The 57,671-nt window shown below is 34.9% G+C and carries 55 protein-coding genes (2 of these 55 running past the window's edge); 43 read left to right on the forward strand and 12 right to left on the reverse strand.

Annotation, left to right across the window (positions count from 1 at the left end):
• The 3 genes from CDIMF43_RS06650 to CDIMF43_RS06660 all read left to right on the forward strand — a co-directional run.
• Positions 1 to 1,500: the 3' portion of a peptide ABC transporter substrate-binding protein gene (locus CDIMF43_RS06650; RefSeq protein WP_109841545.1), read on the forward strand. The gene continues 180 nt to the left of window position 1, outside the view; 1,500 of the gene's 1,680 nt are visible here — the last part of the coding sequence; its start codon lies off the left edge, out of view; it ends in the stop codon at positions 1,498 to 1,500.
• A 142-nt stretch (positions 1,501 to 1,642) separates the two neighbouring features.
• Positions 1,643 to 2,728, forward strand: a complete 1,086-nt coding sequence (locus tag CDIMF43_RS06655) for a M42 family metallopeptidase (RefSeq protein WP_109841546.1) — start codon at positions 1,643 to 1,645, stop codon at positions 2,726 to 2,728.
• Positions 2,729 to 2,746: 18 nt separating this feature from the next.
• Complete coding sequence (locus CDIMF43_RS06660; RefSeq protein WP_074402999.1) at positions 2,747 to 3,505, forward strand: DUF975 family protein; 759 nt, start codon at positions 2,747 to 2,749, stop codon at positions 3,503 to 3,505.
• A gap of 74 nt (positions 3,506 to 3,579) precedes the next feature.
• Here the strand turns inward: CDIMF43_RS06660 and CDIMF43_RS06665 are convergent, their stop codons facing one another.
• Positions 3,580 to 4,077 carry an antibiotic biosynthesis monooxygenase gene (locus CDIMF43_RS06665; protein ID WP_074402998.1) on the reverse strand — a complete coding sequence of 166 codons (498 nt, stop codon included), beginning with the start codon at positions 4,075 to 4,077 and terminating at the stop codon, positions 3,580 to 3,582.
• Between the two features lie 226 nt (positions 4,078 to 4,303).
• Between CDIMF43_RS06665 and hemG the strand changes: the two genes are divergently transcribed.
• From hemG to CDIMF43_RS06680, 3 genes are all read left to right on the forward strand, one after another.
• On the forward strand, positions 4,304 to 5,707 hold the full coding sequence (hemG, locus tag CDIMF43_RS06670; protein WP_109841547.1) for a protoporphyrinogen oxidase: 1,404 nt from the start codon (positions 4,304 to 4,306) through the stop codon (positions 5,705 to 5,707).
• Positions 5,708 to 5,832: 125 nt separating this feature from the next.
• On the forward strand, positions 5,833 to 6,579 hold the full coding sequence (locus CDIMF43_RS06675) for an MBL fold metallo-hydrolase (protein WP_074402996.1): 747 nt from the start codon (positions 5,833 to 5,835) through the stop codon (positions 6,577 to 6,579).
• 21 nt (positions 6,580 to 6,600) lie between these two features.
• Complete coding sequence (locus tag CDIMF43_RS06680) at positions 6,601 to 7,608, forward strand: lipoate--protein ligase (protein WP_074402995.1); 1,008 nt, start codon at positions 6,601 to 6,603, stop codon at positions 7,606 to 7,608.
• Between the two features lie 29 nt (positions 7,609 to 7,637).
• Here the strand turns inward: CDIMF43_RS06680 and trpS are convergent, their stop codons facing one another.
• On the reverse strand, positions 7,638 to 8,642 hold the full coding sequence (trpS, locus tag CDIMF43_RS06685) for a tryptophan--tRNA ligase (protein ID WP_109841548.1): 1,005 nt from the start codon (positions 8,640 to 8,642) through the stop codon (positions 7,638 to 7,640).
• A 96-nt stretch (positions 8,643 to 8,738) separates the two neighbouring features.
• Positions 8,739 to 9,092, reverse strand: coding sequence for a DUF3899 domain-containing protein (locus CDIMF43_RS06690; RefSeq protein ID WP_227001156.1), 354 nt, complete (start codon positions 9,090 to 9,092; stop codon positions 8,739 to 8,741).
• Between the two features lie 268 nt (positions 9,093 to 9,360).
• Between CDIMF43_RS06690 and opp3b the strand changes: the two genes are divergently transcribed.
• The 8 genes from opp3b to pepF all read left to right on the forward strand — a co-directional run bounded on the left by opp3b (position 9,361) and on the right by pepF (position 18,154).
• On the forward strand, positions 9,361 to 10,305 hold the full coding sequence (gene opp3b, locus CDIMF43_RS06695; RefSeq protein WP_034570404.1) for an oligopeptide ABC transporter permease: 945 nt from the start codon (positions 9,361 to 9,363) through the stop codon (positions 10,303 to 10,305).
• Positions 10,305 to 11,351, forward strand: coding sequence for an oligopeptide ABC transporter permease (opp3C, locus tag CDIMF43_RS06700; protein WP_074402993.1), 1,047 nt, complete (start codon positions 10,305 to 10,307; stop codon positions 11,349 to 11,351). Before opp3b ends, opp3C begins: the two co-directional genes overlap by 1 nt.
• Before the next feature lie 14 nt (positions 11,352 to 11,365).
• Entirely contained in the window at positions 11,366 to 12,493 is a 1,128-nt protein-coding gene (locus CDIMF43_RS06705) for an ABC transporter ATP-binding protein (protein ID WP_074402992.1), read from the forward strand.
• Complete coding sequence (locus CDIMF43_RS06710; RefSeq protein WP_109841549.1) at positions 12,486 to 13,427, forward strand: ABC transporter ATP-binding protein; 942 nt, start codon at positions 12,486 to 12,488, stop codon at positions 13,425 to 13,427. The genes CDIMF43_RS06705 and CDIMF43_RS06710 overlap by 8 nt, the downstream gene beginning before the upstream one ends.
• A gap of 325 nt (positions 13,428 to 13,752) precedes the next feature.
• Complete coding sequence (gene spxA, locus CDIMF43_RS06715) at positions 13,753 to 14,151, forward strand: transcriptional regulator SpxA (RefSeq protein WP_074402990.1); 399 nt, start codon at positions 13,753 to 13,755, stop codon at positions 14,149 to 14,151.
• A 188-nt stretch (positions 14,152 to 14,339) separates the two neighbouring features.
• A complete protein-coding gene (locus tag CDIMF43_RS06720; RefSeq protein WP_034570390.1) occupies positions 14,340 to 15,008 on the forward strand; it encodes an adaptor protein MecA in 669 nt (222 codons plus the stop codon).
• Between the two features lie 97 nt (positions 15,009 to 15,105).
• Positions 15,106 to 16,260 (forward strand): competence protein CoiA, encoded by a 1,155-nt coding sequence (locus CDIMF43_RS06725; protein ID WP_109841550.1) that lies wholly within the window; start codon positions 15,106 to 15,108, stop codon positions 16,258 to 16,260.
• An 85-nt stretch (positions 16,261 to 16,345) separates the two neighbouring features.
• Entirely contained in the window at positions 16,346 to 18,154 is a 1,809-nt protein-coding gene (pepF, locus tag CDIMF43_RS06730) for an oligoendopeptidase F (protein ID WP_109841551.1), read from the forward strand.
• A gap of 48 nt (positions 18,155 to 18,202) precedes the next feature.
• On the opposite strand, the gene CDIMF43_RS06735 is transcribed toward pepF, so the two are convergent.
• Positions 18,203 to 18,910 carry a DsbA family protein gene (locus CDIMF43_RS06735; protein ID WP_109841552.1) on the reverse strand — a complete coding sequence of 236 codons (708 nt, stop codon included), beginning with the start codon at positions 18,908 to 18,910 and terminating at the stop codon, positions 18,203 to 18,205.
• Positions 18,911 to 19,094: 184 nt separating this feature from the next.
• Positions 19,095 to 19,676, reverse strand: a complete 582-nt coding sequence (locus CDIMF43_RS06740) for a CYTH domain-containing protein (protein WP_109841553.1) — start codon at positions 19,674 to 19,676, stop codon at positions 19,095 to 19,097.
• A gap of 167 nt (positions 19,677 to 19,843) precedes the next feature.
• Here CDIMF43_RS06740 and yjbM point away from each other — a divergent pair, with 167 nt between their 5' ends.
• The 6 genes from yjbM to CDIMF43_RS06770 all read left to right on the forward strand — a co-directional run bounded on the left by yjbM (position 19,844) and on the right by CDIMF43_RS06770 (position 24,971).
• Positions 19,844 to 20,488 (forward strand): GTP diphosphokinase, encoded by a 645-nt coding sequence (gene yjbM, locus CDIMF43_RS06745; RefSeq protein WP_074402985.1) that lies wholly within the window; start codon positions 19,844 to 19,846, stop codon positions 20,486 to 20,488.
• Positions 20,489 to 20,506: 18 nt separating this feature from the next.
• Positions 20,507 to 21,319 carry an NAD kinase gene (locus CDIMF43_RS06750; RefSeq protein WP_074402984.1) on the forward strand — a complete coding sequence of 271 codons (813 nt, stop codon included), beginning with the start codon at positions 20,507 to 20,509 and terminating at the stop codon, positions 21,317 to 21,319.
• Positions 21,309 to 22,217 carry an RluA family pseudouridine synthase gene (locus CDIMF43_RS06755; protein ID WP_074402983.1) on the forward strand — a complete coding sequence of 303 codons (909 nt, stop codon included), beginning with the start codon at positions 21,309 to 21,311 and terminating at the stop codon, positions 22,215 to 22,217. The genes CDIMF43_RS06750 and CDIMF43_RS06755 overlap by 11 nt, the downstream gene beginning before the upstream one ends.
• A gap of 17 nt (positions 22,218 to 22,234) precedes the next feature.
• Positions 22,235 to 23,605 carry a magnesium transporter gene (gene mgtE / locus CDIMF43_RS06760; RefSeq protein WP_074402982.1) on the forward strand — a complete coding sequence of 457 codons (1,371 nt, stop codon included), beginning with the start codon at positions 22,235 to 22,237 and terminating at the stop codon, positions 23,603 to 23,605.
• Between the two features lie 73 nt (positions 23,606 to 23,678).
• Positions 23,679 to 24,695 carry a ComEC/Rec2 family competence protein gene (locus CDIMF43_RS06765; RefSeq protein WP_074402981.1) on the forward strand — a complete coding sequence of 339 codons (1,017 nt, stop codon included), beginning with the start codon at positions 23,679 to 23,681 and terminating at the stop codon, positions 24,693 to 24,695.
• 24 nt (positions 24,696 to 24,719) lie between these two features.
• Complete coding sequence (locus tag CDIMF43_RS06770; RefSeq protein WP_074402980.1) at positions 24,720 to 24,971, forward strand: DUF3006 family protein; 252 nt, start codon at positions 24,720 to 24,722, stop codon at positions 24,969 to 24,971.
• Between the two features lie 34 nt (positions 24,972 to 25,005).
• Here the strand turns inward: CDIMF43_RS06770 and CDIMF43_RS06775 are convergent, their stop codons facing one another.
• Entirely contained in the window at positions 25,006 to 25,440 is a 435-nt protein-coding gene (locus CDIMF43_RS06775; protein ID WP_176713130.1) for a GNAT family N-acetyltransferase, read from the reverse strand.
• A gap of 199 nt (positions 25,441 to 25,639) precedes the next feature.
• On the opposite strand from CDIMF43_RS06775, the gene CDIMF43_RS06780 reads away from it, so the two are divergent.
• The 5 genes from CDIMF43_RS06780 (at position 25,640) to CDIMF43_RS06800 (ending at position 31,526) form a co-directional block, all read left to right on the forward strand.
• Entirely contained in the window at positions 25,640 to 26,674 is a 1,035-nt protein-coding gene (locus CDIMF43_RS06780) for a M42 family metallopeptidase (RefSeq protein WP_074402979.1), read from the forward strand.
• Positions 26,675 to 26,693: 19 nt separating this feature from the next.
• Positions 26,694 to 27,806 (forward strand): AI-2E family transporter, encoded by a 1,113-nt coding sequence (locus tag CDIMF43_RS06785; RefSeq protein ID WP_074402978.1) that lies wholly within the window; start codon positions 26,694 to 26,696, stop codon positions 27,804 to 27,806.
• Between the two features lie 253 nt (positions 27,807 to 28,059).
• Entirely contained in the window at positions 28,060 to 29,415 is a 1,356-nt protein-coding gene (locus CDIMF43_RS06790; protein ID WP_109841554.1) for an FAD-dependent oxidoreductase, read from the forward strand.
• A gap of 131 nt (positions 29,416 to 29,546) precedes the next feature.
• A complete protein-coding gene (locus CDIMF43_RS06795) occupies positions 29,547 to 30,125 on the forward strand; it encodes a thermonuclease family protein (protein ID WP_109841555.1) in 579 nt (192 codons plus the stop codon).
• Between the two features lie 90 nt (positions 30,126 to 30,215).
• Positions 30,216 to 31,526 carry a hemolysin family protein gene (locus tag CDIMF43_RS06800; RefSeq protein ID WP_074402975.1) on the forward strand — a complete coding sequence of 437 codons (1,311 nt, stop codon included), beginning with the start codon at positions 30,216 to 30,218 and terminating at the stop codon, positions 31,524 to 31,526.
• 52 nt (positions 31,527 to 31,578) lie between these two features.
• On the opposite strand, the gene CDIMF43_RS06805 is transcribed toward CDIMF43_RS06800, so the two are convergent.
• The gene (locus CDIMF43_RS06805; protein ID WP_109841556.1) at positions 31,579 to 31,902 is read right to left on the reverse strand and encodes a hypothetical protein; all 324 of its coding nucleotides are present in this window, start codon (positions 31,900 to 31,902) and stop codon (positions 31,579 to 31,581) included.
• A gap of 344 nt (positions 31,903 to 32,246) precedes the next feature.
• Here CDIMF43_RS06805 and CDIMF43_RS06810 point away from each other — a divergent pair, with 344 nt between their 5' ends.
• On the forward strand, positions 32,247 to 33,824 hold the full coding sequence (locus CDIMF43_RS06810) for a peptide chain release factor 3 (protein ID WP_074402973.1): 1,578 nt from the start codon (positions 32,247 to 32,249) through the stop codon (positions 33,822 to 33,824).
• A gap of 163 nt (positions 33,825 to 33,987) precedes the next feature.
• Here the strand turns inward: CDIMF43_RS06810 and CDIMF43_RS06815 are convergent, their stop codons facing one another.
• On the reverse strand, positions 33,988 to 34,263 hold the full coding sequence (locus tag CDIMF43_RS06815) for a hypothetical protein (RefSeq protein ID WP_074402972.1): 276 nt from the start codon (positions 34,261 to 34,263) through the stop codon (positions 33,988 to 33,990).
• Between the two features lie 238 nt (positions 34,264 to 34,501).
• The gene (locus CDIMF43_RS06820) at positions 34,502 to 34,780 is read right to left on the reverse strand and encodes a DUF1827 family protein (protein ID WP_034570346.1); all 279 of its coding nucleotides are present in this window, start codon (positions 34,778 to 34,780) and stop codon (positions 34,502 to 34,504) included.
• Positions 34,781 to 34,985: 205 nt separating this feature from the next.
• On the opposite strand from CDIMF43_RS06820, the gene CDIMF43_RS06825 reads away from it, so the two are divergent.
• The gene (locus CDIMF43_RS06825) at positions 34,986 to 36,356 is read left to right on the forward strand and encodes a TrkH family potassium uptake protein (RefSeq protein WP_109841557.1); all 1,371 of its coding nucleotides are present in this window, start codon (positions 34,986 to 34,988) and stop codon (positions 36,354 to 36,356) included.
• Between the two features lie 42 nt (positions 36,357 to 36,398).
• Here the strand turns inward: CDIMF43_RS06825 and CDIMF43_RS06830 are convergent, their stop codons facing one another.
• Complete coding sequence (locus tag CDIMF43_RS06830; protein ID WP_109841558.1) at positions 36,399 to 38,630, reverse strand: ATP-dependent Clp protease ATP-binding subunit; 2,232 nt, start codon at positions 38,628 to 38,630, stop codon at positions 36,399 to 36,401.
• Positions 38,631 to 38,818: 188 nt separating this feature from the next.
• Between CDIMF43_RS06830 and CDIMF43_RS06835 the strand changes: the two genes are divergently transcribed.
• The 8 genes from CDIMF43_RS06835 to CDIMF43_RS06870 all read left to right on the forward strand — a co-directional run bounded on the left by CDIMF43_RS06835 (position 38,819) and on the right by CDIMF43_RS06870 (position 46,394).
• On the forward strand, positions 38,819 to 39,637 hold the full coding sequence (locus CDIMF43_RS06835) for a hypothetical protein (protein WP_109841559.1): 819 nt from the start codon (positions 38,819 to 38,821) through the stop codon (positions 39,635 to 39,637).
• A gap of 8 nt (positions 39,638 to 39,645) precedes the next feature.
• Positions 39,646 to 39,828 (forward strand): hypothetical protein, encoded by a 183-nt coding sequence (locus tag CDIMF43_RS06840; protein ID WP_074403114.1) that lies wholly within the window; start codon positions 39,646 to 39,648, stop codon positions 39,826 to 39,828.
• A gap of 155 nt (positions 39,829 to 39,983) precedes the next feature.
• Complete coding sequence (locus CDIMF43_RS06845; RefSeq protein ID WP_034570333.1) at positions 39,984 to 40,250, forward strand: phosphocarrier protein HPr; 267 nt, start codon at positions 39,984 to 39,986, stop codon at positions 40,248 to 40,250.
• Complete coding sequence (ptsP, locus tag CDIMF43_RS06850; protein ID WP_109841560.1) at positions 40,250 to 41,971, forward strand: phosphoenolpyruvate--protein phosphotransferase; 1,722 nt, start codon at positions 40,250 to 40,252, stop codon at positions 41,969 to 41,971. The genes CDIMF43_RS06845 and ptsP overlap by 1 nt, the downstream gene beginning before the upstream one ends.
• Before the next feature lie 270 nt (positions 41,972 to 42,241).
• Positions 42,242 to 43,411 carry a glycosyltransferase family 4 protein gene (locus CDIMF43_RS06855; RefSeq protein WP_074402967.1) on the forward strand — a complete coding sequence of 390 codons (1,170 nt, stop codon included), beginning with the start codon at positions 42,242 to 42,244 and terminating at the stop codon, positions 43,409 to 43,411.
• Positions 43,412 to 43,436: 25 nt separating this feature from the next.
• Positions 43,437 to 44,489 carry a glycosyltransferase family 4 protein gene (locus CDIMF43_RS06860; protein WP_109841561.1) on the forward strand — a complete coding sequence of 351 codons (1,053 nt, stop codon included), beginning with the start codon at positions 43,437 to 43,439 and terminating at the stop codon, positions 44,487 to 44,489.
• On the forward strand, positions 44,462 to 45,481 hold the full coding sequence (locus CDIMF43_RS06865) for a lysylphosphatidylglycerol synthase transmembrane domain-containing protein (RefSeq protein WP_109841562.1): 1,020 nt from the start codon (positions 44,462 to 44,464) through the stop codon (positions 45,479 to 45,481). The genes CDIMF43_RS06860 and CDIMF43_RS06865 overlap by 28 nt, the downstream gene beginning before the upstream one ends.
• 25 nt (positions 45,482 to 45,506) lie before the next feature.
• The gene (locus CDIMF43_RS06870; protein ID WP_109841563.1) at positions 45,507 to 46,394 is read left to right on the forward strand and encodes an NAD(P)-dependent oxidoreductase; all 888 of its coding nucleotides are present in this window, start codon (positions 45,507 to 45,509) and stop codon (positions 46,392 to 46,394) included.
• Between the two features lie 36 nt (positions 46,395 to 46,430).
• On the opposite strand, the gene CDIMF43_RS06875 is transcribed toward CDIMF43_RS06870, so the two are convergent.
• Complete coding sequence (locus CDIMF43_RS06875; RefSeq protein WP_109841564.1) at positions 46,431 to 47,603, reverse strand: pyridoxal phosphate-dependent aminotransferase; 1,173 nt, start codon at positions 47,601 to 47,603, stop codon at positions 46,431 to 46,433.
• A 335-nt stretch (positions 47,604 to 47,938) separates the two neighbouring features.
• Here CDIMF43_RS06875 and CDIMF43_RS06880 point away from each other — a divergent pair, with 335 nt between their 5' ends.
• The 5 genes from CDIMF43_RS06880 (at position 47,939) to CDIMF43_RS06900 (ending at position 53,826) form a co-directional block, all read left to right on the forward strand.
• The gene (locus tag CDIMF43_RS06880; protein ID WP_034570313.1) at positions 47,939 to 48,172 is read left to right on the forward strand and encodes a YkuJ family protein; all 234 of its coding nucleotides are present in this window, start codon (positions 47,939 to 47,941) and stop codon (positions 48,170 to 48,172) included.
• A 193-nt stretch (positions 48,173 to 48,365) separates the two neighbouring features.
• On the forward strand, positions 48,366 to 49,652 hold the full coding sequence (locus CDIMF43_RS06885) for a homoserine dehydrogenase (protein WP_109841565.1): 1,287 nt from the start codon (positions 48,366 to 48,368) through the stop codon (positions 49,650 to 49,652).
• A gap of 4 nt (positions 49,653 to 49,656) precedes the next feature.
• Positions 49,657 to 50,715, forward strand: a complete 1,059-nt coding sequence (gene thrC / locus CDIMF43_RS06890; RefSeq protein ID WP_109841566.1) for a threonine synthase — start codon at positions 49,657 to 49,659, stop codon at positions 50,713 to 50,715.
• A complete protein-coding gene (gene thrB, locus CDIMF43_RS06895; RefSeq protein WP_109842350.1) occupies positions 50,715 to 51,581 on the forward strand; it encodes a homoserine kinase in 867 nt (288 codons plus the stop codon). The genes thrC and thrB overlap by 1 nt, the downstream gene beginning before the upstream one ends.
• 178 nt (positions 51,582 to 51,759) lie before the next feature.
• A complete protein-coding gene (locus CDIMF43_RS06900) occupies positions 51,760 to 53,826 on the forward strand; it encodes an LTA synthase family protein (protein ID WP_109841567.1) in 2,067 nt (688 codons plus the stop codon).
• A gap of 54 nt (positions 53,827 to 53,880) precedes the next feature.
• Here the strand turns inward: CDIMF43_RS06900 and CDIMF43_RS06905 are convergent, their stop codons facing one another.
• Positions 53,881 to 54,522 (reverse strand): copper homeostasis protein CutC, encoded by a 642-nt coding sequence (locus tag CDIMF43_RS06905; RefSeq protein WP_109841568.1) that lies wholly within the window; start codon positions 54,520 to 54,522, stop codon positions 53,881 to 53,883.
• 138 nt (positions 54,523 to 54,660) lie between these two features.
• Between CDIMF43_RS06905 and CDIMF43_RS06910 the strand changes: the two genes are divergently transcribed.
• The 3 genes from CDIMF43_RS06910 to dapG form a co-directional block, all read left to right on the forward strand.
• Positions 54,661 to 55,236 carry a DUF3267 domain-containing protein gene (locus CDIMF43_RS06910; RefSeq protein ID WP_109841569.1) on the forward strand — a complete coding sequence of 192 codons (576 nt, stop codon included), beginning with the start codon at positions 54,661 to 54,663 and terminating at the stop codon, positions 55,234 to 55,236.
• Between the two features lie 143 nt (positions 55,237 to 55,379).
• On the forward strand, positions 55,380 to 57,257 hold the full coding sequence (gene asnB / locus CDIMF43_RS06915; protein WP_109841570.1) for an asparagine synthase (glutamine-hydrolyzing): 1,878 nt from the start codon (positions 55,380 to 55,382) through the stop codon (positions 57,255 to 57,257).
• Positions 57,258 to 57,363: 106 nt separating this feature from the next.
• Positions 57,364 to 57,671, forward strand: the 5' end (the start) of a protein-coding gene (gene dapG, locus CDIMF43_RS06920) for an aspartate kinase (RefSeq protein WP_109841571.1). Its footprint extends 883 nt past the window's final position; 308 of the gene's 1,191 nt are visible here — the first part of the coding sequence; it begins with the start codon at positions 57,364 to 57,366; its stop codon lies beyond the right edge, outside the window.

The following is a 57,671-nucleotide window of genomic DNA, read 5'->3' on the forward strand; positions in this document are numbered from 1 at the left end:
GTAATGAATACCGATTCGGTAGGTTCAACCGTTATGAACAATGTATTTGAAGGTCTTTATCGTAAAGATTTGAAAAACAACATCGTGTTAGGGATGGCAAAAGAAGAACCACAAATTAGTGAAGATGGTTTAACCTATACCTTCAAAATTAGAGACGATGCTAATTGGTCAAATGGCGACCCTGTAACAGCAAATGATTTTGTGTTTGCATGGAGACGCGTCGTAGATCCTAACACAGCAGCACAATTTTCATACATGATGTCAGGAATTGTTGAAAATGCTACTGAAATTACAAAGGGTGAAAAACCAGCAACAGATTTAGGTGTCAAAGCCCTTGATGATAAAACCTTTGAAGTAAAATTAGCAGCAGAAGTTCCTTACTTTAAAGATTTATTATGTTTAACCATGTTTATGCCACAAAATGAAAAATATGTGACTGAACAAGGCGATTCATTTGCTAAAAACAGTGAAAAATTAGTTTATAACGGACCTTTCCAATTAACCGAATGGGACGGAACTGGTTTAAGCTGGGTTTACAAAAAGAACGACACTTATTGGGATAAAAAAGAAGTGAAACTAGATACAATCAAAGTAGACGTCGTAAAAGAAATGTCAACTGCGTTGAATTTATATGATTCAGATGATATCGATATGATGAAATTAACAGGGGAGTATGTTCAAACTAAAGAAGGCGATCCTGATTTGAAAAACATTCCAACTTCATCTGTGTTCTACTTTAAATACAATCAAAAACGTAATGGTAGTGACACTCCATTAGCCAATGAAAATATCCGTAAAGCTATTTCAATGGCATTTGATAAACAATCTTATTCAGATACTATCTTAAAAAATGGTTCAATTCCAGCGGATGGTTTTGTTCCAGAAGGTTTAGCAAAAGATCCTAAAAACGGTAAAGACTTCCGTAAAGAAAATGGCAACATATTGAAATACAATAAAAAAGAAGCAACTACTGCATGGAAAAAAGGCTTGAAAGAACTTGGTGTTGATAAAGTTGAGTTAGAATTACTTTCTGACGATACTGAAAATGCAAAACGTTCATTAGAGTTTATGCAAGGTCAATTAGAAGAAAACTTACCAGGCTTAACAGTGAAATTGAAAAATGTTCCATTTAAAGTTCGTATCGATTTAAATAATAAAATGGACTATGACATTCAAGTAGCTGGTTGGAGTGCTGATTTCTCTGATCCAGTTAGCTTCTTAGATTTATTTACAACAGATAACAGCAACAACCGTTCAAACTTCTCAAATGCGAAGTACGACGAATTGTTGGAAAACGTTAAAACAACGAGCCTTTCTGACCCAGAAAAACGTTGGGATGAAATGCGCGAAGCTGAAAAAGAACTGTTGAAAACAGCCGGAATTGGTCCGATTTATCAACGTTACAATGCAGTTTTAGAAAAACCATTTGTTAAAGATGTGGGAATGCAATTAGTAGGTCCTGAATATTCATACAAATGGGCTTATGTAACAAGTCATTAATCCATAGAAAAAGCTTGTACTCGTTAACGGGTACAAGCTTTTTTGTTTTAATATTCGTCTTGTTATAAAAAAGGAATGGTTTTAGTTTTTTCATAAAAAGTGATATAATAAAGCTTAGAATTGAAAAGGAGGCCTTTTTAAAATGGAAGAAAAGGAATTGCAATTATTAAAAGATTTAACAGATGCAAAAGGGGTTCCAGGAAATGAAGGAGCCGTTCGAACTGTTTTCGTTAACTATGCAGAAAAATATGCGGATAACATTAGCTTTGACGGTTTAGGAAGTGTGATTGCAAAACAAGTCGGAGACGCATCTGGACCGAAAGTATTATTTGCAGGTCACCTAGATGAAGTCGGTTTTATGGTTACAGGAATCACTGAAGAAGGCTTTCTTAAGTTTCAAACCTTAGGTGGTTGGTGGTCACAAGTAATGTTAGCGCAACAAGTTGAAATTACAACTGGCAAAAATAAAACAATTCATGGCGTAATTGGCTGTAAACCACCCCATGTGTTAACTGCTGAAGTACGCAACAAAGCCTATGAGATTGCCGATATGTTTATCGATATTGGCGCAACGAATAAAGAAGAAGCTCTTAGCTGGGGAGTTAAACCAGGAGATATGGTGACGCCTTATATCGAATTTAAGCGTTTGAATGATTCTAAGTTTTTATTAGCAAAAGCGTGGGATAATCGAATTGGTTTAGCAGTGACACTAAGAATTTTAGAAAACTTAAAAGCATCATCACATCCAAATATTGCTTTTGGAGCAGGAAATGTTCAAGAAGAAGTTGGTTTGCGTGGTGCAAAAACGGCTACTCATATGGTTGATCCAGATATTGCTTTTGCATTAGATACTGGAACAGCCGGAGACACTCCTGGGATGACACCTAAAGAAGCCGATTCTAAATTAGGTGAAGGGCCACAAATTATTATTTACGATGCGTCAATGGTCGCTCATAAAGGGTTACGTGATTTTGTCGTAGGTGTAGCTGAAGAATTAGAAATTCCTTTCCAATATACAGTGATTGCTGGTGGGGGAACTGATGCAGGAAGTCAACATGTGAGTAAAAATGGAATTCCAGCCTTAGCGATTACAGTGGCAACACGTTATTTACATTCTCATACTTCAGTTATTCATGAAGACGATTATTTAAATACAGTGAAACTCATGACAGAAGTCATTAAACGCTTGGACAGTGAAACCGTTAAGAAAATTAAATTTGGTTCATAAAAAGAAAGGATGATGAAAATGACAAGTGCTGATTTTCGTAAAGCAGCAAGAACAACACTTAAAGGTCAATGGGGAACGTTTGCGCTCTTAACCTTGTTATCAGGTTTGATCAATTATTTTATTACAGCCATTTTAGGAGCTCTTTTTCATGACAATTCAACCATTATTTGGTTGTCTGGAATATTCCTAACTTTTGCATTTTCCTATGGGTTATATATTGCGGCCTTAAGAACAGTTCGAGGAGAAAAAGCAGAAGTATCTATGTTATTTAATGTTTTTAGCGAAGGGCGTTATGTACCGATGCTATTGATTAATATTGTTTCTAAACTAGTTAGCTTTATTATTAGTTTTATTATTTTTATTCCTGCCATCGGTGTAGTAGGACTGGGTGCAGTGATTGCCTTGGTGTTTACTAGTGGAACAGGAGCGTCGATGCCACAAGGCGCTGTGGCGACTAGCGGGGTTGGAGCTTTACTTGGCTTAACAACGATTTTAACACTTGTTGCAGTTGGATTTTCGCTTATAATTGGAGCCTACTTCCAAATCGTAGTCCAAGCACGTTATGATTTCCCTCAATTAGGATTTGGCGATTTATTCAAATATGTAAACCAATTGCTAAAAGGAAAAATTTGGGCATTGTTTGTTTTACAATTGTCATTTATTGGCTGGTATTTACTTAGTGTAGTTGGATTCTTCATTCCATTACTTTGGGTATTTCCTTATAATCAAGTAGCTATTACAGAATTTTATGTTGTAGCGAAAAGTGAATTAAATTAAAGAATCAAAAAGCCTTAAGCAATATTTTTGCTTAAGGCTTTTTATCAATAATGGCGTGTCGATTTTAAACTAAATTATCTAATATAAAATACATCTGCATAAGTGATTTCAGAAGATTGACTTTGATGATCCGCAACATAAGGAAGTAGCGGTTGAAAATCAATTGATTTTTCAAACTTATGAAAATCATCTGTTGATTGCCAAAAAGTCATAATTAGATAGGCCATTTTGCGTTCCGATTTTAAGAGATACAAACAATTTAATTCAGGATGATTAACTAAAGTTGCTTTTAATTTATCAAATTGCAATAAAAAACTTTTTTCATTTTCTGGTAATAAACCGATATGTTGCAATACTGCCATGCCGATGGGCGGCTTTTCTTGATATTGATAACGATTCACGTACCCAAAAGGGGCGTTAAAAATTGAATTGCCATTACTTTCATCCATTAACAAATAAGTACCTGATGAATCTGCTCGTTGCATTAAGGTCATCGTACGTTCAGGATAATCGTGTAAATACGTTCTTAGATAGGGATGTGTACCGGTTGTGGTATAAACATACATACTCATAATTTACCTCCATAATAGTCAGTTGTGATTACACTTCATAGTATACACTGCTTGATGCAAGAAGTGTATTGAAATCTGTTAGAAAATTAAGAGAAATAATATTAATAAAAATTATAAAAATAAGCACTTTAATTATATGTGAAAAAGAGCTTAAAGATGGTTTCCTTTTTCAACAAAAACAAGTAAAATAAAGGTACTTTGGAAGCATACTGGAGGTTGGATAAAAATGGAGCGAGCTAAAAAAAGAATTGCAATCATTGGTGGAGGGATTACAGGTTTAACAGCAGCTTACCGAATTGAACAAGAAATTCAAAGAGAAAATTTACCATTCGAACTGATTTTATTGGAAGGATCAACAAGAATCGGTGGCAAAATACATACCATTAAAGTAGAAGACCGCTATATTGATACAGGAGCAGAATCCATTGATGTACGTTACTCGGATGCGCTGAATTTAATTAAAGAATTGGGAATAGAAGACCGGTTGATTTTTAGTCAAGGAAACAAGCCGGATGTTTACTTTTATAATCAACTGCATAGCTTAGATTATCCAACTTATAAAGGTATTCCTATTAGGCGAAAAGACATTTGGAAAAATCAAATTTTAACCTTTCATGGAAAAGTTGCTAGTTACAAAGATTTTATTCAACCTAAAATAACATTAGAACAAGATATTTCAGTCAGTAAATTTTTAAGAAAACGTTTAGGAGAAGAGCAGGTCGAACATGTTGTTGAACCCTTCTTTTCTAAAATTTATGCAGGTGATTTAGATGAAATGGGCATTATCAGCTCAAATGAATCCATCTATAAAATCCATCAAAAATATCGGAGTTTATCGAAAGGGCTCGCAAAATATCCTGAACTTTTAGATGGGGACGGTAATTACGCAACCTTTGATAAAGGGTTGTCGGTGCTAACTGGAAAACTTGAAGAGTTATTAAAATGTCATATCCAATTTAGCAAAAAAGTGTTTGAAATTAAAAAAAGTGTGGAAGAAACGTATATTTTAGACATTAACCGCAAAGAACAGATGCGCGTGGGAGCTGTTATTATAGCAACACCAGCAACCGAATACCGTAATCTTTTTAAAAATACCGAGTTGACGGAATTCTTCAATCAAATTGTGACAGCATCAATTGGGTTTATTCTATTGAGTTTCCCAAAAGGAGCAATCAAAAATCAACCAACCGGGTTTGGTTTTGTTACACCGCGAAGAGATGCCTCTCACGTGACGTCAGCGGTCTTGTTGGATAAAAAATGGCCCGTACTCAACACGACAGATGAAACGCTTGTTGGCGTTAATTTTGGCCGACGAGGAGAAGATTCACTCGTCTCATTAAGCAATCAAGAAGTTGAAAAATATATTTTGGAAGACTTACAGAAAATACTTGGAATTGATACACCTCCTAACTATCATATTATTTCGAGATGGCCAAACGCGATTCCTCAATACACGACGCAACATGACGAAAGAAAAGCAAAAGTCAGTCAATTATTAGAAAAAAATTTCCCTGGCATTTATATTGGTGGAAATGGCTTTGGTGGGTTTGGTATTAACCAATGTGTGGAACAAGCGAACGGGATAAGTGAAAGCATTATTGCATTTATGAAAAAACAAAATTGTATTTAAATTAGAATGTTTTATATAAATATCCAACTAAACCCTCTCTTTGAAAGAAAAAAAGTCTTTTTTATTTATCTTTTAACGGGTGTGGTGTATGGTAATTATGAAGTGTTTGAAAGGAGAGAATAGAGATGAACGTAACCGTTTTAGGATATTGGGGCGGCTATCCCTTTAAAAACGAAGGAACAAGTGCTTATTTAGTTGAATCTGAAGGGTATCATTTATTAGTAGATGCTGGAAGTGCTTCTCTGATTGCTTTAGAGCAACATCTAGATCCGTTAGAATTAGATGCTGTTATCTTGTCTCACTATCATCACGATCATATCGCTGATGTAGGAGTGCTCCAATTTTTAAGACAATTGAAGCGGAAAAAACAGGGCGAAGATCGGGCGCCTATTTTGCCGATTTATGCCCATACAGAAAATGAGCAAGGATTTAAAGGCTTAACCTTAGAACGCGTTTCAGAGGGGATTGCTTACGAAGAACACCATAAAACTTATATTGGACCGTTTGAGATAACCTTTATGAAAACGTTGCATCCAGTTCCTTGTTTTGCAATGCGAATAGAGGAAGTCAAGACAGGTAAAGTGTTAGTGTATACAGCAGATTCTGGTTATTTAGCTGATTTTATTCCATTTTCAAAGGGAGCAGATGTATTATTAGCAGATACAAACTTCTTTGAGGGAATGGAAAACCACCGTGTGCATATGACTTCAGTAGAAGTGGCTCGGATTGCCAAAGAAGCAAAAGTATCTAAGTTAGTGTTAACGCATTTGCCACAAACTGGCGACTTAGAATTGTTAAAAGCAGAGGCCATTAATCACGCGGGGAATACAGAAGTTTTATTAGCGAAAAAAGATTTAGTAATAGAATTATAAGAAAAAAAGGAGCAACTAGTTATGTATTTTGTAGACAACAATGAGATTACAGATCCACGAATTAACTTGGCAATTGAAACATTTTTGTTGAAAGAAATGAATTTAGACGAACCGATTTTACTTTTTTACATTAATGAACCTTCAATTATTATTGGGCGTAATCAAAATACGATTGAAGAAATTAACACACAATATGTTGAAGAAAATAAGATTCATGTGGTGCGTCGTCTATCAGGCGGAGGCGCTGTGTATCATGATTTTGGCAACCTATCCTTTAGTTTTATCATGCCTGATGATGGCAACTCATTCCGTGATTTCGGGAAATTTACAAAACCTGTGATTGCTTCATTGCATCAAATGGGTGTTGAGGGTGCAGAATTAAAAGGACGAAATGATTTAGTGATTGACGATAAAAAGTTTTCAGGCAATGCGATGTATGCAACAAGTGGCAGAATGTTTGCTCATGGTACGATTATGTTTGATAGTGATATTGAAGCAGTTGTAGGAGCTTTAAAAGTCCGCAAAGATAAAATTGAATCAAAGGGAATCAAGTCAATCAGAAGTCGTGTTACGAATATCAAACCGTTTTTAAGTGATGAGTATCAATACATTTCAACAAAAGAATTTAGAAATCAGCTGTTGTTGAGTATTTTTGATGTAACCGACCGTAGCCAAGTAAAAGAATATCATTTGACAGAAGCGGATTGGAATCGAATCCATGAAATTTCAAATGACTATTATGGGAATTGGGATTGGAATTATGGGAAATCACCTAAGTTTGAGTTAAATCGTCGTCAACGCTTTCCGATTGGATCCGTTGAATTTAAGATGAATGTGGAAAACGGGCTTTTAAAAGAAGTAAGAATTTTTGGAGATTTCTTTGGTTTGGGTGAAATTTCAGACGTGGAGAAACTGTTAGAAAATGTAAAATATGAACGTAACGCAATCAACGACGTATTAGAAAAAGTAGACATTAAGCGTTACTTTGGAAATATCGAAAAAGAGGATTTATTAAATTTAATCTATTAAAAAAAGAGAAGCCGTAGCTTCTCTTTTTTTTAACGTCTTTTTCTTCCTAATCCAACAGCATTTGTCATTTTAGTAAGAGTTTTAGTTGCAATGTTATTCGCTTCTATAGCGCCAGCATCTAAAATTTTGTCCAGTTCATCTGAGTGAAGTAGTTCGCGGTAACGAATTTGGATAGGTTCCAAGATGTTGATGACAGCATCTGCTAATTCATCTTTGAAAGTACCGTAACCTACACCTTGATAACGTGCAACAAGTTCTTCAATCGATTCACCAGAAAAAGAAGCATAGATAGTTAGTAGATTTGAAACTCCAGGTTTATTTTCAACATCATACTCAATCACGCCACTTGAATCTGTCACCGCACTCTTTAATTTTTTACGGATAGCTGCAGGGTCATCTAACATTGAAATAAATCCTTTTTGATTTTCATCTGATTTACTCATTTTGTTAGTAGGCTCTTGCAAACTCATGATTCGCCCACCAGCCTTTGGAATCAAAGCATCTGGTAAAGTTAAAATGGGCGTACCGTTACTGTAACGATTATTAAATCGTTCTACAAAATCACGGGTTAATTCTAAATGTTGCTTTTGATCTGCTCCAACAGGAACCAAATTTGATTGATATAAAACAATATCAGCCACCATTAGTGGTGGGTAAGTAAGCAGACCAGCACTAACTCCTACACGATTGTTTTTTGCTGACTTATCTTTAAATTGAGTCATTCTTTCTAATTCACCAACAGTTGTATTACACTGAACGATCCATGCTGCCTGTGTATGAGCTGGGACCTCAGATTGAATAAAGATTGTTGATTTCGTTGGATCAAGCCCAATAGCTAAATACAAAGCTGCAAGGCCTTTCGTTTGTTCCCTTAATTTTAAACGATCCTGAGGGACGGTAATTGCGTGTTCATCAACGATACAGTAGTAACAGTTGTACTCATCTTGCAACTGAATAAATTGTTTCATCGCTCCAATGTAGTTTCCGATAGTAGGAACCCCACTTGGTTGAATGCCTGAAAAAATTGTTTCCATCAATAAAAACTCCTTTAAATAAAAATATGCTTGTAGTAAGGATACAACGAATTGTTTGATTCTCATATAAGCGTTCCATTAATTATACGCTAAATTTCACAAATAGTAACCTAAAAGTGCGAATAAACTGATGATTAATAATAAGGCACCTGAGATTAAAAAGGTTCTAAAGCCAGTTCCTACTGATTTAGAAAGTGGTTTTACTTCTAATTTTTCCTCGCTTCTTTTAACAAGGTGAAGACTTTTTCTCATACTATAATTAAAGAAATCGAAAACACCAGAAGAAAGAGTCAACCAAAGCAGAGCAAAAATCAGTAAAATACCAGCAATAAAAAAGAGGCTATTTGATGTTTCTAAGAGGCTGATTGATTGCAGCGTGATAAGTTGCCAAACAAAGCTTGCAATCAATGACAAAATGATTAAAATTAAGGGTTTATTTTTCATATTCATGTTTTTTATTTCCTCCTAATAGGAAAATCTACTTAATTTAATTTACCCTAAAATTTGTTTTAAAACAATATAATGACTTCAAAAAAAATATATATTAGGGAAAACACATGAAAACAAAGCTTTTTGTCACTGTTTTTTAATAAAGTGAAAAAAAAAAAGGAAAAATAGCAAAAAACTTTTGCATTATTCCCTTTGACAAGCTATTCTATATAGTATATTCTTTTTTTAAGAATACGATTAAAATTATGAGTTGGAGGTGCTTGAATCGATGAAAAACTACGCAAAATTTTTAGGAACGAGAATATTCTACATGTTTTTGACATTATTCCTAATCGCATCGATTACATTCTTTTTGATGAAGCTTTTACCAGGTACACCATACAGTAACCAGGAAAAACTGTCGGAAGAACAAATTTATATTATGAATGAAAAGTATGGCTTGAATAAACCAATGGCAGAACAATATTGGATTTATATTACCGGATTATTAAGAGGAAATTTGGGCGTATCATTCCAATTTAATAATACACCAGTAACAACGTTACTATCTTCTCGTGTTGGACCTTCCTTACAGCTAGGATTCCAAGCGATTATCCTCGGGACACTACTGGGAATTATTCTAGGAGTAATCGGGGCAATGAACCAAAATACATGGATTGACACATCAGCCACCTTTATGGCGATATTAGGTCGATCGATTCCAAACTTTGTGTTTGCAGTATTGTTACAATTAGTGTTTGGAGTGTACTTAAAGTGGTTCCCAATTGCGATGTGGAAAGACGGATTTGCTTCATCAGTCCTTCCAACCATAGCCTTAGCCATTTCTCCATTAGCAGATTCAGCTCGTTTTATCAGAACTGAAATGGTTGACGTTTTAAGCAGTGATTATATTGAATTAGCACGTGCTAAGGGATTGAGTCGTTGGACTGTAGCCTTTAAACATGGTGTTCGTAATGCACTAATTCCATTAGTAACCTTATTAGGTCCATTAGCAGTTGGATTAATGACAGGTTCGTTAGTCGTTGAAAATATTTTCTCAATCCCTGGAATCGGGGAACAATTTGTAAAATCAATTATGACCAATGATTACCCAACGATTATGGGTGTGACAATTCTGTTTTCTGCAATGTTAGTAGGCGTAATTTTACTTGTAGATATTTTATATGGAATTATTGATCCACGTATTCGTGTAACTGCAGGAGGGGATAATTAATGAGTACTCAACAAAGTGAATTAAATCAAGAACTAAAAAACTTAACCCCTGACAGCTTTCAACCAGCTTTAGATTCTGGTTTAGCAGATAAAGAAAAAATTGCAGCACCTTCACTAAATTTCTTCCAAGATTCATGGAGACGTTTGAAAAAGAATAAAGCAGCAGTTGTCTGTTTGTTCATTTTATTATTTATTATTGCAGCATGTGCGTCAGCAAAACTAATCTCACCACATGATCCTAATAAACAAACAGTGGCATACTCAAACTTACCACCAAGAATTCCTGGAATCAACATCAACGGATTAAACGGAACAGCAAAAGTTGGCGATAAGCGTGTAGATAAATATGCCCAAAAAAATGTTCCTAAAGATGTGAACTACTTCTTTGGTACAGATGGTTTAGGACGTGATTTATTTTCACGTATTCTTGCTGGGACAAGCGTTTCCCTCTTAATTGCCTTTATTGCGGCATTGTTTGATTTAACAATTGGTGTAACCTATGGCTTAATTTCAGGTATGAAGGGTGGACGTGTTGACAATGTCATGCAACGTTTCTTAGAGATTCTGTCTGGGATCCCTAACCTAGTAGTAGTAATTTTAATGCTGTTGATTTTAGAACCAGGAATCATGTCCATTGTATTAGCGTTGGCAATTACCGGTTGGATTTCAATGGCTCGTGTAGTGCGTGCTCAAACATTAAAATTAAAAAATCAAGAATACATTTTAGCTGCTCGTACATTGGGTGAATCTTCATTCAAAATAGCAGTTAAGCATTTAATTCCCAATTTATCTGGTGTAATCATTATTCAAACAATGTTTACAATTCCAGCAGCTATTTTCTTCGAAGCGTTCTTAAGTTTCATTGGGATAGGAATTCCAGCACCACAAGCATCATTAGGAACACTTTTAAGTGATGGATATAAAACATTCCGTTTCTTACCACATTTAATGTGGTATCCAGCAGCCGTTATCTGTATCTTAATGATTTCATTTAACTTATTAGCTGATGGCTTACGTGATGCATTTGATCCAAAAATGAAAGATTAGCGGGGTAGATACGGATGAGTAATATATTAGAAGTAAAAGACTTGAATATCACATTCGACACCTTTGCTGGTACGGTACAAGCAATTCGTGGTGTCAGTTTCGATTTGAAAAAAGGCGAAACATTAGCAATCGTTGGCGAATCTGGTTCTGGTAAATCAGTAACTAGTAGAAGCATCATGCGTTTGCTTGCTAAAAATGCAAACATTGAAAAAGGCGAGATTCTATTTAATGGTAAAGACCTTGTAAAAACTTCTGAAAAAGAAATGCAAGGAATTCGTGGAAAAGAGATTGCAATGATCTTCCAAGATCCGATGACGTCTTTAAATCCAACGATGTCGATTGGCAAACAAATTGCTGAGCCGATTATTAAACATCAAAAATTAAGCAAAAAAGAAGCCTTAGAACGTGCGTTAGAGTTGTTAAAATTGGTAGGATTACCTGAACCAGAAAAAAGAATGAAACAGTATCCTCATCAATTTTCAGGTGGACAACGCCAAAGAATCGTCATTGCGATTGCTTTAGCATGTAACCCAGAAGTATTGATTGCAGATGAACCAACAACAGCGCTAGACGTTACAATCCAAGCGCAAATTTTAGATTTAATGAAACAACTGCAACAAAAAATTGCGACATCGATTATTTTTATCACCCATGATTTAGGTGTCGTTGCGAATGTGGCGGACCGTGTAGCAGTTATGTATGCGGGTAAAATTGTTGAAGTAGGAACTGTCGATGAGATTTTCTATAATCCTCAACATCCATATACATGGGGGTTAATTAGTTCAATGCCTACTCTTGAAACAGAAGGTGGCGGACATCTTTATGCGATTCCAGGAACACCTCCTGATTTATTAGATCCACCAACAGGAGATGCATTTGCACCTCGTAATGAATTTGCAATGAAAATTGATACAGAATTAGAACCACCTTTCTTTAAAGTATCCGATACTCATTATGCAGCAACGTGGTTGTTACACCCAGATGCACCAGCCGTAACACCACCTGCAGAAATTAGAGCACGTCAAGAAATTTACAAAAAAGAAAAACACGTAACATCTGCTGAAATGAAAGCAACCTCAGAAGCAACATTTGAACCAATTGATGATGCAGATGCAGGTAAGGGGGTTGACCTAAATGACTAATCAAGAAAAGATTTTACAAGTAAAAGGTTTAAAACAGTATTTCAATGAGGGTCAACAAAATGAAGTTCAAGCAGTTAACGACATTTCTTTTGATGTTTTTAAAGGGGAAACTTTTGGTTTAGTTGGAGAATCAGGTTGTGGGAAGTCAACAACTGGACGCGCAATTATTCGTTTATACGAACCAACAGCAGGCGAAATCATTTTCCAAAATACTGAAGTTCATGATATTAAAGGCAAAAAAGATATGCTTCAATTTAGACGAGAAATGCAAATGATTTATCAAGATCCATATGCATCTTTAAACCCTAAAATGAAAGTTCGTGACATTATTGCTGAAGGAATTGATATCCATGGTTTAGCTGCATCTACAGCAGATCGTAACAATCAAGTTGATGAATTGTTAAAAACAGTTGGATTGAATCCAGATCACTCAACACGGTACCCACATGAATTCTCAGGGGGTCAACGTCAACGTATTGGGATTGCGCGTGCGTTAGCTGTTCAACCAGAATTTATTATTTGTGACGAACCTATTTCGGCTTTAGATGTTTCGATTCAAGCACAAGTAGTTAACTTGTTAATGAAGTTGCAAAAGGAAAAAGGGTTAACCTATTTATTCATTGCCCACGATCTTTCAATGGTTAAATACATTAGTGATCGTATTGGTGTAATGTATTATGGGAAGTTAGTTGAATTGGCTCCTGCTGATCAAGTATACAATGCACCCTTGCATCCATATACTGAAAGCTTATTATCAGCAGTTCCACTTCCAGATCCTAACTATGAGCGCAATCGTATTCGTATTCCTTATACTCCAAAAGCATCTACTGGAGCAGAAGAAAAATTACGTGAAATTACACCTGGACATTTTGTTTACTGTACTGAAGCAGATATTCCTGTTTTACAAGCGAAAGCTGCAAGCTATCACAACTAATAAAAAGAGTCAAAAATTGATTTTTAATTTTTGACTCTTTTTTTAAGGAATAATTATTGTTTATATTAATTATTTAATTAGAATGATTATCAATATTCAAACTTAATTCAAATCACTGTTATATCAAGTATGAAAATGATTGAAATGTGAACGAAAAAGATATAAGTATTGAAAACTAATGTAATTTGTCGGAAAAGTGACAAAAATATGTCAAAAAAGGTAGATATTTAAAATTAAATGATTTATAATAAGTCTTGTAGACAGATACTTAATCAATAGAAAATTTCTTCTCGGAAATAACCGAGTGAAAAGGAGAGAATAAATTATGGTCACATTATATACATCACCTAGTTGTACTTCATGTAGAAAAGCGCGTGCTTGGTTAGAGGAACATCACATTGCATATACTGAGAGAAATATATTCTCTGAACCCTTAAACATTCCAGAAATCAAAGCCATTTTAAGAATGACTGAAGATGGAACCGAAGAAATTATTTCGACTCGTTCAAAAGTATTTCAAGAACTTGATGTTGATTTAGATGATATGCCTTTACAACAACTTTTTGAACTTGTACAAAAAAATCCAGGTTTGTTACGTCGACCAATTATGTTAGACGAAAAAAGATTACAAGTTGGGTATAATGAAGATGAAATTCGTCGTTTCTTACCAAGAGAAGTACGTGCATTGGAATTACAACAAGCACAATTATTGGTTAGTTACTAAATTAAAAATTTTTAAACCTGTAACCTAGACGGTTATAGGTTTTTTATTTATTAAAAGAAAATTGACAAAAAATGCTAAACTTTTTATTTAATTGTTGCTTTTAGCTTTACATTTATTGTATTTGCTTTAAAATGGTTGTTATAGAAGATTCTAGCATGACTAGAATTATTGAAATGAGGTGTAAGATCATGGAAATGGAGCATATTAATGAAAACACCATTCGTGTCCTAATTGAAAATGCTGATTTGGAAGAAAGAGGAATTACTTTTCTAGATTTATTGGGAAACCATAAGCAAATCGAAAATTTCTTTTACAGCATTTTAGAAGAAGTTGATGTGGATGAACAATTCCATGAATCTGATGCAATTACGTTTCAGGTTTTACCAAATGGAAATGGGTTAGAATTATTTATTAGTAAAGGTGGCGCTTTAAGTGATCAATTAGATCTTTCAGCCTTACCTGAAAATTCAACTCCAGAAGATTTTACTGAATTTGTTAGAAAACAAGTTCTAACTGAAGAAGCCGAAGCGGATGAAATAGAAGCTTATTTAAGAAATCCGGATGCTTTGACAACTGAAATTGTTCTAAGAATGAATGAATTTGAAGATATGATTGCCTTGTCAAAAATGATGTATTTAGATAACGCAGTTTCTAATTTATATTTTTATAACGGTAGCTACTTCTTACATTTGCTATTCTTTGTGGAAGAGATGACAGAAACAAGTGTTGATGATGAGATTGCAGTGGCGTTGGAGTTTTCTGAAGAGACATCCGTTACAGTTGATGTTTTGGGTGAATATGGAAAATTAATTATGGAACAAACCGCATTAGAATTAACGAGATACTATTTTAAATAGTGAGAAACCTTAGGTATAACAGCTTAAGGTTTTTTTTTCGCGTATTTAGCTAGTTTTTACGAATAGTATATGAAAGGATAAAAAGTGAGGGATAACGATGTTAATTGCTTTAGATAGTCAAAATCATTACGTGCAAGCGGATTTAATCAACCCGAAAAAGAGAAAAGGATTCTTATGTTGTCCAGGATGCCGACAGCCTGTTTATTTAAAAAAAGGTGAAATTAAGATTCCGCATTTTTCACATTATCGAGTTTCCGATTGTGGTTTATTTTCAGAAGGAGAGTCGTTAGAACATTTAACAGGAAAGCAGCTGTTGTATCGGTGGTTTACACAACAAGGCATCCCATGTAAGTTAGAAGCGTATTTGCCAAAATTAAAACAAAGACCTGATTTACTGATTTGGTGGAACCAAAAAATACCTGTGGCAATTGAATTTCAATGCAGTTTCATTAGTGTAGCAGACATGATGAAACGTACTCAAAATTATCAAAAATCTGGTTATAACGTTTTTTGGATTTTAGGTGAACGTTTCAAATTAAAACGGAAATTAACAGTTCAACAACGTTTATTTTTATCTTATAATAACAAACTTAACTATCATCTTTTCTTTTTAGATACTGTCTATCAAAGGGTTTATATTTTTCATCATTTAATTGAATTTGAAAGAAATCAGCTACTAAAAAGTCGGGTTTATCAAATTGCATTGACTCATAAAAAAATGACGTTAGAAAAAATTAAAGACCAGTTACAAAAAATAAACGATCAGTCCTATATTAACTCGAGTACAGAACAAAGGAAAGAATTGTTCAAAAATCATCAGTTTTTAGCGAAATCTTTACACTATCCTCAATCAAAATTAGTAAAATTTCAACGTATTTTATATCAAGCGCACCACCATCTACTATCTCTTCCAATTGAGTTGCATTTGCCTATAGAGCAATCAGTGATTATTCAAATGGAAGGCTGTCAGTGGAAATATTATGTAGTGAAGTGGATTAGTGAGAAAGGTGAAACCAAGCTCTTTACGAGTAGCGATTATTTGCAGGAGATGATGACTTATCCCTTATTTTATTCTACTCCTTTAATAGGAAAAAAAATCCGAAAAAATGAATTGATTCGTTATCTTTATTTTTTAGAAACTAGAGGAATCATCCAACAAATAGCACAAGGTCGATGGTTGATTTTAAAAGATCTTTCATTTTTTAATTCTGAATCAGAAAAATTAATAAAATTGACTAAAAATATTGAATAAAGCTAAAAATAGGTCAAGAATTCAGCCATTTTCCTTTAAGGTATGGTAAAATTACAGTTAGATAAATTTTTGAGGAGGACACATCATGACAGAGACAAAAAAGCTACCACTTCGCAATGAAGTTCCTGAAAATTTAACGTGGGATTTAGACGTTATTTTTAAATCAGATGAAGCGTTTAATCAACACTATTTACTTTTGGAAGAAAAGTTAAAAAAAGTGGATCAAGTAAAAGGTAAAATTGGAACGAGTTCTGATTTGTTAGTACAAGGAATTAACTTTTTATTAGATGTGTCTAATGAGTTAGAAACGTTGTATGTCTATGCGCATTTAAAAAATGATCAAGATACAAATAACGATACGTATCAAGGGATTTATGAACGTGCATCCGCTCTTGCAACGAAAGTTAGCGAAAGCTTATCTTGGTTTGAACCAGAAATATTGGAGATTCCTCCTGAAAAATTAAAAGGCTTTTTTAAAGAAAATAAGGAATTAAAACCTTACCAACATTTTATCGATCAAATGACTAGCGCAAGAGCACATATCTTATCTTCAAATGAAGAATCTTTACTAGCAGGAGCAGGTGAAATTTTTACAGCGTCTAGCCGTACGTTTAATGTATTGAATAACGCAGATATCAAGTTTCCAATTATTAAAGATGAGAAGGGAGAAAATATTCAACTTTCTCATGGCGTTTATGGCCAATTAATGGAAAGCACCAATCGTGAAGTACGTCAGTCAGCTTTTCAAAATCTGTCTAAGACTTATGCAGGTTTGAAAAACACATTTGCTAGTACCTTATCAGCACATGTAAAATATCACAACTATAATGCCAAGGTTCATCATTATGATTCAGCAAGGGCTAAAGCGCTAGCTGCCAATGATATTCCAGAAGCTGTCTACGATACCTTATTAATGGTTGTTGATGAGCATTTGCCTTTACTGCATCGCTATGTAGCACTGCGCAAAGACGTATTAAAAGTTGATAAACTGCATATGTATGATATGTACACGCCGATGACAGGAGAAGCAACAATCAAATTTTCATATGATGAAGCTAAAAAGATGACTTTAGAAGCATTGGCACCTTTAGGAGAAGACTATTTAAGCATTGTGGAAGAAGCCTTTACGAATCGATGGATTGATGTTGTTGAAAATGAGGGGAAACGAAGTGGTGCTTATTCATCAGGTGCCTACGAAACAAATCCTTATATTTTAATGAATTGGCATGATACATTAGATCAATTATTTACATTAGTTCATGAAATGGGACATAGTGTGCATAGCTACTATACAAGAAAAAATCAACCCTACGTATATGGCGATTATTCTATTTTCCTAGCAGAAATTGCGTCTACAACAAATGAAAATATTTTGACTGAATATTTATTAGAAACTCAAACGGATCCAAAAATTCGTGCTTATGTATTAAATCATTATCTAGATGGATTTAAAGGAACGATTTTCCGTCAAACACAATTTGCAGAATTTGAACATTTTATTCATGAACAAGCAGCTGCAGGTGTTCCATTAACAAGTGAATTTATGTCAGAGTACTATGCAACTTTAAATGCTCGTTATTACGGAGATGCCGTTGAAAAAGATCCAGAAATCGCAGTGGAGTGGGCGAGAATTCCTCATTTTTATTACAATTACTATGTGTATCAATATGCGACTGGTTTTTCAGCTGCCTCTGCTTTATCAGCGAAAATTTTAAATAATGAAGAACATGCTCTTGAAAATTATTTGAACTATTTGAAATCAGGGAGTAGTGATTTCCCAATCGAAGTGATGAAAAAAGCTGGAGTGGATATGACGAATAAAACATATATTGAAGAAGCGATGGCTATTTTTGAAAGTCGATTAAATGAATTTGAATCTCTAATAAAAAAATAAAACAATAGAAAAGACGATTATCAAGTAACCCTTGATAATCGTCCTTTTTTATGAACCTAATACACGTAAATGATTTTCTGTAGTCTTTGTAACCAGAGTATTTTGAGACATTATTTTTTTATGGTTGTCACGAATTGAGTTAGATGAATCACATAATTTAGTCACTAAATCTAATGAAATGCATTCATTATCAAGAAGTAATCCATAATCATCTGTTAAATTATCAAAAAGAACTAGAGAAGGAGTACATTGAATATTCATCTCTCTTGCGATTTGTTGATCTTTTTCATAGTCTTTTTTCGCAAAATCAGATTGCTTATCTTCTAGAAACATCTCAACATCCAAGCGACTTTGTTGGGCAATTGTTTTTAGTAAGGTTTCGCTAAACACACATTGATCTTCAACAACAGCTTTTTGTAAATTCATTAAAAAGGTACGGCCTTTTTTCTTTCCTTGCATCAAAGCTGCTTTATAAGCTAAACAAGCACTGTAGGTATTTCCACAAATTTCATTTCGTAAGGCTAAGTTTCTTTCAGGTAGCTGATGAAATTTCATGTAATTCGAGACAGTTTGAAGGTTGTGAAATGGAATGAATCTAAAATGAACTTTTTTATCCGTTTTGGATTCTATAAACGTTAACAACTCTTTTTCGGCTTGATAACATTTAGAGCCCAACGGGTTAATAAATAAATAAATTTCAATTATTTGTTTAAAGTCAGGAGTATTTGCCTTTGAGTTATGGGGTTGCGTTAGCATAATTCTTCACCTTACCATTTTTTATATTTTTGTATTGGTCACTTATGAGACGGTTTCTTTCAACAAGTATACTTTACCAAAAAAAAATAAAAAAAAGTAATAAAAAACCTTGACTTTTGAATTGGAAAGAGTTTAGTTGTAACAAAATCGCCACAATTCAAATTTTAGTGGGAAATATCAGGCATTATATTTGGTTGTTTGCTTCAATCATCCGAGCAATTTTATGCTTTGATGGACGAAGGGGAATCCCTTGATCAAGTAAGAACTGTTGGAAAAACTTGTTTCCTTCTTCGTGGTGGGTAGTTTCAAACTCCAATTCGTAGTCTTCCTGATCGCAATAGATACTATGATCTAATACAAATACTCCTTTTTTTGTTTTCTGTTCGTAACGAGTAGTGGCTAAACTTCCCAGCAAACGGAGTTTAGTTGGATCAATTCCTAGAGAAATTAATTTCGTGAAAACAAAGCCCGAGTCTTTAATCTTACCCTGTTGAATCAATTGTTTTCCCTCTTCTAAAGAAAGCGTGTCAGTTGTTTCAAGGAGATCCTTTTCTAAGGGTGTCTTTAAAGTTAATTCAGCATATTCAGGCAATAACCTAATCCTTAATCCAGCTTTTTTTATTTTTAGTTGCCAATCAGGAGTATCAAAGTAAGTATTGGATTGATAAAAAAAAGCATCTTCTTTTGCTTGAAATAAGTGAAGCAATTTTTTATATTCCGATTGTGTTAGCATATTTTTAAATTCAATTTCAACTTGTTCGCTCATATATACAACCTCCTAAAAGTTCGTTCATCCTATTTTAGCATATTTTTTGAATGAGATTGTGCTTTCAATACCCAAAATCCATCTTACATATGTTAAAATGGATTGAATACTTAATTTAAGTTAGAAAGATCAAGGATTTTAATTGAAAGATAAAGAAGGTATGATTTATGATAGAAAATTGGGATGAGTTTTTTGCGCCATATCAACAAGCTGTTGACGAATTAAAAGTGAAATTAAAAGGAATTCGAAAACAATTCAGGCAAGAAAGTTTACACACACCAATCGAATTTGTAACAGGTCGCGTGAAACCTAAAGATAGTATTTTAGCAAAAGCGAGATTACGAAATATTTCAATCAATCGTTTAGAAACAGATATGCAAGATATCGCTGGTTTAAGAATTATGTGTCAGTTTGTGGATGATATTCATGAAGTCGTACGTTTGCTTCGCAATCGTCATGATATTCATATTATTGAAGAACGAGATTACATTACGAATAACAAAGAAAGTGGTTATCGATCGTATCATGTTGTCTTAGAATACCCCGTGCAATTAATCGCTGGGGAAAAGAAAATTTTAGTTGAAATTCAAATTAGAACGTTATCAATGAATTTTTGGGCAACGATTGAACATTCATTGAATTATAAATATCAAGGAGAATTTCCAGAAGACATCAATGTTCGACTTCAAAGAGCCGCAGAAGCAGCTTTTCAATTAGACGAAGAAATGTCACAAATTCGGGTAGAAATCCAAGAAGCACAGCGTTTGTTTTCACATAATAAAGGCTATCAAGAAGACAACGACAAAAAATAACCAACGGAGGTGGCAACTGTGCGAATTGCAATTATTCACAATCATAATCAAAAATCAGTTGCTGTTGCTCAAGAATTAAGAGCGCTCTGTTTGAAGAACCGTTTAACTTTAGAAGAAAAAAATCCTGATTTAGTCATTACAGTTGGTGGGGATGGCACCTTGTTGTCAGCATTTCATCGGTATGCTCACTTATTGGATCAAATTCGATTTGTTGGAGTTCATACAGGACATTTAGGTTTCTATACGGATTGGCGAGATTTTGAATTAGAAGAACTAGTAGAAAGTTTAGTGAAGGACCAAGGAGAAAGCGTGAGTTATCCTTTATTAGACGTTAAAGTTTCGTATCAAAATCAAGTGGAAGAAGCCCATTTTTTTGCATTGAATGAATCAACCTTAAAACGTATCGATGGCACAATGGTATGTGACGTTTATATTAAAGATGAATGGTTTGAGCGTTTTAGAGGAGACGGGATGTGCGTTTCAACGCCAACAGGCTCAACAGCGTACAATAAATCAGTTGGTGGAGCAGTTATTCACCCACGCTTAGAAGCGATTCAATTAACGGAAATTGCGTCAATCAACAATCGTGTTTTCCGTACCCTTAGTTCACCGATGATTGTTGCACCGAATGAATGGATTCAATTACGACCAGCTTCAGAAGATGGTTTTATTTTGACCATCGATCAATTAACCTCATCAGAAAAAAATATTATTGCTATTAACTACCGAATTGCGAAGGAACGAATTCATTTTGCTCGTTATCGTCATACTCATTTCTGGAGTAGAGTAGAAGATGCATTTATTGGAGCGAAACATAGTCATGAAATTTAGTTGGATTTATCCGTTAAAAGAGTCTTATCAAGTGAAAACATTTTTACGCACTAAAGGTGTTTCAAGAGGGTTATTAGCCAAAGTGAAATTTCAAGGTGGAAAAATTACTGTCAATCACCAAGAAGTGAATGCTATTTTTTATTTAAAAGAAAATGATGTAGTAGAAATGACAGTGCCAGATGAAGAAGGGTATGAAACCACCTTTCCAGCTGAGCACCCGATTGAAATTGTTTATGAAGACGAACACTATTTGATTGTTAATAAACCTTACGGCGTCGTATCAATTCCTTCTCAAGTTCATCCTGAAGGAAGTATGGCCAATCGTGTGAAGGGATATTATTGTAGACAAAATTACAAAGACCAAGTAGTGCATATTGTCACGCGTTTAGATCGTGATACAACAGGGCTAATGTTATTTGCAAAACATGGTTATGCTCATGCCTTAATGGACGAAGCTTTGAGATCGCGAACACTTTTAAAACGTTATACAGCTTTGGTAACAGGAAATGTAGCAAAAGATCATGGGAAGATAGAAGCTCCTATAGGTCGTCCGACCGATTCTATTATCAAAAGAATAGTGACCCCAAATGGGAGAGCAGCTTTAACGGAATATTGGGTAAAGGAACGATACCACGAGGCAACTCTTGTAGATATTCAATTGCATACTGGCAGAACCCATCAAATTAGAGTTCATTTTGCTCACCTAGGTCATCCTTTAGTAGGGGATGATCTATATGGTGGTGTTCACGATCAATGGCTAAGACGTCAAGCGCTTCATTGCCATGAACTACAATTTATTCACCCCTTTACAAACGAAAAAACGCTCGTAACCGCTCCTTATCCAATAGATATGCAGCAATGGACAGAAAACATGTCTATTACCAAAATAAATCATTAGAAAGGAGATGGATTTTTTTGAATGAAGCTCAATTAGAAATAGAAGAACGATTGGAACGAATGAAAGAATTATTAAATGCAGAAAATATGCCTGATTTTAGAGATGAATTTTTAGCTCTTCATTCTTATGAACAAGGTCAGGTTTATCTAGGATTAACAAAAGAAGAACGCCAAAAAACGTATCATTACCTATCTCCTAATGAATTAGGTGATATGTTTGAAGTGATTGAAGAAGATGAAGAATCCGTTGAAGAGTACCTAAGAGAAATGAATCCCAACTATGCTGCAGACATGTTAGGTGCAATGTATGCCGATAATGCTGTTGATATTTTAAAACAATTAAATAAACATCAAGTTAAAGTCTATTTAGATTTAATGCCGGAAGAAAATGCGAGTGAAATTAAAGAATTGCTTCACTACGAAGATGAGACGGCTGGATCTATTATGACAACGGAATTTGTTTCAATCGTTGCGAATCAAACGGTTCGTTCAGCAATGGCCATTTTAAAAAGTAAAGCACCAGAAGCTGAGACGATTTACTATATTTATGTCGTTGACAGTGAAGAGGTTTTAGTTGGGGTTATTTCATTAAGAGATTTAATTATTAATGAAGACGATCAATTGATTGCTGACTTAATGAGTGAACATCCAGTAGCAGTAAAAGTAACGGATGATCAAAATGATGTTGCAAAAACAATTCGAGATTATGATTTCTTAGCAGTTCCCGTTGTTGACGAAGTTGATCACCTGTTAGGAATTATTACCGTTGATGATATTATCGATGTTATTGATGACGAAGCCACCAGTGACTATTCTGGTTTGGCGGGGGTCGATGTTGAGGAGACGACTGAAAATCCATTTATTGCGGCATCTAAACGATTGCCATGGTTAATTACGCTATTATTTTTAGGAATGAGCACAGCATCACTCATTAGTCGCTATGAAGTGATGGTAAGTGATGCAAGTATTTTAGCAGTATTTATTTCATTGATTACTGGGACAGCTGGAAATGCAGGGACGCAATCCTTAGCCGTTGCAGTTCGTAAGCTAGCAACACAAGATGACAGCAATACAAATTTTGGAAAAATGATTTTCAGTGAGATTATGACGGGACTCGTAACCGGACTTGTAACTGGAGTAACAATCTTTGTAGTTGTTGGGATTTGGAAACACAACTTTATTTTAGGTTTTGTCATCGGTATGGCGATGCTTTGTGCGATTACAGTAGCAAACTTAGCAGGAAGCTTGATTCCAATTTTAATGGATCGATTAGGGTTTGATCCTGCAGTAGCAAGCGGTCCTTTTATAACAACGTTAAGTGATTTAACAAGTGTGTTGATTTATTTTAATATTGCGGCATTATTTATGTCTTACTTTGTAGGTCAATAATCAAAAGCAAAACAACTTTCTTCTAAGTGAAGTGAGTTGTTTTTTATAGAATTTAGTTGAATGAGGGATAAATGTGGCAACCAAACGAAAAAAAAATAAAAAATTAACAAAAAAACAACGATTTCAGTTAAAAGCATCTTTTGTTTTAGTAGTAATGATTCTTTGTATCATGATTGGAGTTGTTATTGGACGAAATACGGATCCTAATGCATCCCTAACAGATAAAATGGTTCAATTACCGAATGATTTAAAAGAAATGATTTTAAAGGAAACGGAATATCAGCCAGTAGAAGTGCCTAAAAAGCCGGTGACTAACGAAAATGCTACCTTTAGATTTTTAGACATTGGACAAGGAGATGCTACATTAATTCAAGCTTCAGATGGTACGACAATCTTAATTGATACAGGACGTTACGACGATAAAGAAAAACGAATCATAGATTATTTAAATCAATACGTTGGAACAGGTGGTAAAATTGATTTATTGATTTTTACTCATAATGATTCGGATCATATTGGAAATGGCGATTTAGTGTTGAAGTATTTTGATGTCAAAGAAGTTTGGATGAATGGCCACGATGCAACGACAAAAGTATACGAAAAATTACTAGATGCAATCGCTGAAAAAGATACGGCTTATTTTGAACCAAAAGCAGGATTGACTAAAACAGTTGGACCGTTTCAATTAGAAGTATTTAATCCAACAGACGAGGCTAAAAGCAATCAAAATGATGATTCCATCATCACTAGACTAACGATAGGCGAATTTAGCGTAATGTTTCCAGGAGATGCTGCTAAGCGCGTTGAAAAGCAACTATTGGCAAGTGGCAAACCATTAAGTTCAACCGTGCTTCATATTGGCCATCATGGATCAAAAGAAAGTAGTAGTACCGAGTGGCTAACTGCTGTTAATCCAAAAGTTGCAATCTACTCAGCGGGACTAAACAATACCTACCATCATCCTAATATAGAAGCAATGGAGCGAATCAATGCATTAGGTATTCCTGTATATGGAACGGATATCAATGGAACGATTACCGTTTCAGTTACTAAAGATGGAAGTTATACAGTAGAGCCAACTAAAAAATAAGGCAAGGATTTGGAGGTTAATAAAATGAAAGTAGTCTTAGAAGAAATTGAAAACGCAATTGCGCGCTTGATTCCAGATAAAGGTCAAAGTCCAATGTATGTCTTGGAAAGTGAACTTCCTAAAGAAGTGGAAGTAGGAGACGTTTTAGAGTTAACCTACCAACGAATTGATGGGAAACTTATTAAAAAAATTCAACGTTTAGAGAATGAAAAAGAAAGACGTATAAAGAAAATGAAAGAAAAAAGAGAAGCTTTATTGAATCGAACAAAAAAATAAAAAAAGATTTCAGCAATGTTGCTGAAATCTTTTTTTATATAAGTTCTTTTTTCATCATATGATGAGGAATTCCAGCATCTAAAAAACCTTCTCCGTATGTGTGATAGCCTAATTTTTCATAAAAGCCAATAGCTTGATCTTGTGCGCCTAAAATTAAAGTGTCCTTTTGATTTTCTTTGGCAAAACGTTCAATTTCTTTCATTAATTGTTGCCCTAATTGCTGTCCACGGTAGGCGTTGGAAACCGCAACTCGCTGAACTTTAAATTCTGTGGCTGTAACAGGATATAAACGTGCAGTAGCAACGGCTTTTTCATTAAGATAGCCTGTTACATGAAATGTTTGATCTTCTAACTCATCTATTTCAATTGATAAGTCTACTTGCTGTTCTTCAACAAAAACTTTTTTGCGAATGGTCAAAGCATCTTGATACGTAGTTGATTGTAAATCGGTTGTCCATATAAAGTTCAAATTTATCACTCCTATGTTATAATATAAAAACGAACGCATCAATTTAAAGGTGATGGTTTTCATACTAGAGTAGCATAAAATAAGTGCTCTGCCAATTATTTTATAACTAAATGATTTCTCAGACTTTAGGCGGTTTATTTATGAATAAATTAATGTATACTATAATAAGTGTATGAAATTTTAGATAGGGGTTTGAAAAATGGAAAAAACAACAATTAAATGGGTGGAAACGTTAACAACTATCCCTTCACCTACTGGAAATACTTATGAAATTATCAACTATATCAAGACGTATCTTGAAACACTTGGATATGAAACAAAAGTTAATCGTAAAGGGAGTTTAATTGTCACTGTTAAGGGCACTAATCATGAACAACATCGTTTTGTGACGGCTCACGTTGACACGCTAGGCGCAATGGTAAGAGGAATTAAGCCTGACGGACGCTTAAAACTAGATTTAGTTGGTGGGTTTAAATACAATGCAATCGAAGGAGAATACTGCCAAATCCAAACGACCCATGGAAAAACCTATAGCGGGACAATTTTAATGCACCAAACGAGCGTTCATGTGTATAAAGATGCAGGCACTGCGGAACGCAATCAAGAAAATATGGAAGTACGAGTAGATGAAAAAGTTCGCTCTAAAGAAGAAACAGAAAAACTAGGGATTCAAGTAGGAGATTTTGTTAGTTTTGATCCACGAACAGAAATTACAAAAGCAGGTTTTATTAAATCACGTCATTTAGACGATAAGGTTAGTGTGGCTATTTTACTTCAATTGTTAACAAAATTAAAAAAAGAACAACTTAGTCTGCCACATACAACCCACTTCTTTATTTCAAATAACGAAGAAATTGGGTATGGTGGAAATTCAAATATTAACGATAAGGTAGTAGAGTATCTAGCTGTTGATATGGGAGCGATGGGAGACGATCAACAAACCGATGAATACTCAGTTTCAATTTGTGTTAAAGATGGTAGCGGACCGTATCATTATGAATTGAGAAAGCAATTAACTGAGTTATGTGAAGCGAATCAAATTCCTTATCAATTGGATATTTATCCTTATTATGGCAGTGATGCATCTGCTGCAATGCGAGCTGGAGCGGATGTTAAACATGCTTTGATTGGTGCAGGCATTGATTCAAGTCATGCTTACGAACGAACACATGAAGAATCAATTGTTGCAACTGAACAATTAGTTGAAGCGTATTTATTTACTAAAATAATTTAAAAGGGGTAGTAAAAATTATATGGAGTTATTTAAAAAATCAAGTTTAATGTTTTGGAGTATCTGGTTACTTGTTATTGCTGTGTTAATATTTATTTGTACAAAGATTGATTTTCTCTTTGCACCTGTTGGAACGTTCATTTCAACCTTATTTGCTCCAATCGTGATTGCTGGGTTTTTATATTATATGCTGAATCCATTGATTCATTTACTAGAAAAAATGAAAATAAAGCGAGGGTATGGAATTGCCATTATTTTCTTGTTATTAATTGGCGGACTGGTCTTTTTAGCAATGGCTGTCATTCCCAACTTAGTGAGTCAAATTGGACAACTGGTTAACAATGTTCCAAAGTATTTAAAAGATTTAGAATCAAGTTCCAATGATCTAATCAATCAAGGTTGGTTAAAAGATTTAAAACTTGAAGAAAAATTACAAAGTTCTGACTTTTCGATTGAAAAAATTGCAAAAAATGTTTTTAGTGGTGTCACAAGTAGTGTAGGCTCCATCGTTGGGGCGGTAACAAACATGACAATCGTCGTATTGACAGTCCCAATTGTCTTGTTCTATATGTTTAAAGACGGTGATAAATTTGGCCCCTCTGTTACAAAATTTGTTCCCTCTGATTATCGAGATAAAGTAAGTGAGTTATTGTCACAAATGAGCAATACAATTGCTTCTTATATTAGTGGACAAGCGCTAGTTTGTTTATTTGTTGGAACCTTTACCTTTGTAGGATATCTCATTATTGATTTGCCTTATGGTTTCTTGTTAGGTTTTATTGCTGGAATTACAAATATTATTCCTTTTATCGGTCCTTACATTGGGATTGCACCTGCATTAATTATTGGTTTTATCGATTCGCCTTTCAAAGCAATTCTAGTGTGTGTGGTTGTTCTAATAGTTCAACAAATTGATAGCAATCTAATTTCTCCGAATGTAATCGGCAAAACATTAGCGATTCATCCCTTAACAATTATTATTATTTTGTTGGTTGCTGGAAATATTGCTGGGATTATTGGCATGATTTTAGGAGTCCCATTCTATGCAGTAACAAAAACAGTTATTTTATATGTGTACGATATCTTAAAGCTTCGAAAAGAACATCGAATGACTGAAACAAAACTAGATAAATGAAAAAATGAGGACTATTTAATCAAATAGTCCTCATTTTTTATGATTAAATAGATTGTGCATAGAATCACTATTGTAAGCGTTTTTTTAATTATCTAACAAACTGTTATTTTAACTAGAAGTAAAAAATTATCAAAACGATAGGTTTTATAATAGATTTCTAAATCACTTTGTGATATAGTTACTTTGTAATAATGATTATTATTATCAATTAGCTTATGTTGGTTGGTATCAAATACAAGGAGGAATTCACCTTATGAAAGTAGTAGTAGTAGGATGTACACATGCAGGTACAGCAGCGGTTAAAACGATTTTAAATGAACAACCAGATGCGTCAGTATCGGTGTTTGAACGTAATGATAATGTTTCCTTTTTATCATGTGGGATTGCATTATATGTTGGTGGAGTTGTGAAAGATCCAGCAGGTTTATTTTATTCAAGTCCAGAAGAACTTGCTTCTATGGGCGCAGAAATCAACATGGAACACAATGTGAAAAATATCGATAATGAGAATAAAGTTGTCTTAATTGAGAATTTAAAAACAGGTGAAACATTTGAAGAAACCTATGATAAACTAGTAATGACAACTGGCTCTTGGCCAATTATTCCTCCAATTGATGGAATCAATAGTGAAAACATTCTTTTATGTAAAAACTATAACCAAGCAAATGAAATTATTAAAGAATCGAAAAATGCAGAAAAAATCGTCATTGTTGGTGGTGGCTATATTGGAATTGAATTAGTTGAGGCATTTGCAGAATCTGGCAAGCAAGTGACGCTAGTTGATGGATTAGATCGTATTTTAAACAAATATTTAGATGCTGAATTCACTTCTGTTTTAGAGCATGATTTAAAAGAAAGAGGCGTTACGCTAGCTTTAAACCAAACAGTCGAGAAATTTGTTGCCAATGAATCAGGTGCTGTGACAGCTGTGAAAACACCTGTTGGAGAATATGAGGCTGATTTAGTTATTTTATGTGTTGGATTTAAACCTAATACAGATTTATTAAAAGGTAAAATAGAGATGTTGCCAAATGGTGCCATCGTTGTAGATGAATATATGAGAACAAGTGATGAAGCGATTTTTGCTGCTGGCGATAGTTGCGCGGTTCATTATAATCCAACTGGAGGCTCTGCATATATTCCGTTAGCTACAAATGCAGTTAGAATGGGAGCTTTAGTTGGGAAAAATATTGTTTCTCCAACAGTTAAATATCGTGGCACGCAAGCAACTTCTGGTTTATATTTATTTGGTTTTAATATAGGTTCAACCGGATTGACAGAAAACAGCGCTCCTCATTTTGGGGTAGAGGTTCGTTCAGTAGTTGTAGAAGATAATTATCGCCCAGAGTTTATGCCAACAACAGAAAAAGTAACAATGAAATTAGTTTATGAAGTAGGGACGAATCGGATTGTTGGAGGTCAAATCATGTCAAAATATGATGTGACACAATCTGCCAATACGTTATCTTTATGTGTTCAAAATAAAATGACGATTGAGGATTTGGCTTATGTAGATTTCTTCTTCCAACCTCACTTTGACCGTCCTTGGAACTATTTAAATATTTTAGCGCAAGCTGCTGTTGAGCAAGAGCGTAAACAAGCAAAATAAAATGAACTATATATAGGAAGCTAAAGATTCAGTTCTTTGAATCTTTAGCTTTTTTATGATATTTTTTTAATTTCAATTTTGGCATAAATTATGATAAAGTAAAAACAGCTTTTTAAAAAAGGAGTGAAAATATGAAAAAAAGAAATCAAGTTTTTGCTTCTATTGTAACCATTATATTGATTGGAATAGGTGCTTTTTTTGTTACAGATGATGAACAAACAAAAGGTCCAAGTGAAGATACAAAACGAACAGCAGTTGAATTGGAGAGAGTCGTTGACGGGGACACGATTATTATGAGAGAAGAAGGCGAGCGAAAACGAATGCGTTTGTTGCTAGTGGATACGCCAGAAAGTAACACTCAAAAAACTGGAAAAGCACAGCCATTTGGTAAAGAAGCCAAAGAATTTTTAACGGAGTATTTAAAAGGCAAGAAATTGTCAATTGTTTACGATCCAAATCATGATGCCGTTGATCAATACAATCGAGTGTTGGCTTATTTGTATGCAGATGATGAATTAGTCGAAGAAGTTCTTGTAAGAGAAGGACTAGCTCGAGTAGGCTATTTTAATGGGAAAGAACTTTATTATGATATTATCCATCAGGCAGAAAAAGATGCAAAAGCGGACCGAAAGAATATCTGGTCAATCAAAGATTATGTTGGAAAAAAAGGATTTAATGAGGTGAAACAGGAAAGTTACACCAGTTATTAATATCTGGTCAAAGATTGTCAAACTTCGTTAGATGTGCTATGATTGAATTCACTAAAAATATCAAGAATAGAAAGAGGAGTGGATGTTTGAATGACCCCTGACCCTGGTAGTCAGTCGATTGTAGGACAGTTGATTTTAATTTTAGCTTTAACGTTTTTAAATGCTTTTTTTGCCTCCGCAGAAATAGCGTTAGTTTCTCTTAATAAGAATAAAATGGAAAACCAAGCAAATGAGGGCGATCGCAAAGCGCAAAAGTTAGTAAAGCTGCTTGAAAACCCAAATAGTTTTTTAGCAACAATCCAAGTAGGAATTACATTGGCAGGATTCTTTTCCAGTGCATCGGCGGCAACGAGTATTGCCACCAGATTGGAACCTGTTTTTAATTATGAACCTTGGGCTAAAGAGGTTTCTATTATTATTGTTACCGTTGTTTTATCTTATGTAACTTTGGTTTTTGGAGAATTGTATCCAAAAAGAATTGCGATGCAAAAAGCAGAAGAAGTTTCTAAAATGAGTGTTGGCATTATATCATTGATTGAAAAACTAATGAAGCCTTTTGTAGCCTTTCTTTCCTTTTCGACAAACATTCTGGTGAAACTGACACCGATGGAAATCGATTTTAACGAAGATAAATTAACAAGAGAAGAAATGCGTTTTATAATTGAAAGCGGTCAAAAAGACGGTGTGTTAGAAGCTTCTGAATTTCACATGTTAAAAGGTGTCTTTTCGTTAGATACTAAAATGGCAAGAGAAATTATGGTTCCAAGAACCGATACATTTATGATTGACATCAACGATAGTGACGATTTGAATATTGATTTGTTACTAGACTGTAAATATTCAAGAGTTCCTGTTTATGAAGAAGATAAAGATAAAATCATTGGCGTGATTCATTTAAAAAATATTTTAAAAGAGGCAAGAAGAGTTGGCTTTGAAAACTTAATTGTTAAAAATACCATCAATGAAGCTTTATTTGTTCCAGAAACTATTTTTACAGATGATTTGTTATTTGAATTAAAAAAGACTCAAAATCAAATGGCGATTCTTTTAGACGAGTATGGCGGAGTAGTTGGAATAGTAACGCTAGAAGATTTAGTAGAAGAAATCGTTGGTGAGATTGAAGATGAGTATGATGAAATCTCAGATTTATATGCTAAAATCGATGACGGAAGCTATCTTGTACAAGGCAGAATGCCAATTGAAAAGTTCAATGATCTATTTGAAGTCGAAATTGAAGGAAAAGATGTCGATACAATTGCCGGATACATGTTGACGGAGCTTGGAACCATTCCTGCACAAGGCGAGCATTTAACCTTAGTAACTGATTCGATTGAATTGACCACCCAAGAAGTAGAAAGTTCAAGGTTAGTCAGTATTTTGGTCAAACCTTTAGCGATGTAACTAAAGAAACCAGTAAACATTCCCTTGTTTACTGGTTTTTTTATCTAAGTAGTTAACTAAAAGCATCTCTTATAATAGTCACAAAAAAATTCATGTATCCGGATAAAATAGCTTTAAAACTCATGGTAAAGTAATGACGAATAGCAATTGAAAAATCAAAAAGTTCTCGATAGCTGATTTCTAAAAGATCTGCTTCTTTTGCTTGTTGAAACATATAGTGCAATTGATCTTTGATGTTGTCCCCAAAAGCTGTAAACATCGAACGCAATTGATCTTCCGTTTTCAAAATATATTCTTTTTGATACCAACCATCACTAAGTTCATTTTTATAAAGTTCAATAAAATTTGCACTAATTTGATGGGATGTTTCTAACATCAAATCGCCTCCTACTATAATAAATAGTTTAACTAAATGATAACCATAAGTCTGTTCTTTCTAATGAAAAAAAGAAAAAAGACATAAACTTTGTTGAAAAATAAGAAACTTCAAAAATTGGTATTCAAAAAGGGGGAGAAAATGTTATAATAGTTGAGTTAATGCGTTTTTTTTTAATAGTTTAAATAAAAACCAACAGAATCAAACATCTGCTTCATAAAATAACTAATAAAAATGAGGAACATTCCAATGTAGCTGATTACTATAAATAAAAAAAGAACGAACTAGTTGTAAACTAACAAAAGAAGGCTAAAATAAAAAAACAATTAAATGAGGGATTATTGATGGATCAAAAATTAAAAGAAGAAGTACAATCGCGCAAAACCTTTGCGATTATTTCCCATCCAGATGCAGGGAAAACAACCATTACAGAACAATTACTATTGTTTGGTGGTGCGATTCGTCAAGCAGGAACAGTTAAAGGAAAAAAATCAGGTAAGTTTGCAAAATCTGATTGGATGGAAATTGAAAAACAACGTGGAATCTCAGTAACAAGTTCTGTGATGCAATTCGATTACGATGGAAAACGCATCAATATTTTAGATACACCAGGACATGAGGATTTTTCTGAAGATACGTATCGTACGTTAATGGCAGTAGATAGTGCTGTGATGGTTATCGACAGTGCTAAAGGGATAGAACCACAAACAAAAAAACTATTTAAAGTTTGTCGGATGCGTGGGATTCCTATTTTTACTTTTATCAATAAGTTGGATCGTGATGGACAAGAGCCATTGGATTTATTAGCAGAACTTGAAGAAGTATTAGAGATCGATTCATACCCAATGAATTGGCCAATCGGTATGGGAAAAGGGCTACTTGGTTTATATGACAACTATCATAAAAAAATTGAGATTCATCGTCCAGAAGAAAATGGTGGCGAACGATTTATCGATTTAAATGAAGATGGCGAAATTGAAGGCGATCATCCAATCAAAATGTCTACCTTATACGATCAAGCATTGGAAGACGTGGCTCTTTTAAATGAAGCAGGCAATAGCTTTTCTGAAGAACGAGTAGCCAATGGCGAGTTAACTCCAGTCTTTTTCGGTTCAGCGTTGACAAACTTTGGTGTCGAAACCTTCTTGAATACCTATTTAGACTTTGCGCCAAGCCCAACTGCCCATCGGGATGAAGATGGCGAGGCGATTAGTCCTTACAGCGATGAATTTTCTGGCTTTATTTTCAAAATTCAAGCGAATATGAATCCAGCTCACCGTGACCGGATTGCCTTTGTTCGAATTTGCTCAGGTGAATTTGATCGTGGCATGGATGTAACGCTAGCGCGGACAAATAAAAAAATTAAATTAGGCAATTCAACTCAGTTTATGGCTGAAAGTCGAGAAACGGTTCAAAAGGCCGTAGCAGGAGATATTATTGGGTTATACGATACAGGGAATTTTCAAATTGGCGATACGTTATATGCTGGGAAAATGAATGTTCAGTATGAAAAATTGCCACAATTTACACCAGAAATGTTTATGAAAGTAAACGCTAAAAATGTGATGAAACAAAAATCATTCCATAAAGGCGTAAATCAATTAGTTCAAGAAGGTGCGATTCAGTTGTACCGTACGTTCCATACGGAAGATTATATTCTTGGAGCGGTTGGACAGTTGCAATTTGAAGTATTCCAATATCGGATGCTACATGAGTACAATGCAGAAGTGATAATGACACCAATGGGTTCAAAAATTGCTCGTTGGATTAAGCCAGAAGATTTGGATGAGAATATGTCATCCAGTCGAAACTTGCTTGTTAAGGATCGTCACGACCAACCATTATTCCTATTTGAAAATCAATTTGCAATGCGTTGGTTTGCCGATAAGTATCCAGATATTGAATTAAGTTCATTACTGTAAGAGTTAATTATTAGTGTTGATTGCTTTTATAGAAGTCCTTTTTTATCGAAAGTTGATAAAAAAGGATTTTTTTCTGATTTTTAAAAGGATGTTCCGTATATAAAAAGCCACTTAAGTTTATAAGTGGCTAAGGGGTTCCTAGAATAAGCTGAGTAGGAGTGAGTTATTTAAGCGTCTTGTTTTCTTTTTCCCATTCGATTATAAATTGGGACAAAGAAATAGTAATTACTTTTTTTAGTGACACCTCAACTTTTTCGATGTGGTGTGGGATTGAATTCATAGAGAGCGTTTCTTCAGAAAGACGAAGTAATAGAGCTTGAGTGTCGCCAAAATTCTTTTCAGAATAGAGAATACCGACTTCTCCAAATTCATTTGTTAAGACAGAAAGAACTTTAGGTGCATGAAGCGTCCATCCATAGGCTAAATTAAATGTATTCATAATTATTCCTCCTTTTTTAATTAATTATACTACATAGTTTATATAACTGTGAATCAATAATTGAGAAAGAAAAAAACTGTGTAATCGATTCGTTTTAAATGAACGTTCGTTTGCGGTTCGTTAAAGCGTAAGGAACGGAATGAATTGATTTTTAAAGTACCCTTAAGTAGACAAGTTTCTTAAATAATAAAAAACAGAGAACTTCTATACTAATAGAAGTTCTCTGTTTTTTGTTATTTTATGCAGTTGCAAGTGACACTTCAACTAAATTTGGGGATTGTAAAATATCCACTTGTTCAGGGGTTGAATTAAGTATTTCCGAAATAGCATAACTAATTTCATTGTTTTTAATTTGGCGCTCTTTGTTGGTTAGAACAACATCTTTATGTGTATCTGCTCCAGAAAAAATAACCGTTGTAGGGCCTAGCGAATAAACTTTGATAAAAGTAGCATCTGTGTTGCCCAATTGTTCAGCTACTAATGAAGAGTGGTTATTTGTTACATCAATTAATTTCATCTCTCATCACCTCATTTTATAAAATCGCTTACTTTCAACTATTATATAACTTTTTAGCATTGATTTCAAAGATAATCGCTTGCTAGTTTTACTAGGACGCTCATATTTTAATTAAAATATGATATGATAGGAATCAAGTGTTTTACTTTCTCCTGTAGGGGTTAAAAATAAGTATTCGAAGGACTACAAGAAGGGTGGCAGGAAGTTGCAACGTAAAAAAATAGTTCCTTATTTAGTTAGTCGTTTTTCATCTATTCAAATTATTGTGTCATTTTATTTTATGGCTGTTTTGGTTGCAGCTATTTTATTAAGCTTGCCAATTTTTCAAAAGCCTGGTGTTCATCTCTCATTCATTGATATTTTATTTACGGCAGTGAGTACGATTAGTGTAACTGGATTGAGTACCATTGATTTAGGCGAAACGTATAATCGAGGTGGAATTGCTTTGTTAGGCATTTTATTTCAGCTTGGAAGTTTAGGGATCATGATGATCTCTACCTCTTTTTTTATTTTATCAAAAAAAAGAATTTCATTGAAACAGCGTCAATTGATTATGACAGATATGAACCAACCTAATTTAAGTGGAATTGTGCGGTTGATTCGCAATGCGTTGGGTATTATCATTGGGTTTCAGTTAGTTGGTGGAATTATTCTTAGTCTGCATTTTCTGGGGTACTACGACTCAATCAAAGATGCGCTTTTTTATGGGTTTTATACGGCAGTTTCGGCAGTTACCAATTCAGGTGCTGATATTACTGGGAATTCTTTAATGGATTTTTCAACAGATTACTTTGTACAGTTAATTGTGATGTTTTTAATCGTTGTTGGTGGAATTGGTTTTCCTGTTTTAATTGAGATTAAGGCATTTTTTAAATACCGTAAAAAACCTCATGATCTGCCTTTTCGTTTTTCGTTGTTTACTAAATTATCCGTTTATTCATTTCTTATTTTATTTATTTTAGGAACGGTATTGATTTGGTTGTTGGAATCGAGTGGGTTCTTTAAAGGGATGAATTTTACAGAAAGTGCGTTTTATGCGATGTTTTATTCGGTGAGTACAAGGAACGCTGGGTTAGTAACAACCCCAATTAGCAACTTTAGCGATGGGACATTGTTATTGTTTTCTGTATTGATGTTTATCGGTGCAAGTCCGAGTTCGGTTGGTGGAGGAGTAAGAACAACCACTTTAGCAATTGTGGTGCTTTACTTGTTCTCATTTATTAGAAGTCGCGAAAACATTAATATTTTTGGACGTAGAATTCATAATGATGATGTGAAAAAATCGATCGTTGTACTGAACTTGTCGATTGCGCTTTGCTTTTTTAGTGTACTGGTTTTAAGTGTTACGGAAAAGCATAGTTTGATTTCGATTATTGTTGAAGTTTCCTCTGCGTTTGGAACTACCGGTTTGTCGATGGGCATTACGTCAAGTTTGAGCTTATTTGGTCAGTTGGTGATTATCCTTTTAATGTTTATTGGTCGAGTCGGGATGCTATACATGCTGATGTTGCTTGTTCCAAAAGAGAAAGAAGATTTAAATTATTTGTATCCGACAGAAAAAATTATTATTGGATAAAATAGAAAAGACACGCTCATCATTAAATGGCGTGTCTTTTTTTTACTCTTCTATTTTCACGATTTCTTCTGGTGGTGTAGCAGGAAGCTTTTCTTTTTGAGCAACCACGATTTCAGATTGATCATTTAAATGAGCGGAAAGCTCTTTAATGGTTGGATGATCTAAATAGAAATCGGCAATTTTATCTTCAATCTGTTCTTGAATAACACGACGTAAAGGTCTTGCACCCATTTTTGGATCGTACCCTAGAGTGGTTAGTTTTTCTTTTACAGCTTCGTCTGCCACAATTGAAATTCCTTGATCTTTAAGCATGTTATTAACGTCTTGTAACATTAAATCAACGATTTGGATCAGATGGGTTTTATCTAGCTGATTGAATTCAACAATCGCATCAAAACGATTGATAAATTCTGGTTTAAAGAAATCGGTTAAATGATTTAAAACAGAATGTTGATTGCCACTTGATGTGGCACCAAATCCAACACTTGCTTCAACCACACCTGTACCAGCATTACTTGTCATGATAATGATCGTGTCTTTAAAGCTTATGGTGCGCCCTTGAGCATCCGTTAGACGTCCGTCATCCAGAATTTGTAGAAACATGTGTAAAACATCTGGATGTGCTTTTTCAATCTCATCTAGCAAAATAATGCTATAGGGGTTTCTACGCACTTTTTCAGTTAATTGACCCGCTTCATCATAACCAACGTAACCAGGAGGAGAACCAATCAGTTTAGCGACACTGTGTTTTTCCATGTATTCACTCATATCAAAGCGAATCAGCGAATCTTTGGTGCCAAATAATTCAGATGACAGTTGTTTGGCTAATTCTGTTTTCCCAACGCCTGTTGGTCCAACAAATAGGAAAGAGCCAATCGGGCGGTCTTTTTTATTTAAGCCGATTCTGCTACGACGAATGGCTTTTGAAACTTTCTCAATTGCTTCGTCTTGTCCAATAACGTGACCTTTTAAATCATTTGCCAAGTTGCGCAATTGAGTTTGTTCTTTTTCTTTGATATCGCCAACTGGAATGTTTGTTTTCATTTCAATGATTTGCTCCATGTCTTTTTCAGTAACAACGGGTTTATCTGATTCAGGTTGTTGCTGATCTCGCATGGCAGAGAATTTAGCTGCTTGATCTCGGTAGAAGGCTGCCTTTTCATAATCTTCTGCTTGCAAGGCGATTTGTTTTTGACGAGCAGCATCGGCAATTTTATCTTCAATCATTTGAGGATCAACGGTTTGGATTGTCAAATTCTTTTTAGAACCAGATTCATCTAATAAATCAATGGCTTTATCTGGTAAGAAGCGGTCTTGAATATAGCGATGAGAAAGTGTAACAGCATTTTTAATGGCTTCATCTGTGTAATGAACTTGATGGTAGTCTTCGTATTTCTTTTGAATCCCTTTTAAAATTGTGATGGCTTCATCAACTGTTGGCTCATTGACACGAACAGGTTGCATTCTTCTTTCTAACGCTGCATCTTTTTCAATCGTACGATATTCTTTTAAGGTAGTAGCTCCTACCATTTGTAGTTCGCCACGTGCCAGTGCAGGTTTTAACATATTGCCAGCATCCATACTACCTTCAGCGCTACCAGCACCTACTATTTCGTGAACTTCATCAATAAACAGAATGATTTGTGGATTTTTCTTTAATTCATCCATCAATTGTTGCATTCTTTCTTCAAATTGTCCTCGAATTCCTGTTCCTTGAACAAGACTAGCTACATCTAAGCGAATCACTTCTTTATTGGTTAATTTTTGAGGAACTTCGCTATTAACGATTTTTTGCGCCAATCCTTCAACTACTGCAGTTTTACCTACACCTGGTTCACCAATCAAGACAGGGTTATTTTTAGTCCGACGATTTAAAATTTCAATGACGCGTTCAATTTCAGTGTCACGTCCAATTACAGGGTCAATTTCGCCTTTACGAGCTAAATCAGTTAAGTTGGTTCCATATTCTCCTAGCAACCCCTTTTGTTTGCCTTGAGGAGGGACATTATTTCCTCCGCGTCCGCCACTTTGAGTAGGAGGAGTAGCAGATTGATTTGAAAGTGCTTGGTTTTGGAAGGCTTTGAAAAATTCATCTAATCCACCCATTCCAAATGGATCTGGTGTTGGTCGATTCATTTTAAGTTCACCACGTTCCTTTGCATCTTTTAATACTTGATAGCAATTTTGACATAAGTCGATTTGTCCACGTTGTCCATTCATATCTGTATATAGGTGAATTGTTGATTCAGTTTGGTTACAATTTTGACATAACATAAGTGTCACAACCTTTCAATTCATAGTAAGTTTTTAATTTATCGAAGACCAGAATCAATAATTGACCAATGCTGACCTTCTTTAGAATAGTATACACTGACCTTTACTGACTTTCAAGTGATTTGTCTTTTACTTTTGAGTGGAAATCTACTAAACTATAGAGGAGCTAGTTTTAAAGGGGTGAGTGCTTGAAAGAATTAGTCAGAACATTTTTGTTTTTCGGATTTATACTTTGTGGAATAAGTGGTCCGCTTATTTTTATTCAAGCGGATGTTCGTAACTTGCTAATCTTTTTTATCGTTTTGTTAAGTTTGGGTTTTGGATACATTGTGCTGTATGTAATTAGTGAGTATCCGGTCTGGGTAGGTTGGATGATTGTTTGTGTCGTTATTGGTGTGACTTTTAGTATTGAGTGGATTAGTATGTTTACAGATAATACTAGCTTTTTAACTCAAGAAACCATTCAAATGAATGCTTTTTTTCATCAACTTGTCCCACTAGGGATAGCCTTTATTTGGGTAATGATGATTGCGATGTCACATATTTTATGGAAGCAAATCACACGATCAATTCGTCACTGGCTTAGTCGCGGTGTTTGTTATGTATTGGGAGCTTCATTGGCCTCCTTAAGTTTAGAATTACTCTTGGCTCCGATTATTTTAAATATTAAAAGATATGACTGGTTACAAGGAGGGGACTTTATTTACGGGGCTGTTTCCTACACTGTATACTTTACGTGGGCAATGGTTATTTTACTAGTGCATACATTTATTCTGATATTTGTGGTATTATCTGATAATTGGCATAGGCAACTTGAACTAAACTCAAGGCATCAATTGATGGTAGTCGATTTTGTTTTTTCCTTATATGCACTAGGTTTAGGGCTATTTGCTAAGATGTATATGGCTTCATTTATTTTTATAACTTTTAATGGTCTTTTCACAATTGTCTATTATATGTCGAAGAAAAAACAAGAAGATGAGTGGATAAGAAAGCAGAGAAAGTAGGTGGGAAATTGACGACTGAAGAAATGAGTAAACAGATTGAACAGCTGGTAAATAAGGAAATAGAAGAGCTTTTAATCAAGAAAGAAGACTTTATTACGTTCAGAGATTGTTGGCTTAAACATCCTGAAAAAGAGCACATTATCGGAGAAGCAAAACTTTTGGGGGAAGTGGTCTACCGCTATGTTTCTTAAAAAAAGAATAAAGTAACTAAAGAAACGAAGAAAATGGTTGTAGATTATCAAAAAAAATGGTAATCTTTAAAGATGAAAGGGTTATTTTCTGTGTTGTTTATTCAAACAGAGCTAACTCTAAATAAAATAATTTTTTTTAAAGGAGACTTCTTATAATGGAAAAACGCGAATTTCATGTGGTAGCAGATACAGGGATCCATGCACGCCCAGCTACACTTTTGGTGCAATCAGCAAGTAAATTTAACTCAGATATTAACTTAGAATACAAAGGTAAATCAGTTAATCTTAAATCAATCATGGGCGTTATGTCTCTTGGTGTTGGTCAAGGTGCTGACGTTGTAATCACTGCTGAAGGCGCTGATGAAGCAGACGCAATCAATGCAATCGCAGATACAATGAAGAAAGAAGGCTTAGCTGAATAATGGTTGAAATGTTAAAAGGGATTGCGGCTAGTGATGGCGTTGCTATTGCTAAAGCATATATGCTAATTGAACCCGATTTATCATTCAACAAAATTACAGTTGAGGATTCTGATTCAGAAGTTGAACGTCTTGCAAAAGCATTAGATAAAGCAAAAGAAGAACTTGAAATGATTCGTCAAAAAGCTGTCGAAAGCTTAGGAGAAGAAGAAGCTCAAGTTTTTGATGCTCACTTAATGGTTCTGTCTGATCCAGAATTAATCGGGAGTATTGAAAGCAATATCAAAGACAATAAAGTAAATGCTGAAAGCGGATTAAAAGAAGTTACGGATATGTTTATCGGCATGTTTGAAGGTATGGAAGATAATCCTTACATGCAAGAACGTGCAGCAGATATCAAAGATGTAACGAAACGTGTTTTAAGTCATTTATTAGGTGTTAAATTACCAAGTCCTTCAATGATTAATGAAGAAGTTATCGTTGTAGCACATGATTTAACCCCAAGTGATACAGCACAACTTGATCGTAAATTTGTAAAAGCTTTTGTAACAGATATCGGTGGACGTACGTCCCACTCTGCAATTATGGCTCGTTCTCTTGAAATTCCAGCAATCGTTGGAACAAAAGAAATTACAGCTAAAGTTAAAGATGGCGATATGATTGTGATTGACGGCCTTGAAGGGGATGTACTTGTACATCCAGCTGATAGCGATGTTAAAAACTATGAAGCAAAAGCAAAAGCATTTGCAGATCAAAAAGCTGAATGGAACAAATTAAAAAATGAAGCAACCATTACTTTAGATGGCAAACACATTGAATTAGCTGCTAATATTGGAACGCCAAAAGATTTAGTTGGTGTTAAAGATAACGGTGGAGAAGCTGTTGGATTATACAGAACTGAATTCCTTTATATGGATTCACCTGATTTCCCATCAGAAGAAGATCAATTCATTGCTTATAAAGCCGTTCTTGAAGGTATGGAAGGCAAAGCGGTTGTAGTTCGTACAATGGATATTGGTGGGGATAAAGAACTTCCTTACTTAACATTGCCACACGAAATGAATCCTTTCTTAGGATATCGTGCGATTCGTATTTGTTTAGCACAACCTGATATGTTCCGTACACAGTTACGTGCATTATTACGTGCTTCTGTATTTGGTAAATTACGCATTATGTTCCCAATGATTGCAACACTTGGCGAGTTCCGTCAAGCAAAAGCAATGTTAATGGAAGAAAAAGCGAAATTGGTTTCTGAAGGAGTTGCGGTTGCAGATGATATTCAAGTAGGTATCATGATTGAAATCCCAGCTGCTGCAGTTATTGCGGATAAATTTGCTAAAGAAGTTGACTTTTTCAGTATTGGAACAAATGACTTGATTCAATACACAATGGCAGCAGACCGTATGAACGAACGCGTTTCGTACTTGTACCAACCTTATAACCCATCAATTTTACGCTTGATTAAAAACGTAATTGATGCTTCTCACAAAGAAGGAAAATGGACGGGTATGTGTGGCGAAATGGCTGGAGATCAAACAGCTGTACCATTATTAATGGGTCTTGGTTTAGATGAATTCTCTATGAGCGCTTCAAGTATCTTGAAAACTCGTAGCTTAATGAAACGTCTAGATACAACTAAAATGGCTGAATTAGCTGATAAAGCAATCAATGATTGTGATACTGCTGAAGAAGTTGTTGGATTAGTTGAGTCATACACTAAATAAATTTAGCAAAGCTTTTTAATGGAGGATTTCCCTTCATTAGAAAGCTTTTTTTAATTTGAAAAAGCGTTAAAATCTTTCAATATCCTTCAATAAAGTGTATAATTTTACTTATCATGTAGTTTTAACCATACCGAGAAAATAAGGTAGCAATTATTTATAGAAAATCAGTACTTAGGCTGATTTCAAGTGTCGCAATAAATTATACAATTAAATTCAACGTTAAAGGGTTAAAGTTTCAATTCATAGATGACTCTAAAGGAGGGAATTGTGATGAATATTGGAATCTTTACGGATACGTATTTTCCACAAGTTAGTGGAGTCGCAACATCAATTAGAACGTTAAAAGAAGAATTAGAAAAATTAGGCCATCAGGTCACTATTTTCACCACAACAGACCCTAGTGCGCCAGAGGATGAAGAAAATATTATTCGTCTTTCAAGCATTCCATTCTTTTCATTTAAAGATCGACGAATCGCGATCAGGGGCGCATATTTAGCGCTAAGGAAAGCAAAAGCATTAGAATTAGATATTATTCATACTCATACCGAGTTTAGTTTGGGGTTGACGGGGAAATATATTGCCCATAGCCTAGACATTCCTCATGTTCACACATACCATACTATGTATGAGGATTACTTACATTATATTGCAAATGGAAAAGTGGTACGACCTACACATGTGAAAGTGGTGTCGCGTTATTTTTGCAATCGAACAGTCGGCGTAATCGCGCCAAGTAAACGGGTGTTAGATCAGTTACGCCATTATGGAGTCTTACGAAATATCGAAATTATTCCAACAGGAGTTAATTTAGAAAAATTCAATCCGACGCATTCGATAAATATCCGTCAAGAATTGGGATTAGAAGAGGATGAAACAGTTATCTTATCTTTGAGTCGTCTTTCAAAAGAAAAAAATACAGAGGCTATTATCAAGGCTATGCCCGCAGTTCTATCTGAAAAACCAGAGGTGAAATTAGTAATTGTTGGAGATGGACCTTACCGTGAAACATTAGAAGAACTTGCAACTAAATTAAATATTGATAAATCCATTCTATTTTTAGGAGAGAAGCAAAGTGATGAAGTTGGGGCGTATTACCAAATGGCTAATTTATTTGTAAGTGCGTCAGAATCAGAGTCGCAAGGTCTAACCTATATTGAAGCAATCGCTTCAGGAACTGAAATTGTCGTTAAAGACAATGAATATACGAGAAGTTTGGTTCGGTCTGGTCAGTTCGGACTTGTTTTTCAAAAGGATGAAGAGTTGGCCAAAGCCATCATTGACACATTGAATAAGACCTTTGCTACAGAGCAAGCTGAACGGGACCAATTGCTGTACGATATTTCGGCTACAGCATTTGGCAAGCGAGTAGCTGATTTCTATAGTGAATCAGATGAATTGTATCAGTATGAAAAAAAAGATCAAATTAAATTAGCCAAATAATATGTTGAAAATGACGGTGAGATAAATGATAAAAATTACAATGTTTTCTTCTGCCGATAAAGTTAAAGGGCAAGGGGTTGGAAGTGCATATTTAGAATTAATGCAATTATTAAAAACACGAGCGACTGACCGCTTAGAAATTAAAGTCAATAGTTTTAAACCTACATCAATTAGCCATTATCATACAATTGATCCCCATTATTTTATAACAACTTTTTTTAGAAAACGTTTTGGTCGAAGAATTGGCTATGTGCACTTTGTACCAGATACCTTAAAAGGAAGTTTACATTTACCTAAATTTATCGAAAAAATATTGTATTGGTATGTCGTTGTTTTTTACCGTCGAATGGATCATTTAGTCGTCGTCAATCCAAGCTTTATTCCAGAATTAGAAAAATTGGGGATTGCTAAAGAAAACATTACGTACATTCCTAATTTTGTTGCAAAAAAAGATTTTTACCCGTATTCCACAGAAAAAATAAAACAGTTAAAGAAAACACATGAATTAGAGACAGATAAATTTATTGTGTTTGGGGCCGGACAAGTGCAAGAACGTAAAGGTGTTTTTGATTTTGCAAAATTAGCAGAAGAAATGCCTGACGTTCAATTCATTTGGGCTGGAGGGTTCTCTTTTGGTAAAATGACAGATGGGTATGAGAAATACAAAAAGCTGATGGATCAACCTCCAAGCAATTTAAAATTTGTGGGTATTATTGATCGAAAGGAAATGTTAGACTATTACAATTTAGCGGATGTTTTTTTGTTGCCTTCTTATAATGAGTTATTTCCAATGTGTATTTTAGAAGCTTTTTCTTCTGAAACGCCTGTATTATTAAGAGATTTACCACTGTACCGTCCAGTAATTGATGGGTATTATCAAGCAGCTAAGGATCGCGATGAAATGAAGGGAATTCTTCGTGAGTTGCAACAGAATCCTAAGGCGTATGAGACGTTAAAAAATGCTGCAATCCAAGGGAATCTTGCTTATTCTGAAGAACGACTAACAAAAGTTTGGTGTGATTTCTATCAACAACAAGAAGGAGACTCTTTATGGAAAGAAGAAATAAATGGGCGCTAGCCATCATTCTCCTAATTGGAGCGAGTGTTTTTTTCTGGGAATTTAGAGCTTTAACGCTACATGAAATAATGATTGAATTTCGACAAATTCAATGGAGTTGGATAGTTGTTGCGATTGCGTGTATGCTGTTTCAATGGGGCGTCGAGGCGAAAATTGTTCAAGGGTTACTAGAACGAGAAAATTTTAGTTATTCTTTTAAGAAATCGTATCGAATTCCATTGATTCAACATTTATTCAATTCAATCACCCCCTTTGCCAGTGGTGGTCAGCCGGCTCAATTAGTTGCATTAAAGCAAACTGGAGTCGATATTGGGGTAGGTAGTTCGGTTCTGTTAATGAAGTTTGTCGTGTATCAGGGAATGATTGTGGTTTACTTTGGTGTATGTGTATTGTTGCGCTATCATGTGTTGGTTACAGAAATTTCTAGATTAGCCGTTTTTGTTATTTTAGGATTAGTCACGCATGTCGTTGTGATTGCAGTGTTGCTTTTAATTACCTACAAAGTTGCTTTAACAAAAAAACTTATTCATTGGCTGATGAAGGTTGTTGCCATTTTTATGAATAAAGAAAAAGCCTATATATTAGAAGAAGACATTGTCTTAAAAGTAGATTCTTTTTATCAAGAAAGTCTTTATATTAGAGGGCAAACACGCTTGTTGTTAAAAACAGCTTTATTAACCGCTGTCCAATTAGCGGGTTACTTTATTGTTCCGTATTTTATTTTATTAAGTTTAGGAATCAAAGACATGGATGTTATTACGATTATTTGTATGCACGCCTTTATCGTGATGATTGTATCGCTCTTTCCGATTCCAGGTGGGTCTGGAGGAGCAGAGTACAGCTTTACACTTCTATTTGGTAGCTTTATCTTATCAGGAGAAAAATTAGCAATAGCATTACTGCTTTGGAGATTAATCACGTACTATTTAGGAATTTTATTAGGAACCATTGCATTAGGTGTTACGGGCGACTCTAAAAAAGTAAAAGAATAGATCAAGACAGAGGGGATGAAATAAAATGAAAAAAATAGGATTTGTTGGGACTGGCGTAATGGGCGCTTCAATTGTAAAGCATCTATTAAAAGCTGGCTATTCTGTGGCGGTTTATAATCGAACAAAAAGCAAAACGGATGAATTAATAGCCAAAGGTGCTCAGTGGTGCGATACACCGGCAGAAGTCACGGCGGTTAGTGATGTTATTTTTTCAATTGTTGGCTATCCAACTGATGTAGAAGAAATCTACTTAGGGAAAACTGGTATTTTCAAAACAGCTACGTCGGATAAAATTTTAATCGATATGACTACTAGCACACCAAGTTTGGCTAAAAAATTATTTGCTGAAGGTCAAAAAGCTCACATTGAAGTTTTAGATGCGCCTGTTTCTGGTGGAGACTTGGGAGCTAAAAATGGAACCTTAACGATTATGGTTGGTGGAAATGAATCAGCGTATCGTCAAGTAGAATCTATTTTTGACATTTTTTCAGGAAAAGTAAAATTACAGGGACCAGCCGGCAGTGGTCAACATACTAAAATGGCCAATCAAATTATGATAGCTGGAACAATGACTGGTATGACAGAACTTTTAGTTTATGCACAAGCAGCAGGATTAGACTTAGAAAGTGTGTTAGAAACAGTTGGTGGAGGAAGCGCTCAAAATTGGTCGTTAACAAATTATGCTCCAAGAATCTTAAAGGAAGATTTTACAGCAGGATTTTTTGTAAAGCATTTTGTGAAGGATTTAAAAATTGCATTAGATGAAGCTAAAAAAATGACAATTGAGCTCCCTGGAACGGCTCTGGCTGAAAAGTTATACGAACAACTGGAGAGTCAAGGCAATGGGAATGATGGAACACAAGCTTTGATTAAATTATGGTGGCCAGAAGGAAATGAACCTACTAAAAAATAGCAAAAAAAGCAGTCGATTTTAAATCGACTGCTTTTTTTATTTTTGTGTAAGCATATAATTTTCGAGACGTTCCATAGCAGTTTCTAATTTTTCCATACTTGCAGCATAACTTAAACGAACATAGCCTTCACCGGCTTGACCAAATGCGGATCCAGGGATAATAGCCAGTTTGTTTTTTTCGGCTAAATCAACGCAAAAGTCCATACTGTTTTGTATAAAACCAGTTGGAATTTTCGCAAAGATGTAAAAGGCGCCATTTGGACGAGCGATTTCAAATCCCATTCCCTTCATTTTTTCGTAAAGGAAGTCACGTCGTTTTAAGTATTCTACCTTCATTGGAAGGGCATCATCAATTCCCTCTGTCAAAGCAGCAGTGGCAGCTTTTTGAGCCATTGTTGTTGCACTAGTGACTAAATACTGATGAACTTTCATTAATTGTTGAACCAATTCAACAGGTGCAAAGATGAATCCAATTCGCCAACCAGTCATTGCGTGGGATTTTGAGAGACCGTTAATTAAAATAGTTTGGTCATATGCGTATTCAGCGATTGACACATGTTTGTCTCCATAAGTTAATTCACTATAGATTTCGTCACTGATGACAAAAATATTATGAGCCTTAACAGCGGATGCTATTGCTTTAACTTCCTTGCGATTGTAGGTCACACCAGTTGGGTTGCTAGGATAGTTTAAAATAATCGCTTTAACAGCCGAGCCATGTTCTTTTATTGCCGCTTCAATCATTTCTGGTGTTAAGACAAAGTCGTTAGAAGTCGTATCAATATATACTGGAGTAGCGCGCGCCAATGTAATTAAAGGTTCATAACCAGGATAAATTGGTGTTGGGACGAGAATCTTATCTCCAGGATTTAAAATAGCCAGCAAGCTAGCAGAAAGGGCTTCAGTGGCCCCAACGGTTACTAAAACTTCTGTACTTGGGGTATAGTGAACGTCGTACTTGGTTTCAATAAAATTAGCAGCAGCAATACGTAGGCTTAAGTCTCCTGCCATGCCAGTATAATGGGATTGATTTTCTTCGATGGCTTTGATACCAGCCTGTTTGACATGATCTGGAGTATTAAAGTCAGGCTCTCCCAATGTTAATTTTAACATATCTTCAATTTGAGAAACGCGCTCATCAAATTTTCGAATATCAGAAACTTCAATTTGATAGGTTTGTTGATTAAATTTTTTAGTTAATGGATTCATCAATTGTCTTCGCCCCTTTTTTAGTAATTAAGTCATTTTACCATAGAAAAGTAAAAAAATAGAAACTTTTTTAATAAATGATGGATTTATAGAGATTATTGGCTATTTTTAAATCAAATAAACTAAAAAAATTGAAAAAAATAAAAAAATAGCTTGTTTCAATACTTGTCAAAGATTATAATAAGTAATTGATTGTTACTAAGCTTTTTGACTTTTTTTAATTTCCTTATTTTTAGGAAAACTATATTTTTAATGAGAAAAGAGTTAGATTAATGCGTTTTAGTAAAAAATCTGTTAGAATAAAACTGAGCTAAGATTGAAAGGGGCACGAAACAATGAAATCTTCACAGTTAGTGGCGATTATTCGTCGATTAGAAGCAATGCAAGAAAGTACGGATAGTGAAGTTCAAGTTCGTCGATTTGAAAAAGAAGGTCACGAGCGCTGTCTAGTAAGTTATGATTCAAAAGCTGGCACATATGAAATGGAAGACGTTGGCGATCATTCTGTTTATCAGTTTGATGATATTGACTTAATTGCAATTGAAATTTATGAATTACTCCAAGACTAAACACTAAGAAGGCTGACGCTTATGTTAGTCTTTTTTTTTTACATAAAAACAGAAGAGTGTCCAATAAATGTTTTTTTGAATAAAAGGTGGAGTTCATATTGAAAATTTTGTATACTAGTAAAATAAGGTAAAATTAAAAAACGATGATAAAACAATGTGGCTGATTTATAAAAACGAAGGAGGAGGCTAAAAAATGAACAAGCAAATTCAAGTTGGAATGTTAGGGTTTGGAACAGTTGGAAGTGGTGTTATTCGAATTTTAAAAGACCATAATGCTAAAATTCGTCAAGTAACAGGCGAAGAAATTTCTGTAAAAAAAGTTTTAGTACGAGATATTGAAAAGAATCGTGGAGAAATATCTGAGGGGATCCAACTGACGACGAACGAAGATGAAGTTTTAGCTGATCCTGAAATTAATGTTATCTTAGAAGTGATGGGCAGTATTGACAGTGCAAAGATGTATATTACTAAGGCTTTAAAGGCAGGTAAACATGTTGTAACAGCCAATAAAGACCTGATTGCTTTACATGGAAATGAATTAGTTGCTTTAGCAAAAGAAAATCAGTGTGATTTGTACTATGAAGCCAGTGTAGCTGGAGGAATTCCGATTCTTAGAACTATTGTGGATAGTTTAGCGTCAGATAATATTCAACAAGTGATGGGGATTGTGAACGGTACGACTAATTTTATGTTAACAAAAATGACAAATGAGCATCAATCTTACGAAGAAGCTCTAAAAGAAGCTCAAGAATTAGGTTTTGCTGAAAGCGACCCCACAAATGATGTGGATGGCATAGATGCAGCAAGAAAAATGGTCATCTTAACAAGACTTGCATTTGGAATGAATGTGGAACTAGACCAGATTGAAACGAAAGGCATTCGCAATTTAAAGTCGGTAGATATTGAAACAGCTCGAAAATTGGGATACCGCATTAAATTAATTGGTACTGCAGAAGAAAATAATGGTGGGGTATCTGTTAGCGTTGGCCCAATATTAGTGCCAGAAGCTCATCCCTTAGCAAGTGTTCAAAATGAAAATAACGCTGTTTTTGTAGTTGGATCGGCCGTTGGGGAAACTATGTTTTATGGACCTGGTGCAGGTGAATTGCCAACTGCAACGAGTGTGGTAAGCGATTTAATTACAGTTGCCAAAAACATTCGATTAGGGACTACAGGAAATGTTTTTAGTTCATATCAACATGAAACAAAATTAATGACTGACGAAGAAATTTTATCTAAATATTATTTGTCGATTGAAATGAACGATCGCACAGGCTTATTTTTAGAGTTAACGAAAATCTTTGCAGCATCTGATGTAGGATTTGATAAAATTATCCAAGAGCCCATTGAAGGCGGGATGGCAAAAGTAGTAATCATCACGCATTTAATGAACCGTAAACAAGAAAAAGAAATTTTAGCTAAATTAAAAAAAGCCGACGATATGAATTTATTGATTCATCTCAAAGTGATGGAGGGATAACTATATGTATAAAGGACTATTAGATCGCTATCAAGAAAACTTGCCTGTTACTGAAAAAACACCGATGATTTCTTTAGCAGAAGGCAATACTCCCTTAATTCCGTTACACAATTTGTCAAAAGAATTAGGGATTACTTTGTATGGAAAATATGAAGGTTTAAATCCAACGGGTTCATTTAAAGACCGAGGCATGGTGATGGCAGTAGCTAAAGCGAAAGAAGAAGGCGCAAAAGCAATTATCTGTGCATCAACTGGAAATACAAGTGCAGCAGCAGCAGCTTACGCAACAAGAGCAGGCTTGAAAGCTTACATTGTGATTCCAGATGGGAAAATTGCACTAGGAAAATTGGCTCAAGCGGTAATGTATGGAGCGGATATTATTTCAATTCAAGGCAATTTTGATGAAGCTTTAAAGGCTGTTCGTAAATTAGCAGAGACAGAAGCTGTTACACTGGTAAATTCTGTAAATCCTTATCGTTTAGAAGGGCAAAAAACAGCGGCTTTTGAAATTTGTGAAGATTTAACAAAAGCACCTGATGTTCTGGCAATTCCAGTCGGCAATGCTGGGAATATTTCAGCATACTGGAAAGGGTTTAAAGAGTGGAATGAGTTGCATCAAACAGGATTACCTCGAATGCATGGTTTTGAAGCAGAAGGCGCAGCAGCTATCGTTCAAGGGGCTCCAATTGAAAATCCTGAAACGATTGCAACTGCGATTCGCATTGGAAATCCTGCAAGTTGGTCATTAGCAGAAGCAGCTTGCGACGAGTCAAAAGGAGCAATCGATTCTGTAACAGATGCTGAAATTATTGAAGCGTATAAAAAAGTAGCTGCGATGGACGGTGTCTTTATTGAACCAGGTTCAGCTGCATCCCTTGCAGGCGTAATCAAACATCGTGCAAGTGGAGAGATTAAAGCAGGCGAGACGGTTGTTTGTGTCTTTACTGGAAATGGATTGAAAGATCCTGATACGGCAATGAACGTCACTGAAATTCCAATTGCTAAGATGGACGACCTTGAAGAAATGCGGGTGCATTTACGTGAAGGAATGAACCGGTTATGATGCAAATTAGAGTTCCAGGAACAACGGCTAATTTAGGACCGGGATTTGATTCTTGTGGACTTGCATTAAACCTTTATCTAACCCTTACAGTAGGTGAAGTTCAAGATAACTGGGAAGTGATTCATTCATTAGGAGAAGGCATTCCAATGGATCAAACCAACGTCATTGTCACAACGGCCTGCAAACTCTGTCCTGACTTAGAGCCTCGAAAATTATGGATGACTTCAGAAGTTCCTTCAACTAGAGGCTTAGGAAGTAGTTCTGCGGCGATTGTCGCTGGAATTGAACTAGCCAATCAACTTGGAAACTTAATGTTAAGCCAACAAGAAAAAGTAACGTACGCTACTTTAATGGAAGGTCATCCAGACAATGTAGCACCAGCAATTCTCGGTGATTTCGTTGTAGCGACTAAGATTGAACAAGAAGTCTATGCCGTTAAACATTCCTTTCCAGCAACGGGCATTTTAGTGTGTATTCCTAATGGTGAATTGTTAACTTCGGAAAGTCGTGATGTGTTGCCTCAAACATTGACTTATTCCACAGCTGTTACTGCCAGTAGTATTGCAAATGTTATGATTTCGGCTATTTTAGCAAATGATTTGTCATTAGCTGGAAAAATGATGGAACAAGATTTATTTCATGAATATTATCGAAAGAACTTAATCCCTCATTTATCAGATATTCGAGAAACTGCGAATCAATTTGGCGCTTATGGAACTTTTTTAAGTGGGGCAGGTCCAACTGTTTTAACGCTGGTACCATTAGCTGAATTAAAGAAATTACAATCAAAACTAGAACGTAACTATCCACATGCCATGATCAAAGAGTTGGAAATTGAACGAAATGGTGTGGAAGTAATCCATTAAAACAAAACCCTTCAATCGACTGTTGATTGAAGGGTTATTTTGATTTAAAAAGTTAAAGTTTTCGTAAATCAGCGATTTTTAGTGAATTTTAATTGTAAGTTGGCACAAAAGAGAGTAATCTCTATAGTTGAAGTAAGCATAATGTTTTTCAAAAAAACGTTATAAAGGAGAACGAATGATGAAAGAAAACAAACAATTTATGAGTAAAACAAGATCTCTATTAAGTACAAGAATGGGATTTTTCTTATTTGCAGTTATTTTATTTTGGTTAAAAACCTATGTAGCCTATCAAACCAAATTTTCACTAGGTGTTAGTGGCAGTGTCCAACAATTTTTACTGTTTATTAATCCCATTAGTTTCACACTGCTATTATTTGGCATTTCTCTTTTTTCAAAAGGAAAGAAGTCGTACATTATTTTATTGGTTATTGATTTTCTAATGTCTACGTGGCTGTTTGCCAATATTGTGTATTACCGAGAATTTTCTGATTTTATGACGATTAATATTATTAAAGGAGCATCTGCTGTTTCTAGTAATATGGATACAAGTTTAAAAAGCTTGATTCATGTCTCAGATTTGTTCGTGTATCTTGACATCCTTGTTTTGATTACACTACTAGCTTTCAAAATTGTCAAAGTGGATACTCGTGTCTTAAAAAAACGAATGGCATTTACGGTTACAGCACTAGCTGTTGCAATTTTTGCAGGAAATTTAAGTTTAGCTGAGATGGATCGTCCACAATTACTAAGCCGTACATTTGACCGTAACTATATTATTAAATATTTAGGGTTAAATGCGTTTACCGTCTATGATGGCGTCAAAACGGCACAAGCGAATTCAACAAAAGCAAATGCAGACAGCAGTGATATGGACGAAGTGTTAGCTTATATGAAAAAAAATCAAGTTCCAGCGAATGTGAATTATTTTGGTAAAGCTGAAGGAAAGAATGTTTTTGTGATCCATTTAGAAAGTTTCCAACAATTTCTGATTGATTATCAATCAAATGGTGAAGAAGTAACGCCGACCTTAAATCAATTTTATCATGACAGCAATACCGTAAGCTTTGATAATTTCTTCCATCAAGTTGGTCAAGGGAAAACAAGTGATGCTGAAATGATGTTGGAGAATTCATTATACGGGTTGTCTCAAGGTTCAGCGATGGTAACGAATGGAACTGAAAACACGTTCCAAGCAGCGCCGGCAATTTTAAATCAAAAAGGCTATACAACAGCCGCTTTTCATGGCGATGTAGCGAGTTTTTGGAACCGTGACAACGCTTATAAATCATGGGGCTATAATTATTTCTTTGATTCTACCTATGATTCAAAAGGCGAGAATTTCAATGTTGGATACGGCTTAAAAGATAAAATCTTCTTAAAGGATTCTGCGCAATATCTTGAACAATTGCCTCAACCCTTTTATGCAAAAATGATTACTGTGACAAATCACTATCCATACCCATTGGATGAAGCTAATGCCACGATTCCTAAGACAACGACAGGAGATTCAACAGTGGATGGCTATGTTCAAACAGCACGTTATTTAGATGAAGCAATCAATGAATTTTTAACCTATTTAAAAACGACAGGTTTGTATGATAATAGTGTGATTTTAATGTACGGCGATCATTATGGCATTTCAAGCAACCATGGAAAAGCTGTTTCCCAATTGTTAGGAACAGAAGAGTATACGGATTTTGATGATGCGATGTTCCAAAAAGTACCCTTTATGATTCATGCACCGGGCTTAGCAGGCGGGGTGAATCATACCTATGGCGGCGAGATTGATGTATTGCCAACATTGTTACATTTATTGGGTGTAGATACAAAGGACTATATTCAGTTTGGATCTGATTTATTGTCAGATGAAAACAAACAAGTAGTTGCATTTAGAAATGGGAATTTTGTTTCAAAACAGTTCACCAAATTATCTGGGGATGTTTACGATACGGCAACAGGAGAATTGTTGACGAATTTAACACCTGTTCAGACAGATGAGTTTAAAAAAGAAAAGGACTATGTAGATACCCAATTAGCGTTATCGGATAAAGTAATCACAGGTGATTTATTGCGATTCTATACACCTGATGGCTTTAAACCAGTTGATAAAACCCAGTACAACTACAAATACAATAAAGGAATCAAACAATTGGCTAATGAAGCTCAAAAAAACCGATTGATTGATAAAAATAATGGCAACTCAACGGTGGATAGTTACCAAACTAACGCACCTGAATTGAAATAAAGAAAACTGTTTCATCTGTGAGTAATTTTACTCTTGATGAAACAGTTTTTTTGTTTATAGAGGTCCTAAAATTTTTGTTCCGTGAACTTCATTTACACCTAGTTTAGTTGCAATCATTTCGCAATTATCTTGATGTACACCGCCACCTGGTAAAATAATGATGCGTCCGTTTGCATAATCAACGAGGTCCTTTAAATGTGGAAGACAAGCATCAATTGTTTGATCTGCTGAACCCCCGTGAGTTAAAATACGTTCCACGCCAGCTTCAACTAACCAATCTATCGCTTCAAATTGTTGTTTTTTTGGAATCGCATCAAATGCCATATGGAAAGTGACTTGTAATCCTGTTGCTTCATCTAATAATAACTCCATCGCTTCTTCATCAATCCAACCCTCGGCAGTTAGACAACCAAGCACAACACCATCAATGCCTAATTTTTTTGCTTCAATCAAATCAGTTGCCATTATTTTTAATTCCGTGTCATTAAAAACAAAATTACCACCACGAGGTCGTATGATTGCCATAACGGGAATGTGTTTCTCTTGACAGTAATGAACGCTTTCCTCCATTACACCGGTGCTGACGGTGGTTCCACCAACAGCTAAGTTGTCACATAATTCAAATCGATTTGCACCACGTTTAATGGCTTCAGGGATAGCTGTAAAATTTTCGATACACACTTCTTTTAAAAGCAAAAAAATCACTCCAATATGTTTAGATAAACCTAGTATACCATAAATTTTTTCTTAACTTCAGTAATAAAAAGAAAACAGGAGTCGCATTTGATTGTGGTACAATAAAAAGAAATGAAGCAGAGGGGCATCTACTGAGCAATGAAAAAAGACTTTATCTTAGAAGAAAAAATCCATTTAATTGAAAATACCTCATTGTTATCAAAATTGACTGCTTGGAGTGCCGGACTAGCCCTTAGCTCTATGGTAATTCTTGGATTTATATTAAAAAGAAACCATTTACTTTACGTTGAAACAAATACGCTAAAATTCATTTTGGATTTCTTTTTAGTGTGTGGTTTGTTTGTCTTATCATTGGTGATTCATGAAGGAATTCACGGTTTCTTTTTTAAATGCTTTGGTGGAAAGAAAGTTATTTATGGATTTAAAGCTGGAATGTTCTACGCGGCATCTTTCAATTCATTTTATACACGATTTCAATATAGCGTAATTGCGGGAGCTCCGTTTATTGTTCTAAGCAGCCTTTATTTCATGTTGGGAAGGACCCATCCAATAATTGCTAGCCTCCTATTTAGTATGCATACTGCAGGTTGCGTAGGTGATTTTTATTACCTGTATGTACTACTTAAAAAAGGCACAGGTATTTTTGTCAAAGATACTGAAACAGGAATGTCTATTTATCGAAAGAAAGAAAACAGAGATCCTAAGTTCAGATGATGATTTGATAAGTTTAACTTAAGGAAAGTTTAATATAAAGAATCCACTCGAATTGGTTGAACCATTGGGCTTAGTTGGTTATAATAAGACAAGTGTGCAGCAATAATAGTGCTGTTTAGAAACAAGGAAAAGGGGAACCAAACATGTGTGGATTTGTAGGGTGTATTCATGGCGATAACCAAAACCATGACCTAGTAGATTATAAAAAAACAATCAGAGAGATGAATAAATTGATTGTTCATCGTGGACCAGATGATGAAGGGTTCTTTTTTGACGATCATATTAGTTTTGGTTTTAGACGACTAAGTATTATTGATGTTGAAAAAGGTCATCAGCCTCTTTCATATGAAAATGAACGTTACTGGATTATTTTTAACGGCGAAGTTTATAATTATATTGAATTACGTGACGAATTACTTAAAGATGGCTATACGTTTGAAACAGACAGTGATACTGAAGTGATTATTGCAACTTATGCAAAATATAAAGAAAAAACTGCGGAACGTTTACGCGGAATGTTTGGCTTTGTAATTTGGGATAAACGAGAAAAAGCGGTATACGGAGCACGTGATCATTTTGGAATCAAACCGTTTCACTATGCAGAAGAGGACGGCGTTATTTATTTTGCCTCTGAAAAGAAATCAATCTACCAAATCCTTAAAAAGAAAGAATTAGATGAAGTTTCCTTGCAAAATTATTTAACGTTCCAATTTGTTCCAGATCCAGCTACCATGACAAAAGGCATTCACCGTTTAGCACCAGGTCATTATTTCACTAAAAAAATAGATGGACCAATGGAAATTACGAGATATTGGGAAGCAACGTTTGCTCCAGTTCAAAAATCAGAAGAGACCTTTGCTAAAGAAATTAAAGATGCTTTGTATGACTCTGTTGAAAAACATATGAGAAGTGATGTTACCGTTGGTTCTTTTCTTTCAGGTGGTGTGGATTCTTCAATTATTGTTGCGATTGCTCGTGAGTTTAATCCGAAAATCAAAACAATTTCAGTTGGATTTGAACGTGAAGGGTACAGCGAAATTGACGTAGCTAAAGAAACCGCAGATCGCTTGAATGTTGAAAATATTAGTTCAATTATTACGCCACAAGAATTTATGGATGAATTTCCGCGTTTTGTTTGGCATATGGATGATCCTTTGGCAGATCCTGCAGCTGTTCCACAATTCTTCTTATCAGAAGTTGCTAGACGTCATGTGAAGGTAGCTTTATCTGGCGAAGGCGCAGATGAAATGTTTGGTGGGTATACCATTTACAATGAACCAAACTCACTTAAAACGTTAACGAATTTACCAAATGGTCTAAAAAAAGGGTTGAATCATTTAGCCAAAATAATGCCAGAAGGAATGCGTGGTAAGAGCTTCTTAGAACGCGGAACAACCCCGATGGAAGAGCGTTACGTTGGGAATGCGAAAATTTTTGAAGAGGCTGAAAAGCAAAAATTATTGAAAAATTATTTAGCTGGACATCCTTATCAAGATGTTACCCGTCCGTTTTATGATGCCTCAAAAGGTTATGATCCAATTGATCGCATGCAATTTATTGATATTCATACGTGGTTAAATGGTGATTTATTACTGAATGCTGACCGTACAACCATGGCGCATTCATTAGAACTTAGAACGCCTTTCTTAGATAAAGAAGTCTTTAAAGTAGCACGTACGCTCCCTTCTGATATCCGAATTGCAAATGGAACAACAAAATATATTTTACGTAAAGCAGCTGAAAGCTTTGTGCCGGATAATGTTTTATACCGTAAAAAACTAGGTTTTCCAGTTCCAATTCGTCATTGGTTAAAAGATGAGATGAATGAATGGGCAAAAGGCATTATTCGTGAATCTGCTACAGATCATTTGATTAATAAACAATACGTACTTCAATTACTAGAAGATCATTGTGCTGGAAAAGCAGACAATTCAAGAAAAATTTGGACAGTGTTGACCTTTATGGTTTGGTATAAAGTTTACATTGAAACCAATCAACAATTTCTAATGACTCCTAAGTAAGTAGACCATTGTGATATAAAGGAAGGTGCTTTGGTCTAACCAAGGCTCTTCTTTTATCGCAAAGCAATGAATTAAAAATTTAGTTTTAATAAAGGGACGGTTGTTCATGAAAATTTTAGTACAAAAATTTGGTGGTACATCTGTTAAAGACGAAGAAAGCCGCCTAGCCGCAAAAAAACATATTGTCCAAGCAGTAGAAGATGGGTATAAGGTTATCGTGGTTGTTTCAGCGATTGGGCGTCTGGGGGATCCTTATGCAACGGATTCTTTACTTAGTCTAGTTGATGCAGATGAGTCATTTCTTGATTTAAGAGAGAAAGATACTTTGCTTTCGGTAGGGGAAACAATTTCAATGGCAGTATTTACGAATCTATTAAAGAAAAACGGCGTATTAGCAGCTGGTTTAACAGGGCA

The sequence above is a fragment of the Carnobacterium divergens genome (genome assembly GCF_900258435.1).
GTDB lineage: Bacteria > Bacillota > Bacilli > Lactobacillales > Carnobacteriaceae > Carnobacterium > Carnobacterium divergens_A.

Bases quoted from the DNA above. Each gene is read 5' to 3' on its own strand.
- CDIMF43_RS06655 (WP_109841546.1), top strand. From the start codon at position 1,643: ATGGAAGAAAAGGAATTGCAATTATTAAAAGATTTAACAGATGCAAAA.
- CDIMF43_RS06660 (WP_074402999.1), top strand. From the start codon at position 2,747: ATGACAAGTGCTGATTTTCGTAAAGCAGCAAGAACAACACTTAAAGGT.
- CDIMF43_RS06665 (WP_074402998.1), bottom strand. From the start codon at position 4,077: ATGAGTATGTATGTTTATACCACAACCGGTACACATCCCTATCTAAGA.
- hemG (WP_109841547.1), top strand. From the start codon at position 4,304: ATGGAGCGAGCTAAAAAAAGAATTGCAATCATTGGTGGAGGGATTACA.
- CDIMF43_RS06675 (WP_074402996.1), top strand. From the start codon at position 5,833: ATGAACGTAACCGTTTTAGGATATTGGGGCGGCTATCCCTTTAAAAAC.
- CDIMF43_RS06680 (WP_074402995.1), top strand. From the start codon at position 6,601: ATGTATTTTGTAGACAACAATGAGATTACAGATCCACGAATTAACTTG.
- trpS (WP_109841548.1), bottom strand. From the start codon at position 8,642: ATGGAAACAATTTTTTCAGGCATTCAACCAAGTGGGGTTCCTACTATC.
- CDIMF43_RS06690 (WP_227001156.1), bottom strand. From the start codon at position 9,092: ATGAATATGAAAAATAAACCCTTAATTTTAATCATTTTGTCATTGATT.
- opp3b (WP_034570404.1), top strand. From the start codon at position 9,361: ATGAAAAACTACGCAAAATTTTTAGGAACGAGAATATTCTACATGTTT.
- opp3C (WP_074402993.1), top strand. From the start codon at position 10,305: ATGAGTACTCAACAAAGTGAATTAAATCAAGAACTAAAAAACTTAACC.
- CDIMF43_RS06705 (WP_074402992.1), top strand. From the start codon at position 11,366: ATGAGTAATATATTAGAAGTAAAAGACTTGAATATCACATTCGACACC.
- CDIMF43_RS06710 (WP_109841549.1), top strand. From the start codon at position 12,486: ATGACTAATCAAGAAAAGATTTTACAAGTAAAAGGTTTAAAACAGTAT.
- spxA (WP_074402990.1), top strand. From the start codon at position 13,753: ATGGTCACATTATATACATCACCTAGTTGTACTTCATGTAGAAAAGCG.
- CDIMF43_RS06720 (WP_034570390.1), top strand. From the start codon at position 14,340: ATGGAAATGGAGCATATTAATGAAAACACCATTCGTGTCCTAATTGAA.
- CDIMF43_RS06725 (WP_109841550.1), top strand. From the start codon at position 15,106: ATGTTAATTGCTTTAGATAGTCAAAATCATTACGTGCAAGCGGATTTA.
- pepF (WP_109841551.1), top strand. From the start codon at position 16,346: ATGACAGAGACAAAAAAGCTACCACTTCGCAATGAAGTTCCTGAAAAT.
- CDIMF43_RS06735 (WP_109841552.1), bottom strand. From the start codon at position 18,910: ATGCTAACGCAACCCCATAACTCAAAGGCAAATACTCCTGACTTTAAA.
- CDIMF43_RS06740 (WP_109841553.1), bottom strand. From the start codon at position 19,676: ATGAGCGAACAAGTTGAAATTGAATTTAAAAATATGCTAACACAATCG.
- yjbM (WP_074402985.1), top strand. From the start codon at position 19,844: ATGATAGAAAATTGGGATGAGTTTTTTGCGCCATATCAACAAGCTGTT.
- CDIMF43_RS06755 (WP_074402983.1), top strand. From the start codon at position 21,309: ATGAAATTTAGTTGGATTTATCCGTTAAAAGAGTCTTATCAAGTGAAA.
- CDIMF43_RS06770 (WP_074402980.1), top strand. From the start codon at position 24,720: ATGAAAGTAGTCTTAGAAGAAATTGAAAACGCAATTGCGCGCTTGATT.
- CDIMF43_RS06780 (WP_074402979.1), top strand. From the start codon at position 25,640: ATGGAAAAAACAACAATTAAATGGGTGGAAACGTTAACAACTATCCCT.
- CDIMF43_RS06785 (WP_074402978.1), top strand. From the start codon at position 26,694: ATGGAGTTATTTAAAAAATCAAGTTTAATGTTTTGGAGTATCTGGTTA.
- CDIMF43_RS06790 (WP_109841554.1), top strand. From the start codon at position 28,060: ATGAAAGTAGTAGTAGTAGGATGTACACATGCAGGTACAGCAGCGGTT.
- CDIMF43_RS06795 (WP_109841555.1), top strand. From the start codon at position 29,547: ATGAAAAAAAGAAATCAAGTTTTTGCTTCTATTGTAACCATTATATTG.
- CDIMF43_RS06800 (WP_074402975.1), top strand. From the start codon at position 30,216: ATGACCCCTGACCCTGGTAGTCAGTCGATTGTAGGACAGTTGATTTTA.
- CDIMF43_RS06805 (WP_109841556.1), bottom strand. From the start codon at position 31,902: ATGTTAGAAACATCCCATCAAATTAGTGCAAATTTTATTGAACTTTAT.
- CDIMF43_RS06810 (WP_074402973.1), top strand. From the start codon at position 32,247: ATGGATCAAAAATTAAAAGAAGAAGTACAATCGCGCAAAACCTTTGCG.
- CDIMF43_RS06815 (WP_074402972.1), bottom strand. From the start codon at position 34,263: ATGAATACATTTAATTTAGCCTATGGATGGACGCTTCATGCACCTAAA.
- CDIMF43_RS06820 (WP_034570346.1), bottom strand. From the start codon at position 34,780: ATGAAATTAATTGATGTAACAAATAACCACTCTTCATTAGTAGCTGAA.
- CDIMF43_RS06830 (WP_109841558.1), bottom strand. From the start codon at position 38,630: ATGTTATGTCAAAATTGTAACCAAACTGAATCAACAATTCACCTATAT.
- CDIMF43_RS06845 (WP_034570333.1), top strand. From the start codon at position 39,984: ATGGAAAAACGCGAATTTCATGTGGTAGCAGATACAGGGATCCATGCA.
- ptsP (WP_109841560.1), top strand. From the start codon at position 40,250: ATGGTTGAAATGTTAAAAGGGATTGCGGCTAGTGATGGCGTTGCTATT.
- CDIMF43_RS06855 (WP_074402967.1), top strand. From the start codon at position 42,242: ATGAATATTGGAATCTTTACGGATACGTATTTTCCACAAGTTAGTGGA.
- CDIMF43_RS06860 (WP_109841561.1), top strand. From the start codon at position 43,437: ATGATAAAAATTACAATGTTTTCTTCTGCCGATAAAGTTAAAGGGCAA.
- CDIMF43_RS06865 (WP_109841562.1), top strand. From the start codon at position 44,462: ATGGAAAGAAGAAATAAATGGGCGCTAGCCATCATTCTCCTAATTGGA.
- CDIMF43_RS06870 (WP_109841563.1), top strand. From the start codon at position 45,507: ATGAAAAAAATAGGATTTGTTGGGACTGGCGTAATGGGCGCTTCAATT.
- CDIMF43_RS06875 (WP_109841564.1), bottom strand. From the start codon at position 47,603: ATGAATCCATTAACTAAAAAATTTAATCAACAAACCTATCAAATTGAA.
- CDIMF43_RS06880 (WP_034570313.1), top strand. From the start codon at position 47,939: ATGAAATCTTCACAGTTAGTGGCGATTATTCGTCGATTAGAAGCAATG.
- CDIMF43_RS06885 (WP_109841565.1), top strand. From the start codon at position 48,366: ATGAACAAGCAAATTCAAGTTGGAATGTTAGGGTTTGGAACAGTTGGA.
- thrC (WP_109841566.1), top strand. From the start codon at position 49,657: ATGTATAAAGGACTATTAGATCGCTATCAAGAAAACTTGCCTGTTACT.
- thrB (WP_109842350.1), top strand. From the start codon at position 50,715: ATGCAAATTAGAGTTCCAGGAACAACGGCTAATTTAGGACCGGGATTT.
- CDIMF43_RS06900 (WP_109841567.1), top strand. From the start codon at position 51,760: ATGAAAGAAAACAAACAATTTATGAGTAAAACAAGATCTCTATTAAGT.
- CDIMF43_RS06910 (WP_109841569.1), top strand. From the start codon at position 54,661: ATGAAAAAAGACTTTATCTTAGAAGAAAAAATCCATTTAATTGAAAAT.
- asnB (WP_109841570.1), top strand. From the start codon at position 55,380: ATGTGTGGATTTGTAGGGTGTATTCATGGCGATAACCAAAACCATGAC.